The sequence below is a fragment of the Streptomyces sp. NPDC020379 genome (assembly GCF_044387105.1).
Taxonomy (GTDB): Bacteria; Actinomycetota; Actinomycetes; order Streptomycetales; family Streptomycetaceae; genus Streptomyces.
Genome location: NZ_JBIRVR010000003.1, coordinates 1 through 56,925, shown reverse-complemented (window position 1 = coordinate 56,925; position 56,925 = coordinate 1). Strand labels below are relative to the sequence as shown.

Annotated in this window: 52 protein-coding genes (1 of these 52 only partly in view); 26 read left to right on the top strand and 26 right to left on the bottom strand. The window is 72.2% G+C overall.

The genetic code is table 11. The features are described 5' to 3' along the window. Window positions 1–1,223, bottom strand: the 5' portion of a protein-coding gene (locus ACH427_RS05075; RefSeq protein WP_398868013.1) for a rhomboid-like protein. It extends 67 nt beyond the left edge of the window; the window shows 1,223 of its 1,290 coding nt (coding positions 1–1,223); its start codon is at window positions 1,221–1,223; its stop codon lies off the left edge, out of view. 160 nt (window positions 1,224–1,383) lie between these two features. Between ACH427_RS05075 and ACH427_RS05070 the strand changes: the two genes are divergently transcribed. After that, window positions 1,384–2,088: a lipoprotein gene (locus tag ACH427_RS05070; protein ID WP_398868011.1), complete on the top strand. Its 705-nt coding sequence runs from the start codon at window positions 1,384–1,386 to the stop codon at window positions 2,086–2,088. Window positions 2,089–2,116: 28 nt separating this feature from the next. On the opposite strand, the gene map is transcribed toward ACH427_RS05070, so the two are convergent. After that, window positions 2,117–2,884 carry a type I methionyl aminopeptidase gene (map, locus tag ACH427_RS05065; protein WP_398868010.1) on the bottom strand — a complete coding sequence of 256 codons (768 nt, stop codon included), beginning with the start codon at window positions 2,882–2,884 and terminating at the stop codon, window positions 2,117–2,119. Window positions 2,885–2,945: 61 nt separating this feature from the next. On the opposite strand from map, the gene ACH427_RS05060 reads away from it, so the two are divergent. Next, the gene (locus ACH427_RS05060) at window positions 2,946–3,230 is read left to right on the top strand and encodes a helix-turn-helix domain-containing protein (protein ID WP_398868278.1); all 285 of its coding nucleotides are present in this window, start codon (window positions 2,946–2,948) and stop codon (window positions 3,228–3,230) included. 58 nt (window positions 3,231–3,288) lie between these two features. Beyond that, the gene (locus ACH427_RS05055; RefSeq protein WP_398868277.1) at window positions 3,289–3,750 is read left to right on the top strand and encodes a GNAT family N-acetyltransferase; all 462 of its coding nucleotides are present in this window, start codon (window positions 3,289–3,291) and stop codon (window positions 3,748–3,750) included. 114 nt (window positions 3,751–3,864) lie between these two features. Here the strand turns inward: ACH427_RS05055 and ACH427_RS05050 are convergent, their stop codons facing one another. Both ACH427_RS05050 and ACH427_RS05045 read right to left on the bottom strand, forming a co-directional pair. Continuing rightward, complete coding sequence (locus tag ACH427_RS05050; protein WP_398868009.1) at window positions 3,865–5,571, bottom strand: FAD-binding oxidoreductase; 1,707 nt, start codon at window positions 5,569–5,571, stop codon at window positions 3,865–3,867. A gap of 284 nt (window positions 5,572–5,855) precedes the next feature. Next, window positions 5,856–7,334 (bottom strand): alpha/beta hydrolase, encoded by a 1,479-nt coding sequence (locus ACH427_RS05045; RefSeq protein ID WP_398868008.1) that lies wholly within the window; start codon window positions 7,332–7,334, stop codon window positions 5,856–5,858. 179 nt (window positions 7,335–7,513) lie between these two features. Between ACH427_RS05045 and ACH427_RS05040 the strand changes: the two genes are divergently transcribed. After that, entirely contained in the window at window positions 7,514–8,947 is a 1,434-nt protein-coding gene (locus tag ACH427_RS05040; RefSeq protein WP_398868007.1) for an amidase, read from the top strand. 472 nt (window positions 8,948–9,419) lie between these two features. Here the strand turns inward: ACH427_RS05040 and ACH427_RS05035 are convergent, their stop codons facing one another. The 3 genes from ACH427_RS05035 to ACH427_RS05025 all read right to left on the bottom strand — a co-directional run bounded on the left by ACH427_RS05035 (window position 9,420) and on the right by ACH427_RS05025 (window position 12,181). Beyond that, window positions 9,420–10,364, bottom strand: a complete 945-nt coding sequence (locus ACH427_RS05035; protein WP_398868006.1) for an NAD(P)-dependent oxidoreductase — start codon at window positions 10,362–10,364, stop codon at window positions 9,420–9,422. A gap of 47 nt (window positions 10,365–10,411) precedes the next feature. Next, window positions 10,412–11,185, bottom strand: a complete 774-nt coding sequence (locus ACH427_RS05030; RefSeq protein WP_398868005.1) for a class I SAM-dependent methyltransferase — start codon at window positions 11,183–11,185, stop codon at window positions 10,412–10,414. 150 nt (window positions 11,186–11,335) lie between these two features. Continuing rightward, the gene (locus ACH427_RS05025; protein WP_398868004.1) at window positions 11,336–12,181 is read right to left on the bottom strand and encodes a helix-turn-helix transcriptional regulator; all 846 of its coding nucleotides are present in this window, start codon (window positions 12,179–12,181) and stop codon (window positions 11,336–11,338) included. Window positions 12,182–12,352: 171 nt separating this feature from the next. Between ACH427_RS05025 and ACH427_RS05020 the strand changes: the two genes are divergently transcribed. Further along, a complete protein-coding gene (locus ACH427_RS05020) occupies window positions 12,353–13,801 on the top strand; it encodes an MFS transporter (RefSeq protein WP_398868003.1) in 1,449 nt (482 codons plus the stop codon). A 70-nt stretch (window positions 13,802–13,871) separates the two neighbouring features. Here the strand turns inward: ACH427_RS05020 and ACH427_RS05015 are convergent, their stop codons facing one another. Beyond that, window positions 13,872–14,573 (bottom strand): FadR/GntR family transcriptional regulator, encoded by a 702-nt coding sequence (locus ACH427_RS05015; protein WP_398868002.1) that lies wholly within the window; start codon window positions 14,571–14,573, stop codon window positions 13,872–13,874. A gap of 138 nt (window positions 14,574–14,711) precedes the next feature. Here ACH427_RS05015 and ACH427_RS05010 point away from each other — a divergent pair, with 138 nt between their 5' ends. The 3 genes from ACH427_RS05010 to ACH427_RS05000 all read left to right on the top strand — a co-directional run bounded on the left by ACH427_RS05010 (window position 14,712) and on the right by ACH427_RS05000 (window position 18,205). Then, window positions 14,712–15,224, top strand: a complete 513-nt coding sequence (locus ACH427_RS05010; protein ID WP_398868276.1) for a gluconokinase — start codon at window positions 14,712–14,714, stop codon at window positions 15,222–15,224. Between the two features lie 43 nt (window positions 15,225–15,267). Beyond that, window positions 15,268–16,665, top strand: a complete 1,398-nt coding sequence (locus ACH427_RS05005; protein WP_398868001.1) for a gluconate:H+ symporter — start codon at window positions 15,268–15,270, stop codon at window positions 16,663–16,665. 775 nt (window positions 16,666–17,440) lie between these two features. Next, entirely contained in the window at window positions 17,441–18,205 is a 765-nt protein-coding gene (locus ACH427_RS05000; RefSeq protein ID WP_398868000.1) for a trypsin-like serine peptidase, read from the top strand. A 100-nt stretch (window positions 18,206–18,305) separates the two neighbouring features. On the opposite strand, the gene ACH427_RS04995 is transcribed toward ACH427_RS05000, so the two are convergent. From ACH427_RS04995 to ACH427_RS04965, 7 genes are all read right to left on the bottom strand, one after another. Next, window positions 18,306–18,659, bottom strand: coding sequence for a hypothetical protein (locus tag ACH427_RS04995; protein WP_398867999.1), 354 nt, complete (start codon window positions 18,657–18,659; stop codon window positions 18,306–18,308). Window positions 18,660–19,132: 473 nt separating this feature from the next. After that, window positions 19,133–20,311, bottom strand: a complete 1,179-nt coding sequence (locus ACH427_RS04990) for a multidrug effflux MFS transporter (RefSeq protein ID WP_398867998.1) — start codon at window positions 20,309–20,311, stop codon at window positions 19,133–19,135. Between the two features lie 424 nt (window positions 20,312–20,735). Next, entirely contained in the window at window positions 20,736–21,179 is a 444-nt protein-coding gene (locus ACH427_RS04985) for a hypothetical protein (protein WP_398867997.1), read from the bottom strand. Between the two features lie 114 nt (window positions 21,180–21,293). Next, window positions 21,294–22,304 carry a hypothetical protein gene (locus ACH427_RS04980; protein ID WP_398867996.1) on the bottom strand — a complete coding sequence of 337 codons (1,011 nt, stop codon included), beginning with the start codon at window positions 22,302–22,304 and terminating at the stop codon, window positions 21,294–21,296. A 209-nt stretch (window positions 22,305–22,513) separates the two neighbouring features. Continuing rightward, window positions 22,514–22,978, bottom strand: coding sequence for a hypothetical protein (locus tag ACH427_RS04975; protein ID WP_398867995.1), 465 nt, complete (start codon window positions 22,976–22,978; stop codon window positions 22,514–22,516). Between the two features lie 178 nt (window positions 22,979–23,156). After that, the gene (locus ACH427_RS04970; protein WP_398867994.1) at window positions 23,157–23,834 is read right to left on the bottom strand and encodes a ribonuclease H; all 678 of its coding nucleotides are present in this window, start codon (window positions 23,832–23,834) and stop codon (window positions 23,157–23,159) included. Window positions 23,835–24,042: 208 nt separating this feature from the next. Next, the gene (locus ACH427_RS04965; RefSeq protein WP_398867993.1) at window positions 24,043–25,653 is read right to left on the bottom strand and encodes an FAD-dependent monooxygenase; all 1,611 of its coding nucleotides are present in this window, start codon (window positions 25,651–25,653) and stop codon (window positions 24,043–24,045) included. A gap of 83 nt (window positions 25,654–25,736) precedes the next feature. On the opposite strand from ACH427_RS04965, the gene ACH427_RS04960 reads away from it, so the two are divergent. After that, on the top strand, window positions 25,737–26,426 hold the full coding sequence (locus ACH427_RS04960) for a TetR/AcrR family transcriptional regulator C-terminal domain-containing protein (RefSeq protein ID WP_398867992.1): 690 nt from the start codon (window positions 25,737–25,739) through the stop codon (window positions 26,424–26,426). On the opposite strand, the gene ACH427_RS04955 is transcribed toward ACH427_RS04960, so the two are convergent. From ACH427_RS04955 to ACH427_RS04945, 3 genes are read right to left on the bottom strand one after another with little or no spacing between them, the layout of a single operon-like run. Next, entirely contained in the window at window positions 26,367–27,533 is a 1,167-nt protein-coding gene (locus ACH427_RS04955) for an acyltransferase family protein (RefSeq protein WP_398867991.1), read from the bottom strand. The genes ACH427_RS04960 and ACH427_RS04955 overlap by 60 nt on opposite strands. Then, window positions 27,530–28,900 (bottom strand): polysialyltransferase family glycosyltransferase, encoded by a 1,371-nt coding sequence (locus ACH427_RS04950; protein WP_398867990.1) that lies wholly within the window; start codon window positions 28,898–28,900, stop codon window positions 27,530–27,532. Before ACH427_RS04950 ends, ACH427_RS04955 begins: the two co-directional genes overlap by 4 nt. Continuing rightward, window positions 28,900–29,877 carry a glycosyltransferase family 2 protein gene (locus ACH427_RS04945; protein WP_398867989.1) on the bottom strand — a complete coding sequence of 326 codons (978 nt, stop codon included), beginning with the start codon at window positions 29,875–29,877 and terminating at the stop codon, window positions 28,900–28,902. The genes ACH427_RS04950 and ACH427_RS04945 overlap by 1 nt, the downstream gene beginning before the upstream one ends. A 226-nt stretch (window positions 29,878–30,103) precedes the next feature. Here ACH427_RS04945 and ACH427_RS04940 point away from each other — a divergent pair, with 226 nt between their 5' ends. From ACH427_RS04940 to ACH427_RS04885, 12 genes are all read left to right on the top strand, one after another. Continuing rightward, on the top strand, window positions 30,104–31,396 hold the full coding sequence (locus ACH427_RS04940) for a DUF6716 putative glycosyltransferase (protein ID WP_398868275.1): 1,293 nt from the start codon (window positions 30,104–30,106) through the stop codon (window positions 31,394–31,396). A gap of 101 nt (window positions 31,397–31,497) precedes the next feature. Beyond that, window positions 31,498–32,982: a cytidylyltransferase domain-containing protein gene (locus ACH427_RS04935; protein ID WP_398867988.1), complete on the top strand. Its 1,485-nt coding sequence runs from the start codon at window positions 31,498–31,500 to the stop codon at window positions 32,980–32,982. Between the two features lie 38 nt (window positions 32,983–33,020). Beyond that, complete coding sequence (locus tag ACH427_RS04930) at window positions 33,021–33,962, top strand: N-acetylneuraminate synthase family protein (protein ID WP_398867987.1); 942 nt, start codon at window positions 33,021–33,023, stop codon at window positions 33,960–33,962. A gap of 12 nt (window positions 33,963–33,974) precedes the next feature. After that, window positions 33,975–35,144, top strand: a complete 1,170-nt coding sequence (locus ACH427_RS04925; RefSeq protein WP_398867986.1) for a hypothetical protein — start codon at window positions 33,975–33,977, stop codon at window positions 35,142–35,144. Window positions 35,145–35,257: 113 nt separating this feature from the next. Beyond that, window positions 35,258–36,502 carry an amidohydrolase gene (locus ACH427_RS04920; RefSeq protein WP_398868274.1) on the top strand — a complete coding sequence of 415 codons (1,245 nt, stop codon included), beginning with the start codon at window positions 35,258–35,260 and terminating at the stop codon, window positions 36,500–36,502. A 245-nt stretch (window positions 36,503–36,747) separates the two neighbouring features. Continuing rightward, window positions 36,748–37,773 (top strand): BMP family protein, encoded by a 1,026-nt coding sequence (locus ACH427_RS04915; protein ID WP_398867985.1) that lies wholly within the window; start codon window positions 36,748–36,750, stop codon window positions 37,771–37,773. A 246-nt stretch (window positions 37,774–38,019) separates the two neighbouring features. Further along, on the top strand, window positions 38,020–39,672 hold the full coding sequence (locus ACH427_RS04910; protein ID WP_398868273.1) for an ABC transporter ATP-binding protein: 1,653 nt from the start codon (window positions 38,020–38,022) through the stop codon (window positions 39,670–39,672). Further along, on the top strand, window positions 39,669–40,784 hold the full coding sequence (locus ACH427_RS04905) for an ABC transporter permease (protein WP_398867984.1): 1,116 nt from the start codon (window positions 39,669–39,671) through the stop codon (window positions 40,782–40,784). The genes ACH427_RS04910 and ACH427_RS04905 overlap by 4 nt, the downstream gene beginning before the upstream one ends. After that, on the top strand, window positions 40,781–42,067 hold the full coding sequence (locus ACH427_RS04900) for an ABC transporter permease (RefSeq protein WP_398867983.1): 1,287 nt from the start codon (window positions 40,781–40,783) through the stop codon (window positions 42,065–42,067). The genes ACH427_RS04905 and ACH427_RS04900 overlap by 4 nt, the downstream gene beginning before the upstream one ends. Further along, entirely contained in the window at window positions 42,064–42,459 is a 396-nt protein-coding gene (locus tag ACH427_RS04895; RefSeq protein ID WP_398867982.1) for a cytidine deaminase, read from the top strand. Before ACH427_RS04900 ends, ACH427_RS04895 begins: the two co-directional genes overlap by 4 nt. 105 nt (window positions 42,460–42,564) lie before the next feature. Next, entirely contained in the window at window positions 42,565–43,848 is a 1,284-nt protein-coding gene (locus tag ACH427_RS04890; RefSeq protein ID WP_398868271.1) for a thymidine phosphorylase, read from the top strand. A 175-nt stretch (window positions 43,849–44,023) separates the two neighbouring features. Beyond that, complete coding sequence (locus ACH427_RS04885; protein ID WP_398867981.1) at window positions 44,024–45,202, top strand: TerD family protein; 1,179 nt, start codon at window positions 44,024–44,026, stop codon at window positions 45,200–45,202. Window positions 45,203–45,279: 77 nt separating this feature from the next. Here the strand turns inward: ACH427_RS04885 and ACH427_RS04880 are convergent, their stop codons facing one another. Then, the gene (locus ACH427_RS04880; RefSeq protein WP_398867980.1) at window positions 45,280–46,584 is read right to left on the bottom strand and encodes an MFS transporter; all 1,305 of its coding nucleotides are present in this window, start codon (window positions 46,582–46,584) and stop codon (window positions 45,280–45,282) included. A gap of 62 nt (window positions 46,585–46,646) precedes the next feature. Between ACH427_RS04880 and ACH427_RS04875 the strand changes: the two genes are divergently transcribed. After that, the gene (locus tag ACH427_RS04875; protein WP_398867979.1) at window positions 46,647–47,657 is read left to right on the top strand and encodes a LysR family transcriptional regulator; all 1,011 of its coding nucleotides are present in this window, start codon (window positions 46,647–46,649) and stop codon (window positions 47,655–47,657) included. Window positions 47,658–47,925: 268 nt separating this feature from the next. Here ACH427_RS04875 and ACH427_RS04870 read toward each other — a convergent pair whose 3' ends face one another. Beyond that, a complete protein-coding gene (locus tag ACH427_RS04870) occupies window positions 47,926–48,705 on the bottom strand; it encodes an alpha/beta hydrolase (protein WP_398867977.1) in 780 nt (259 codons plus the stop codon). Between the two features lie 103 nt (window positions 48,706–48,808). Here ACH427_RS04870 and ACH427_RS04865 point away from each other — a divergent pair, with 103 nt between their 5' ends. Together ACH427_RS04865 and ACH427_RS04860 are read left to right on the top strand one after the other, a co-directional pair. Next, on the top strand, window positions 48,809–49,945 hold the full coding sequence (locus ACH427_RS04865; protein ID WP_398867976.1) for an adenosine deaminase: 1,137 nt from the start codon (window positions 48,809–48,811) through the stop codon (window positions 49,943–49,945). Window positions 49,946–50,112: 167 nt separating this feature from the next. Beyond that, a complete protein-coding gene (locus ACH427_RS04860; protein ID WP_398867975.1) occupies window positions 50,113–50,562 on the top strand; it encodes an ATP-binding protein in 450 nt (149 codons plus the stop codon). An 82-nt stretch (window positions 50,563–50,644) separates the two neighbouring features. Here the strand turns inward: ACH427_RS04860 and ACH427_RS04855 are convergent, their stop codons facing one another. The 5 genes from ACH427_RS04855 to afsQ1 form a co-directional block, all read right to left on the bottom strand. Further along, on the bottom strand, window positions 50,645–50,857 hold the full coding sequence (locus tag ACH427_RS04855; RefSeq protein ID WP_398867974.1) for a PspC domain-containing protein: 213 nt from the start codon (window positions 50,855–50,857) through the stop codon (window positions 50,645–50,647). 106 nt (window positions 50,858–50,963) lie between these two features. Further along, window positions 50,964–51,518, bottom strand: a complete 555-nt coding sequence (locus ACH427_RS04850) for a VanZ family protein (protein ID WP_398867973.1) — start codon at window positions 51,516–51,518, stop codon at window positions 50,964–50,966. An 88-nt stretch (window positions 51,519–51,606) separates the two neighbouring features. Beyond that, window positions 51,607–52,212, bottom strand: coding sequence for a hypothetical protein (locus ACH427_RS04845; protein ID WP_398867972.1), 606 nt, complete (start codon window positions 52,210–52,212; stop codon window positions 51,607–51,609). After that, a complete protein-coding gene (locus ACH427_RS04840) occupies window positions 52,209–53,714 on the bottom strand; it encodes an ATP-binding protein (protein WP_398867971.1) in 1,506 nt (501 codons plus the stop codon). The genes ACH427_RS04845 and ACH427_RS04840 overlap by 4 nt, the downstream gene beginning before the upstream one ends. A 100-nt stretch (window positions 53,715–53,814) precedes the next feature. Further along, window positions 53,815–54,492: a two-component system response regulator AfsQ1 gene (gene afsQ1 / locus ACH427_RS04835; protein WP_398867970.1), complete on the bottom strand. Its 678-nt coding sequence runs from the start codon at window positions 54,490–54,492 to the stop codon at window positions 53,815–53,817. A 195-nt stretch (window positions 54,493–54,687) separates the two neighbouring features. On the opposite strand from afsQ1, the gene ACH427_RS04830 reads away from it, so the two are divergent. Further along, on the top strand, window positions 54,688–55,434 hold the full coding sequence (locus ACH427_RS04830; protein ID WP_398867969.1) for a SigE family RNA polymerase sigma factor: 747 nt from the start codon (window positions 54,688–54,690) through the stop codon (window positions 55,432–55,434). 180 nt (window positions 55,435–55,614) lie between these two features. On the opposite strand, the gene ACH427_RS04825 is transcribed toward ACH427_RS04830, so the two are convergent. Beyond that, window positions 55,615–56,271, bottom strand: a complete 657-nt coding sequence (locus tag ACH427_RS04825) for an ATP-binding protein (protein WP_398867968.1) — start codon at window positions 56,269–56,271, stop codon at window positions 55,615–55,617. Window positions 56,272–56,367: 96 nt separating this feature from the next. On the opposite strand from ACH427_RS04825, the gene ACH427_RS04820 reads away from it, so the two are divergent. Continuing rightward, a complete protein-coding gene (locus ACH427_RS04820) occupies window positions 56,368–56,790 on the top strand; it encodes a hypothetical protein (protein WP_398867967.1) in 423 nt (140 codons plus the stop codon). The last annotated feature ends 135 nt before the right edge of the window (window positions 56,791–56,925 follow it).

Sequence of the window (56,925 nt, the reverse complement as noted above, 5' to 3'; positions counted from 1 at the left end):
ACGCGATAGGTGTGGCTCGCGCCCGGCTCCAGGTCGCGGCTGTCGGAGTAGGTGGTCGCGTCCGTCTCGAAGACCAGGGACGGGTTGAGCCGACCCGTGTCGTAGCGGTAGACCAGGTACTTCGAGGGGCTCGGGGTGTCGTAGGGGTTCGGCTGCCAGCTCAGCTCGACCTTGCCGGAGCCGCTCTGCGCCGTCAGCGACTTCGGGGTGCCCGGGGTCTCCTGCTTGATCCGCACCAGGGGCGTACCCGCCGCCGTGGCCGACGCCGCGGACTCGTTGCCGGTCAGGTCCACCGTGGTCACGTAGTAGACGGCATACCGGTTGCGCTTGATCTCGGCGTCGATGAAGCCGTTCTCCGCGGACTCCCCCGGCAGGGTGGCGATGTGCTTGAAGGGCTCGCCGTTGTCGTCGGCCCGGTACAGCTCGAAAGACTTCACGTTCGTGTCGACGACCGGATCCCGGTCCCAGGGGTTCGCGCAGTCCAGCTCCCAGTGGATCCAGATGCCGTCCTCGGTGCTGGAGGCGACGAGTCCGGACACGGGCTTGGGCGACATGACGCCCTGGGCGGCGGAGGCGGCGGCCTGGGGAGCGGCCGGCGCCGCGTAGGCACTGGTCGCGCTCCGGGCCCGGTCCCGCAACCAGCGGGTGCGCGCGCCGAGCACGCCGAGGCCGAGGGCCACCAGGTGTCCGGCGTCGGCCAGTTCATGGTTGATCACCCAGGCGACGGTGAGCAGCGCGGTGAGGGCCGGCAGTCCGTACCGGCGGGCCCGGCGGCCGCCGAGGGCGAGCAGGCAGGAGGCGGTCGCGACCAGCCCGTAACTGATGCCGACATCACGCGCCCTGGCCAGGACGCCCGGCAGGTGCGCGAGATGCATCAGCCACATCGCGCCCTCGGTCAGCAGGGTCGCCACGAGGTGGCCCGCCAGGAACACCCCGAATCCGCGCAGCGTCCCCCACCGCCACTCCGCCAGCCCGAGCACGGCGGCCACGGCGGCGATCCCGAGCAGCACGGGCACGCCGTCGACCACCAGCCCGCTGGTGAACAGCGTCCACCACTTGCCGACTTCGAGGTGGTGGATGTTGCTGCTGTTGTGCCGGATGAACCGGGCCTGTTCGCGCCCCGGCCGGCTCGACATCCACGCGGCGGTGGCGAGCAGCACAGCGACGTACGCGTAGGTAGCGGGCAGTCGCCGTATGGCTCGCCCCATGGTGTTCCCGGCCATCCACTTCACCCCGTACGCCTGCTCCGGACCGGGGAACTGTAGTCCAGGGGGCTGTCGTGGCGCGGTAAGGAGGGGTGTGGCCTGGGAAAACGGTTTGGGGGTGGTGTGCCCGGGGGGCTAGGTTTGGCCGGTTAGTTCGATTCGTGGGGTAAAGGGATTCATGCGCAAGATCATGGGGGGTGCGGTGACCGCCGCACTCACGGTCGCGGTGCTCAGCGGCTGCTCGTCGGCGGACTCGTCGGCGGAGGACAAGGAGAACGGCAAGAAGAGCGAGGCGGCGGCCGCGCCCTCTTCCTCCGCTCCTTCCGCCTCGAAGTCCGCCGGGAGTTCCGCCCCGAAGGCGAAGGACTCCGGCGAGTGGAAGAAGGCCGACACGAGGATCGGCGACGCCGGGTCGGCCTGTGAGCTCCCGGTGTCGTTCATGGCGACGAAGGCGTGGAAGCCGACGTGCCTCTCCCGCGAGGACGGCGAACTGCTCGGCAAGTTCTCGGGCCACAAGACCTTCAGGGGCGCCCTCGAACTCAGCGCGAAGACGGCGGGCAACATCGGCTTCATCCGCCTGTGGACCGCGGACGCCATGAACGACAAGACGCCCCGCCAGGTCCTGGAGGCGTTCATGGCCGAGGAGAAGAAGGTCAAGGAGCGGGAGTACACCGAGATCAAGGCCGGTGAACTGCCCGCGGCCGAGGTCGTCTACAAGGTCGACAGCATCCTCACGGACGAGCCCAAGCGGGAAAGCGCCTTCGCGGTGACGACTCCGAAGGGCGTCATGGTCGTCCACCTCGGCGGCTTCGACAGCCAGGAGCACCAGGAGATGCTGCCGGCGTACGAGACGGCGAAGAAGACGATGACGGTGGCGGGCTAGCACCGCCCCCGGGCGTCGGCCGTGCCGGTCACGGCAGGGTCAGGACGCGCGGGCCCTCGTCCGTGATGGCGACCGTGTGCTCGATGTGGGCGGCCCGGCTGCCGTCCGTCGTGAAGAGGGTCCAGCCGTCGTCGCCCGTGCGGTAGCTGTCCCGGCCGCCCGCCATGAGCATGGGCTCGATCGCCAGGACCAGGCCGTGGCGGAGGGGGTAGCCGCGGCCGGGGCGGCCGCGGTTGGGGACCGGGGGGTCCTCGTGCATCGCGCGGCCGATGCCGTGGCCGCCGAAGTCGGCCGGCATGCCGCAGCGGGCCGCCTGGGCGACGGTGCCGATGGCGTGCGCGATGTCGCCCATGCGGTTGCCCGGGACGGCGGCGGCTATGCCGGCGTCGAGGGCGCGCTGGGTGGCGTCGATCAGTTCGAGGTCACCGGGGCGGGGCGTGCCGACGGTGAAGGTGATCGCGGCGTCGCCCGTCCATCCGTCGAGCCGCGCGCCGCAGTCGATGCTGACCAGGTCGCCGTCCCGCAGGCGGTAGTCCGTGGGGACGCCGTGCACGACCGCGTCGTTCACCGATGTGCAGATCACCGCCGGGAAGGGGGTGGGCGCGAACGACGGCCGGTAGCCGAGGAAGGGCGAGTCCGCCCCGGCCTCGCGCAGGACCGCGCGGGCCGCTTCGTCCAGCTCGTGCAGCGACACTCCGACGCCCGCCGCCTTCCGCACGGCGGCCAGCGCGTGCGCCACGACGCGCCCCGCTTCGCGCATCGCGTCCAGCGCCTCGTCGGTCTTGATCTCCACCATGTCCGTGCGACTCCTCGATCCAGGGAACCGTTATTTCTATACCGGTATTAGTATCACGGTCATGGTGAGGACTCCTTTGACTCCGTGGGAACGCGAACGCGGCGAACGCTTCGGCGCGCTCCTGCGCCGTACGCGTGGCGACCGCAGCATGGTGGAGATCGCCGCGGCGGCGGGCGTCTCCGCGGAAACCCTCCGCAAGATCGAAACGGGCCGCGCGCCGACGCCGGCCTTCTTCACGGTGGTGGCGCTGGCGGCGGCGCTCGACGTCTCCCTGGACGAACTGGCGGCGGCGTCCGTCCCGCCGGCGTCGGAGGAGGGGTGGGAGGGGGAAGCGCTTTCGGCTTGAGGGGCGGCCGAGTTGGCCTTCGGCGGATTGTCAGTGGCTGGTGGCAGACTCCGTCGGTATGGGCGACCAGGTGTGTTTGAGAGACGTCGGACCGGCCGATCTGGAGGTGTTCTTCGAGCAGGAGCACGACCCGGAGGCCGTGCGGCGGTCGAAATTCCCGCCCCGTGAACGGGATGCCTTCATGACCCACTGGGCGACGAGAGTCCTCGGTGATCCGGCTGTCCATGTGCAGGCCGTCACTGTCGACGGGGAGCTGGCGGGCAACGTGGTGGCGTGGTGGGACGAGGACCGGCGCTTCATCGGGTACTGGCTCGGCCGGCGGTACTGGGGCCGGGGCGTCGGCACGCGGGCGCTGGCGCTCTTCCTGGAGCGGGAGGAGGCCCGCCCTCTGCACGCCGATCCCTTCGGCGGGAACACCGGCTCGGTACGGCTGCTGGAGAAGCACGGATTCCGGCGTGCGGGGACGGTCCGGTACGGCGAGCACGAGCACGTCCTGCTGGTGCTCGACGGGGACCGCTGACGGCACCGCCTCCGGCGGCAAACGGCTCGCCGTCAGTGCGCCCGCTTCGCCGGCCTTCCTTCATGGAACCCAAGTTCTGGCCCCTGTACGGCCTGCGGGTCGCCGTGCCCCGGCTCAGGCGGGCGGTTCGACGGACAGCGCGTGGTGGAACACGTCCCGCGGATCCCACCGTGCCTTCACACGCCGCAGGCGCGCGTAATTGCCCTTGTAGTAGAGCTCGTGCCACGGCACCCCGGATCTGTTCCAGACGGGGTCGGCCAGATCGGCATCGGGGTAGTTGATGTACGAGCCGTCGCTGACGGCGTCCGGGACCGGGACGCCGCCGGTCGCGGCGTAGACATCGCGGTAGAAGCCGCGGACCCAGGCGAGGTTGGCCGCGTCCTCGGACTCGTCGGTCCAGATCGTCTGGAACACCGCCTTCATGACCGCGTCCCGCTGGGCGACCGCGGTGGCGTCCGGGGCCACCGCGCCGACCTGGCCGCCGTAGCCGATGAGGAGCATGCCGCCGCGGGGCATGGGTGCGTCGGTGGTCAAATGGCGGTAGACGGTCGCCAGTTGGGTGTCCGTGAAGGAGCGGCGCAGGTAGGCGGCCTTGATCTTGTAGCGGCGGCTGAGGATGTCGCCGGGTTCGCCGGTGCCGGGCCAGGTGGTGGCGTGGAGCCACGGCATGGTGCGCCGGGCGTCGACGCTGGGCTTGAGACCGGTGCCCGCGGTGACGGCGGTGACGAAGTCGGTCACGAGGCGGTCGGCGCCCGGAAGGCCGGCGTCGATCTGTACGGCCATGAGGCAGTGGCCCGCGCTGCGGTGCATGGGCAGGAGGATCCCGTAGAGGCCGGCGTAGGGGGAGCCGGGCGCGCTGTTGCGCTCGTGCCAGGTGCCGAAGTTGCGCAGCAGCGTGGTGAACGCCTCTTCGGTCATCCGGCTGTCCCACGGCCAGCCGATCAGGTGTTCCAACTGCTCGCGCGGGGCGGGTGGCAGCAGCCGGGTGGGGTCGGTGTTTCCGGCGCCTCTGGTGCCTTCGGCTCCGGAAGAGCGGAGCCAATAGCGGGTGACGACGCCGAAGTTGCCGCCGCCACCGCCGGTGTGGGCCCACCAGAGATCGCGGTGAGGGTCGTCCCGCTCGCGGGTGGCGACGACGGCGCGCGCGGTGCCGTCGCGGTCGACCACGACCACCTCCACGCCGTGGATGTGGTCGACGACGGAGCCGTACCGCCGTGACAGCGGCCCGTACCCGCCACCGGCGAAGTGTCCCCCGGCGCCGACCTCCGGACAGCCGCCGGCGGGGACGGTCACGCCCCAGCCCTTGAAGAGGGTGCGGTAGACGTGCCCGAGGGTCGCGCCGGGCTGTACGGCGAAGGCACCGTGCCGTTCGTCGAACCCGACGGCGTCCATGGGTGAGAGGTCGAGCAGCATCCGCACCGCCGGGTCGGCGGTGAAGTTCTCGAAGCAGTGGCCACCGCTGCGGACGGCTACCCGCCGCCCGGACCGGACGGCGTCCTGCACCGCGCGCACCACCTGCGAAGTCGATCCGCAGACGCGGATCTCGTCCGGGCGGCCGGCGAAACGGAAGTTGTTGCCGCGCAGGAGGCTGACGTACCGGGTGTCGCCGGGCCGCACGGTCACCGGTCCGAAGGCCGTTGCCTCCGGCGGGGCCGTCAGGGTTTCGGCCGCTGTTCCCGGCCGGGCCGCCGCCGGTTCGGCCGCGGCGGTACTGCCTCCGAGCGGTCCGGCCAGCCCGGCGGCCGCGCCGCCGGCCGCCACGGCTCCCGCTTTGGCGAGCAGCTCGCGCCGTCCCAGTGGGTGGCGCTTCGGTGGGTTCATCTCGCCTTTCCTTCCCTCGGTGATCCTTTGGTGGCAACTGTGTTTGGTTTGAAGGCTGTTGCTCACGCTACGCCGGTCGTGCCGGCGGGGATCGTCCTCAGGGAGGAAGAGGGGGCCTGGTTTTCTTCCGGGGTTCGGGGTCCGATCCCGGAAGGGTGGCAGGTGCCTGGCCGAGGGCCGGGGGCGCCTGCGGCGGGCTTTTCCCCACCCCGCCCCTTCCCGCACTGGGGCGCGTGCCCCAGGCCCCCGGCCGCGGGTCACCCGAAGACGTCGAATCCCAAAGATCACCCCGCCGGACAGAACACATCCCCCGCCCGATCCCCCCGCACCAAGAACGACGTCACCGCCGCATCCCCACACGCATTCCCCCCACCCAGATAAACCTCATGCCCACCCCCGTCAACCGTCAGCATCCGAGCCCTCCCGCCGAATGCGGCCCGCAATTTCAGGGCGCCGGCATACGGCGAAGCAGGATCGCGCAGGTTCTGGACCAGCAACACGTTGGACGGCCCGTCCGACGTGACGCGGGTCGGCTTCTCGGTAGGAGCGGTCTTCCAGAAGGAGCACGGCGTGATCCCCGCCGGCATGCCCGCCGTGAGGGGGTGGCGGGCGCGGTCCGAAGCGACGGACCGGGCGTAGGCCGCCACCGAACGAGGCCAGTCGCCGACGTCGTTGCAGATGACACCGACGGCGACGGCGGCATCGGCCTGGGAGAGGGGCCCAGGCATCGGGTCGGGGACGCCGAGAGGGCCGTCGCCGGTGCGGGCCGCGCGGATGAGGCCGGCGAGGCCGCGGAACCGCGCGTCGGATTCGAGGCTGAGCTGCATGACCTGCCGCAGCAGATTGCCGGTCAGCGCATGCTTGGTGTCGGCGAACCGACGCGGCGCGCGATCAAGTCGGTCCGCCAGCGCCAGGAACATCGGCCGTACGTCCGCGGCCTTCTCGGCCAGCCGGTCCGCGCCGCGCGCGGGGTCGGCCGCCCAGGCGGCGAAGTCGGGGAAGCGGTCGTCGACCCCGGCCGACATGTTCGCCAGCCAGCCGCGCGCCACGCGCGAAGGGTCGGGGTCGTCGTTGCTGTCGAGAACCCAACGATCGGTGTGCTGGGGGTACTTCTGCGCGTAGACGGCCCCCACGTACGTACCGTACGAAACACCCCAGGCCGACAGCTTCTCCTCGCCCAGGGCCTGGCGGAAGCGGTCGATGTCGCGGACCTCATTGGCGGTGGAGAGGCCGCGTACGAACGCGCCGCCGTTGCGGGCGCACGCGTCGGCGATCCGCCGGGCGCGGGCCGCGGTGGCGCTGATGTCGCCGCCGGGGCCGGGCCAGGGGTGGAGGTTGACGAGCTGCCGGTCGTCCTCGGCGATGCCGCAGTCGGCCCGGGTGCTGCCGCCGGTGCCGCGCGGGTCGAGGCTGACGATGTCGTACGCGCCACGGGTCTCCTCGCGCAGCCGCCGGCCCGTTTCGGCGAGCCGCCGGCGGCCCGAGCCGCCGGGCCCGCCGGGTATCAGCAGCAGGGTTCCGCGCCGGGCCTCCGGGTGGTCGCTGCGCAGGCGGGAGACGGCGATGTCGGCGGCCGGGCCGTCGGGGCGGTCGTAGTCCAGCGGCACTTGAAGGGTGGCGCACTCGCGGCCGTCCTTCTCCGCGCAGGGCTGCCAGGCGAGCGGTGGGGCCTTCGTGGCGGCGTGGGCGGGAGCGGTCAGTGTGGCGGCCAGGGCGGCCGCGGAGGCAGTGGTCAGGAGAGCTTTACGGGTTGCCTGTCGCATGGGGGAAGCCTGCTGCGCAGGCGGTGTCCTGCCCATCCGGCCAGCCACTCCCCTAAGGGTAGGGAGAGCCCCCGGCCGACGACGCCCCGCGCCGGTCCGTGTCCGGTGCACGCGTGAAGGGTGCGCATTCAACTCCCTTGCCAGTAGCTTGTGTTCGAACGGGGGAAGGAGAAAGCGTCATGGAACGAACGCCTTCCGGGCTCGCCGGAACAGCTCGTGCGCTGGCCGCGGGGGACGTCACCTCGCGCGCGCTCGTGGAGGAGGCCCTGCGGCGGATCGAGGAGACACAACCCGTACTGAACGCCTTCCGGCGATTACGGACCGACGCCGCGCTCGCCGAGGCCGACGCCGCGGACCGGCGGCTGGCCGCGGGGGAGCGGGCCCCGCTGCTGGGCGTACCGCTGGCGGTGAAGGACGACATGGACGTGGCCGGGCTGCCGACCGCGTTCGGCTGCGCGGGCCCCTTCCCGCCGCGGACCGCGGACAGCGAGGCCGTCCGCAGGCTGCGCGCGGCGGGCGCGGTGATCGTGGGCAAGACGAACACCCCGGAACTGGGCCAGTTCCCCCTCACGGAGGGCCGTGCCTTCGGCGCCACCCGCAACCCGTGGAACACCCGCCACACGCCCGGCGGTTCGTCCGGCGGGGCCGCGGCGGCCGTCGCCGCGGGCCTGGTCCCGGCCGCGCTGGGTTCGGACGGCGCCGGATCCCTGCGCATCCCGGCGGCCTGGACGCACCTGATCGGCATCAAGCCGCAGCGCGGCCGGGTCTCGACCTGGCCGGAACCGGAGGCGTTCCACGGCATCACCAGCCACGGCCCGCTGGCCCGTACGGTCGCCGACGCGGCGCTCCTGCTGCACGTGGTGAGCGGCTCGCACCGCGGCGACCTGCACCGGCCGCCCTCCGTCGGGCTGCTCGCGGCGGCGGGGCGGGAGCCGCGGCGGCTGCGGATCGCGCTGTCCTTCCGGCCCGCGTACGCGGTGGCCCGGCAGTGGCTCGACCCGGCCGTACGGGAGGCCACCCTGCGGGTCGCCGGGCGGCTGGCGGCGCTGGGGCACGACGTGGTCGAGGAGGATCCCCGCTACGGGCTGGTCGGGCTGAGCTTCGTGCCGCGTTCGATGGCCGGGATCCGCGACTGGGCGAAGCGGGCGCCCGACCGGGCGCTGCTCGATCCCCGTACGCACGTGAACGCGCGGAACGGGCTGCTGCTCGGCGGCCCCCTCCTGCGGGCCGCGCGGGCGGCGGAGGGGCCGCTGGGCCGCCGGACCGGCGAGATCTTCGGGCGCTTCGACGTGGTCCTGACGCCGACGACGGCCGTGCCGCCGCCGCGGATCGGCGCGCTGGACGGCCTCTCCAGCAGGGAGACGGACGCGCGGACGATCGCGGCGTGCCCGTACGCGTGGCCGTGGAACGTCCTGGGGTGGCCGGGGGTGAGCGTGCCGGCGGGGTTCACGCCCGACGGGCTGCCGCTGGGGGCGCAGCTGCTCGGCCCGGCGTCCGGCGAACCGCTGCTGATCTCACTGGCCGCACAACTGGAAGCGGACCAGCGGTGGTTCGAGCGATGGCCCGCGGAGGCCGCGCCGGCGCGCCGCGAGCTGGGACAGCGGGCGTCCTGAAGCGGGCCTTTCCGGACGGCGGGGACGAGGGCCGCTGAGGGCGTTGCCGCCCCTGCCGGGGTGGCGCGGAGTTCGTGCTCCCGCCGGGAGCGCGAGGCCCCTGCCCCGGCCGGGAGCGGTGCGAGGTTTTTGCCTCCGCCGGGGGTGGCGCGAGACGTCTGTCCCCGCAGGGTCCGGCGCGAGGCTCTTGTCCCCGGCCGGGGAGTGACGTGAGGCCCCTGCCTCCGCCGGGAGCGGTGCGAGGTTTTTGCCTCCGCCGGGGGTGGCGCGAGACGTCTGTCCCCGCCGGGTCCGGCGCGAGGGCCCTCTCCCCGGCTGGGAGTGGCGCGAGGCCCCTGCCCCAACCGGAAAGCGGCACGCGGCCCTTGCCCCGACCAGAGAGCGGTCCGGCGCCCTTGCCCGCCGGAAAGCGGCCCGGGGCCCCTGTCCCCGCCGAGAACGGCGCGAGCCCCCGCCCCGGAGCCGCGCGCGGTCAGACGACCCGTCGGACCGGGCCCTCCCCGCGGTCGTCCGACGTGGCGAACGCGATCGCCTCGGCCAGGAAGCGCCCGACGGCGTCGTCGGTCATCCATGCCATGTGCGGGGTGACCAGCGCGTCCGGGTGGTCGCGCAGGAGGTCGTCAGCGGGCAGCGGCTCGATGTCGAAGACGTCGAGCGCCACCCCGCCCAGGAGGCCGGCGGCGAGGCGTCGGCGCAGCTCGGTCATGTCGATCAGCGACGCGCGGGCGGTGTTGACCAGCAGCGTCCGGGGGCCGAGCAGGGCGAGCCGGCGCGCGTCGATGATCTCCCGGTTCCGCGGCGTGGCCCGCAGGTGCAGGCTCACCGCGTCCGCGCTGCCCAGCAGGGTGTCGAGGGGCATGCGGTCGACCCCGGCCGCGCGGGCGGTGGCCTCGTCCAGGGACGGTGACCAGGCGGCGACGCGCATGCCGATGCCCTGCGCCAGGCGGGCCACCCGGGAGCCGATGCGGCCCCAGCCGACGATGCCCAGCGACTGGCCGGCCAGGTCACGCCCGCCCGCCGGGTTCCAGCCCCGCGCGGAGCCCACGGCCGTCGGCACCCGGTGGGCCAGCGCGAGCAGCATGGTCAGCGTGAACTCGGCCACGGAGCCGGCGGCGAGGCCCGGCGTCTCGTAGACCGCGATCCCGGCGGACCGGGCCGCCTCGGTGTCGACCGCCCTGCCGACCGGCCCCGCGACCACGACCTCCCGGGGCCGTTCCGCCAGCAGCACCTCGGTGTCCAGCGGCCGGCCGCCGAAGAAGTGCACGACGGTACGGGCTCCGCGGATGCGCTCGGCGAGCTGCGACGGAGTGGTGCACGGATCGGTGAAGATCTCGATCGCCTCGCTGCCGGGGCAGCGGCGGACGATCCCGGCCAGTTGCGGATACCCCTGGCACTCGGGCATCACGAGGCGTCCCACAGGTGTTTCCTCCCCCTCCCCGTACGCGTACGGTGCCGTGCGGCGGATCAGCGTGTCGCGAGGCGGACGCGGCAGGTCCACCACCACGTCGACCGGTCGGTCATCCGGCGCCCGGCGACCTCCCGCAGCCGGGTGAGGCCCAGCGCGTCCTCGTCGACACCCTGCTCGCGGAGGGCGGGGATGCCGCCCTGGCTCGCCGCGAAGTCGACGAAGCGGTCGGCGCCGCCGGTCTCCTTCATGTGCAGGCACACCTCGTTGACGTGCCGGAAGAGGCCGCTGTCGCGCAGTCGCCCGAGGTGCCCGCTCTTGGCGAGGAAGGTGGGGCGCAGGCCGCGCTCCCGCTCCAGCGCGGTGTGGGTCGCCTCGAACGCGCGGTAGGCGGCGTCGACCTCGGGGTCGACGGCGGGCGGCCAGTCGAAGTCGAAGGCGGCCAGTACCGCGCCGGGCCGCATGACGCGGGCGATCTCCGGGAAGGCGCGGGCGGGGTCGAACCAGTGCAGGGCGTGGCTCACGGTCACGATGTCCGCGCAGGCGTCCGGCAGCCCGGTCTCCTCGCCGGTGCCCTCGACGACCTTGATGCCGCGCCGGGCGGCGATGGCCCGCATCTCGGCCGAGGGCTCCACCCCGGTCACCTGTGCCTCGGGCCAGATGGTGGACGACAGACCGGTGCCGCAGCCGAGGTCGACCACCGACGGGTTCTCGGTGCCGGACCACTGCCGGAGCAGCTCCGCCAGCTCCGTCGGCGGCTTCGGCCGGACCCGGTCATAGAATTCCGCAAACTTGCTGAAACGCTCCGCAGATTCAGGAATTGAATTCGTCATGAAAATGACGCTAACACGGACGGCATGTAACGCCGGCGTGACAAGGTGCATAGTCAAAAGTCCGTCAACTGACGCATGAATGTGGCTGGTTGAGGAACCCCCGGGGATATTGACGGCCGGTTATTCGGATAACTCGATAAACCCGCGCGGTCAGGCCGACAGGCGCAGCATGGCCTCGTGATCGGGCGTGCCCGGCGGGGCCTGGTAGACGATGAGCCGCTGGCCGTCGCTGCGCGCCACGTCGAAGGCTTCGTACGTCAGCGTCATCAGCCCCACCTCCGGATGGCGGTGCACCTTGCGCCCGTTGGTGCGGGTGTGGACGTCGTAGCGCTGCCACAGGGCGGCGAATTCGGGGCTCTGTGCCGTGAGTTCATCGATCACCCCGGCGATGTCGGGCGCGCCCGGGTGCACGACGACCGCGGCGCGCAGGTGGGCGACGAGGCCGTGGGCCACGTCGTCCCAATTCGCGTACAGCTCGCGGGCGGTGGGGTGCAGAAAGGCGTAGCGCGCGGTGTTGCGCTCCGGCTCCGGCCAGTCCTCGATGCCGGGGAAGAGCCGGAGCCCGGGCCGGTTGGCGACCAGCAGGTCGCTGGAGCGGCTGAGCACGCAGGCCGGGTAGGGGTGGGCGATGCCGGGCATGCGGCGCACGTCGTCGCGGACCGCGCGGTGCGCCTCGCCCGGCCGGTCCCCGGGTGCGGCCGTGCGGCGCCGGCTCAGCGCCGTGAGGTGGCGCCGCTCGTCCTCGGTGAGGCCGAGGACCCGCGCGATGGCCTCCAGGACGGCGGGGCTGGGCCGTTGCTGCTTGCCCTGCTCCAGCCGCCGGTAGTACTCGATGCTGACGCCCGCGAGGATCGCGACCTCCTCGCGCCGCAGGCCGACGGTGCGGCGGCGCCCCGCCGAGGAGGGCAGGCCCGCCTGCTGCGGGGTGACCCGGCTCCGCCGGCTCCGCAGGAAATCGCCCAGTCCGGTTGTGGTCCCCTCCGGCGCATGACCCATAAATGCATTATGCATTGACCGGGGCGGGGGAAGGGGGGCCCTGCCAGGGCCCCTCTCGGCCGGGCCTCCCCGCCGCCGTGCTCCGGCGGCAAGCTGGGCGCACCGCGGCGATCCGCGGACCCGGAACCGACGGGGCGTGAGGCCCCCGGAGAGAGGACGGTGGACAAGACCGTGTCCACTCAGGCTGAACTCACCCGTAGAGGACGGATCCTCGTCCTCGCGGTCTGCTGCACGAGCGTGTTCATCGGCAACCTCAACAACACTGTGCTCAATGTGGCACTGCCCGCGATGCAGCGCGATCTGCACAGTTCGCTGTCCGGCTTGCAGTGGACCACCGACGCCTATCTCATCGTGCTGGCCGCGCTGTTGATGCTCGCCGGATCCGCGGGCGACCGGCTCGGGCGCCGCCGCGTCTTCCGGACGGGCCTGGCCCTCTTCACCCTGGGCTCGCTGCTCTGCGGACTGGCGCCCGGCCTCGACTGGCTCATCGGCTTCCGGATCCTCCAGGCGGTCGGCGCCTCGATGCTCAACCCGGTGGCCATGTCCATCCTCACCAACACCTTCACCGAACCGCGCGAGCGCGCCAAGGCGATCGGCGTGTGGGGCGCGGTGCTGGGTGTGGCGATGGCACTGGGCCCGCTGGTGGGCGGGGCGCTCGTCCAGGGCATCGGCTGGCGGTCGATCTTCTGGATCAACCCGCCGATCGGCCTCGCCGCGTTGATCTGCGCCGCGCGCTACGTCCCCGAGTCGCGGGCGCCCCGGCCCCGCCGGGTGGACCCCGTCGGGCAGCTCCTGGTCATGGTGCTGCTGGGCAGCCTGACGTACGCCATCATCCAGGGCCCCGGCACCGGCTGGACCGCCGTGCCCACCCTCGCCTGCGCGATCGCCGCCCCGGTCGCGCTCATCGCGCTCATCGCCTACGAGCGGCGGCGCGTCGAACCCCTCGTGGAACTGCGGGTCTTCCGCAGCGCCGCGTTCAGCGGGGCGAGCGTCATGGCGATGTGCTCGTTCTTCGTGCTCGGCGGCTTCCTCTTCCTCAACACGCTCTATCTGCAGAACAACCGGGGTATGTCCGCCCTGCACGCCGGCCTCTGCATGCTGCCCATGGCCGTCATGAACATCGTCACCTCGCCGCTCTCCGGACGGCTGACCGCCGGCCGTGGCCCCCGGCTGCCGCTGCTCCTCGCCGGCGCCGCCGTCACCGCGGGCGGCGCGCTGTTCGCCGCGGGCGCCGCGTTCACGACGGACGGGCTGCTCTTCACCGCGTACGTCCTGATCGGCATCGGCGCCGGGCTGTCCAACACGCCCATCACCAACGCCGCCATGGCCGGCATGCCGAAGGAGCAGGCGGGGGTGGCCGCCGCGATCGTCTCCACCGCCCGCCAGTTCGGCCAGGCGCTGGGCGTCGCGGTGCTCGGCGCGGTGCTCACCACCGGGCTGCACGGCGGCACCACGGGCTACACGCAGGCGGTGCGCCCGGGGTACTGGATCGTCACCGCCTGCGGCGTGGCCATCCTCGTCCTGGCCCTGCTCACCACGCGCCGCACGGCGCCGCGGGCCGCGGCCGCCCCGGCGGCGGAGCGGCCGGTGCCCGTGGCGGTCCCGGAGCCCCGGCACTGACCACCGGCACCGGAGCCGAAGGTCCGGCGGAGGCGATCGCCTCCGCCGGACCTCTTGTGTCCGTGGGGTGTCACGGAGCCAGGATGTCCAGCTCCGCCATCGCGCCCGCCGTGATCTCACGGGTGAGGGCCTCGGCGCGGACCGGGTCGTGTTCGCGTACCGCCTCCGCGACGCGTACGTGCAGGGTCACCGCCGCCGGGTCGGGATCCGTGAACATCACCTCGTGCCGGGTGCGGCCGGTGAGGACCTCGGCGACGACGTCACCGAGGCGCGCGAACATCTCGTTGCCCGAGGAGCGCAGGATCACGCGGTGGAAGGCGATGTCGTGCACCAGATAGCGGTCGAGCTGCTGGCCGCGTGAGGTGGCGACCATGCCCAGGGCGTGCTCGGTGAGTTCGGCGCACTGCGCCGGGGTGGCCTGGCGGGCGGCGAGACCGGCGGCCACGGGCTCCACGGCGGAGCGCAGCACGGTGAGCGAGCGGAGCTGGCGCGGCCGGTCGGCGCCGGCGAGCCGCCAGCGGATGACCCGCGGGTCGTAGACGTTCCACTCCTCGGCGGGGAGCACGGTCACGCCGACGCGGCGCCGCGAGGTGACCAGCCGCATGGACTCCAGGACACGGACCGCCTCGCGGATGACCGTGCGCGAGACCTCGAACCGCTCCTCCAGCGCGTCGGTCCGCAGAACCGTGCCCGGTGCGTACTCGCCTGCCGTGATCGCGGGCCCGAGGGATTCCAGCACGCGCGCGTGCAGCCCCTGCCCCTGGTTTTCCATGGGGTCAGCCTACGGTTTACGAGGACCGCCAATTAAGTATGACTTTTAGGTCACAGGGGCTTGAATACGTCGTACCAATGAGTTTGAGTGGGCCGCGTCGCCGATGGCGTCGAGGTCGACGAAGACAGCGAGGTAGCGATGCAGGCCCCCCACGCCCCCCATGTCGTGGCCGTCATGGGAGTGTCCGGCACGGGCAAGACCACGATCGGCCCCCTGGTGGCGGACGCCCTCGGCGTCCCCTACGCCGAGGGTGACGACTTCCACCCGGCCGCCAACATCGCCAAGATGTCCTCCGGCATCCCGCTGGACGACGCCGACCGCGCCCCCTGGCTGGACGCCGTCGGAGCCTGGGCGCACAGCCGCGCCGGGCTGGGCGGGGTCGTCAGCTGCTCCGCGCTCAAGCGGGCCTACCGGGACCGGCTGCGCGCGGCCGCCCCCGGCATCGTCTTCCTCCACCTCAGCGGTGACCGCGCGCTGATCGCCGGGCGGATGGCCGCCCGCAAGGGCCACTTCATGACGGGCCGGCTCCTGGACTCGCAGTTCGCGGCCCTGGAACCGCTCGAAGCGGACGAGGCAGGCGTCGTCGTGGACGTCGAGCCCGCGCCCGAGGCCGTCGCCGAGCGCGCGACCGCCGCACTGCGGCGGCTCTGACCCCTCTCATTCCCCAGGCTCCACCCACCCTTTAGGAAGCCCCGTGAGCACTCTCAGCGTCGAGATGCTGGCCGCGGCCCCCGCCGGACCGATCACTTCGGCGGGTCACGCACAGCTCGGGATCGCCGTAGTCGCCGGCATCGCCGTCATCGTCCTCCTCATCACCCGCCTGAAGCTGCACGCCTTTCTGGCTCTGACCATCGGCTCGCTGCTGCTCGGCGCCGCCGCGGGCGCCCCGCTGGACAAGGTCATCACCAGCTTCACCAGCGGGCTCGGCGCGACCGTCGCGGGCGTCGGCGTGCTCATCGCGCTCGGCGCCATCCTGGGCAAGCTGCTCGCCGACTCCGGCGGCGCCGATCAGATCGTGGACACCATCCTGGCGCGGTCCGGCAACCGGTCGATGCCCTGGGCGATGGTGCTGATCGCGGGCATCATCGGGCTGCCGCTCTTCTTCGAGGTCGGGATCGTGCTGCTGATCCCGGTGGTGCTGCTGGTCGCCAAGCGCGGCAGCTTCTCCCTCATGCGCATCGGCATCCCCGCGCTGGCCGGGCTGTCCGTGATGCACGGCCTGGTGCCGCCGCACCCCGGGCCGCTCGCCGCGATCGACGCCATCGGCGCCAACCTCGGTGTGACCCTGGCCTTCGGCGTGCTCGTCGCCGTGCCGACCGCCGTGATCGCGGGGCCGCTCTTCTCCCGCGTCGCCGCCCGCTGGGTGGACATCGCCCCGCCCGAGAAGCTGATCCCGCAGCGCCCCTCGGAGGAGCTGGAACGCCGCCCCGGCTTCGCCGCCACCGTCGGCACGGTCATGCTGCCCGTCGTGCTGATGCTCGCCAAGGCGCTCGTCGACATCGTCGTCGACGACCCCAAGGACCACCTCCAGCGCGTCACCGACGTCATGGGCTCGCCGCTGATCGCCCTGCTGGCCGCCGTGCTCGTGGGCCTGTTCACCCTCGGCCGCGCCGCCGGCTTCGGCCGGGACCGGCTGGCCACGACCGTCGAGAAGTCGCTGATCCCGATCGCCGGCATCCTGCTGATCGTCGGCGCGGGCGGCGGCTTCAAGCAGACCCTGATCGACGTCGGCGTCGGCCGCATGATCCTCGACATCTCCCAGGACTGGTCCGTCCCCGCACTCCTGCTGGCCTGGCTGATCGCGGTCGGCATCCGCCTCGCGACGGGCTCGGCGACCGTGGCCACGATCTCCGCCGCGGGCCTGGTCACCCCGCTCGCCGCCGACATGAGCACCACCCACGCGGCCCTCCTGGTCCTGGCCGTCGGCGCGGGCTCGCTCTTCTTCAGCCATGTGAACGACGCGGGCTTCTGGATGGTGAAGGAATACTTCGGCATGGACGTCGGCCAGACGATCAAGACGTGGTCCCTGATGGAGACGGTGATCTCGGTGGTGTCGCTGGTCTTCGTGCTGCTGCTGTCGTTGGTGGTGTAGGCCCTTGGGGCGCGCCTCAGTTGGTTCCGGGCCTCGTGCTTTCGGCCTCATGCAGGATGGCCGAGCACCGATGCGGGAGCGCACGCGGTCGCGGAGCGGGCAGGGAACAAGACCACGGGGTTCACCCGTGCGCAGCGGGAGTTGGCCGCTGCGGGCTGCTACCACGAGTGGTGCGGGCAGGGGCGGGGCGGGCGGTGGGCCACCGAGCAGCTCGTTTCCGGGGTGCCGCTGACCGCCGAGGAGGCCGCCGCCGCGTGCGGGGCGCGTGCGGGGCGGAGACCCACCGCCGGACCGGCTGATGCGAGCTCTTCCCATGGGCGGGGTTGGAGACCCCGTGTCCCCGGCGCCTCGCCGGCGTTTACCGCATCGCCGGATATGAGCAACAGCGGTGCCAAGGGCGCCTGTTGGCGTCAGTGTCTTCATCGAGGGGGATGTCGTGTCGGCACGTTCGAGATGGCTGATAAGTCTAGCGCTCGCTCTGTGCGCGGACGCGCTCGGAGTCAGTACAGGACCGGTAGCGGCAGCGCCCGCGGAGACGCTTGCCGCGGCCAGGCCCATTCTCCAGCCGGCATCAGCACCACTCCCCGGAGCGATCTCCGCGATACCGGGCGTCCCGACCCCGCCGGAGCCCGGACGGATCCAGGCGGAGGAGACGTACTGGACCGCGCGCCGGATGGCCGACGCCCTCCCCCTCAATCCGACGGACATCCTTCGCCTGGGGACATCACCATCAGCGGCCGCCTGGCACCGCACCCACGCCGCGACACCTCCTCGCATGGCCCAGCACTTCGCGGGCCTGCCCATGGTGGGGACGTTCTTCTTCGACAGCAGTCCGCTGAGCCGCGGGGCGACGTACTGCTCGGGCAGTGTGGTGCACAGCCGCAACCAGAGCCTGGTCCTGACCGCCGGGCACTGTGCCATCGGGCTGTCTCCCGCCCGCCACGCGGTCTTCGTGCCCGACTACCGCTTCGGCGCTTCCGCCGCCGCCCAGCCCTACGGGATCTACCCTGTCACCCACCTCTTCGTCGACCCGCGCTACCAGGCCAACACCAAACAGGCGGCCTCAGACCTGGACCTCGCTTTCGTCCGTATCGCCACGGGCAGTAAGGGCAAGACGGCGGAGAACCTCACCGGCGCCCTGACGTACGCCCCCACCCCCCGCTACGACAACCGGGCCCTGGTCATCGGCTACCCCCGGGACTCCAAGGTCAACAAGGGCCACCAGGCGGTCCGGTGCGATGTCCCGACCAGCCGCCTGCCCGGCTTCCACCAGATGCGCATGGTGTGCGGGGGCTTCTACGGCGGGGTGTCCGGCGGCCCCTGGATCACCGGCTACAACCCCTCCACCCGTACCGGGAAGGTCATCGGCAACGTGGGCGGCTACAACGGAGGCGGCGACGACGCCGACGACGACAGCGTGAGCTACTCGCCCTTCTATGGCAAGGACGCCACCGACCTGTTCAACGACGCCGACGCAGGCCGGACGGTGCGCCGCCCGCACCCCTACCGCCCCACGGACACCGGCACCCGGACAGCATGAAGATCTGCCCGCGCCGGTCCGGCGGCGCAGGCAGATCACAAGCCGACCAGCGGCGCCGAGCAACCCCCCAGTGAGGCATCAGCGCCGCCGGGTCAAGGGGTCACTTCCAACAGTGCTTCTTCGTGTCCCACTTCTGCGTGTGGCCCTTGTGCACGCGCTTCCAGCAGTGTTCGTGCTCGTCCCACTGCGCGTTGCTGCGGGAGTCGTTGTCCCAGCGGGTCCAGCAGTGGTGCTTGGCGTCCCAGTGGTCCTTCTTCTTGTCCACACCCTGGTCCCAGGACGAGCGCTTGGCGTCCTTCTTGCCCTCGTCCTTGCCGTGGTCCACGACATGGTGAACCGGGTGTCCGCCGGCCGTGGCGGCGAACGCCGCACTGCCGGTCGCGGCGCCCAGACCGGACAGCAGGACCGCGGAGGCGGCCACAGCCGCGAAACGGCGCATCACAACTTGAGACATGCTGGTGCTCCTTGCTCAGGACTCCTTGACGTACAACGACGCCACGAAAGCCACATCAGTTGGTACGCGGTGATCCTTGCGCCACCAGATCGCGCACCGAAAGGGAAGGCCCCCTCGTTCCCCCGCCCGGATGATGCGTAGGTACGCCCGTAGGATTCGCGGCCTGTGGGCTTCCGATGAACACACGGCCCAAGCAGTTCCGTCCTGAACGCGCGGTGTCCGAGGGACGGTCGAGCAGGGGGAACACGAGACCCTTGCCCGGGCGCCGTGGAGGCCACTCGCCGCGGTACGGCCGCCGTGCGGGCGGCGCTGAGCGGGGCAGGGCCGGAGACGTCCCCGGCTCAAGCCGGGGGTGTCCGGCGGGTCGGAGCCACTGAGGCGGCATTGAACCGTTCGTCCCCCAGCGCCTCGCCCGGCGCGGAATACCGACCACCGTCCACGACCGCGCATAGTCGGTCGCGCCGCACCGGCAGCTAGGAGGCTTTACGGGAGGCGGTTCCGGTCAGGCGCAGGGCGGCCAGGGCGAGCAGGGCCGAGGCCGTCATGCCCGTGAACATCGGGACGGCGGTGTACTCGCCGCCGACGCCGACCAGCGGAGCCGCCACCGCGCTGAGCAGGCTCTGGACGGTGCCGAGGACCGCGGAACCGGTGCCGGCGGCCCCGGGAACGCGTTCCAGCGCGAGCGCTGCCGCGTTGATGCTGACCAGGCTGATGCCGACGAAGGTCGCGTAGAGCAGGACCAGGAGCACGACCAGGTTCAGCTGGTCGGCCAGCGCCAGCGCGCACAGGGCGGCGGAGCCGGCCGACATCACGCCCAGGCCGGCGCGCAGCAGTGACGCGGGCCTGAAGCGGCCGACGAGTTTGGTGACGGCGACACCGGCCAGGACGCTGACGATGCCGACGGAGGCGAAGGCTGCCGAGGTCTGGCCGACGCTGAGGCCGAGGAGGTTCTGGAAAAGGAAGGAGGCACCGCCCAGGTAGCAGAAGAGGACGGCCAGGGCCATGCCGAAACACAGTGTGTAGCCGAGGTAGGCGCGGTTGCCCAGGACCTCGCGCGCGGCGCGAGCGGTGGTCGCGATGCCCCCTCGGTGGCGCCGTTCGGGCGGCAGGCTCTCGGGTATGGCGAGGACCGCGGCCATCAGGGCCAGGAGCGAGGCGGCCGACAGGACCCAGAAGACGTCGCGCCAGTCGCCGGCCTCGATGACGGCGCCGCCCACGACGGGGGCGATGACCGGGGCTATGCCCATGAGGGTCATCAGGACGCCGAGCAGTCTGGCGGCCTTGTCCCCCTTGGCGACGTCGGAGATCACGGCGCGGCCGATGACCACGCCCGCGGCACCGCTGAACCCTTGGAGGAAGCGCAGGACGACCAGCCAGCCGAGGGAGGGCGCGAGCGCGCAGAAGACGGTGGCCGCGACACAGGCGAGGCCCCCGATCAAGATGGGGGCGCGGCGCCCGTAGCGGTCGGAGAGCGGGCCGAGGACGAGCTGGCCCAGGCCCATGCCGATCAGGAAGGCCGTCAGGGTGAGCTGGACGCCTGAGGCATCGGTGTGCAGGTCACCTGTCATCTGCGGGAAGGCGGGCAGGTACATGTCCGTGGCCAGCGGCATCACGAACGCGAGCAGCACCAGGGCTGCTGTCATCACGGGCATCCGAGAACTCCGTACGAACCGGGGGTGCGGAGCGGCAGCCGCAGTGTGCCGCCCTTGCCGGTATGCATACGGGATGGGTCCCGTGGAACAGGCGGCGCCGCCGGGACGTCGTGTCGTGCTGTCGCTGTGACGACCGTAGGCGGCTACCCCCGTGCGCCGCTTCGGTCGCAGGACCGGAAGGTCGCACTCCGCCAGCCCTAGTACAAATGACCCATACGCGTAGATGCTCCTACGGCGACCAGGACGACATCGACGCGCGGTGACGGTGCGAACACTGTCGTCCGGCTTGACCCGCGTGGAGATCAACTCGGCGACGCCGATTCGCGGGCTGGGATACCGCCGGCCACCCCGACCGGCTTTCCGCCGAGCAGGGCGACGAAGGCATACGGGGCCTCGGCAGAAGCTCGATCCGGTGCGCGGCCGGTCAGTGGACGACCAGGGTGGCCGTCCATGTTCCGCCGGAGTCCCTTCGGCCGGCCAATTGGATATCACCGGCAGCCGTTGGGGTGAACAGGGCGGCGGTGACGCCGACCGGCAGGGTCATCACGCCGTTGTTTCCGCGTCGAAGGGCTGATGACGGTCGCGCCGTGATCGGCTGCCAGAACGCGCGGGGATCCTTGCTGTGGGCATTGAGGAATACGGCGATCTCCTGGCCTTTGGCCAGGCAGACGCGTGCGCCGTTGTCGCTCTCGGTGATGGTCCCGTCGGTGTGCGGGAGAATCGCTTTGCCGGGGGCGCGGCACGCGGGTGCGGACGACGGACGGGCCGCCGGCCCTGCGGTGCCGGAGCAGCCGGTGAGGGCGAGCAGCGCCAGGGCGGTAGCGGCCAGGGGGATATGGGCAAGGGAGGCAAGGGCGCGATGGCTCATGCTGCGGGGCCGTTTCTGCGTTGCCTGCGGGATCGCGGAAGAAGGGGGATCGCGAAAGAGGCGGGATCGCGGGAGAAGTGGGCGGAGCGTGTGGCTCCGCCCACTCGGGCCTGATCAGCCCTGGCTGGTCGGCGAGTTGTAGTACTTGACGCATCCTCCCGCGCCGCTGTTGGCGTTATTGCTCCACAGCGGCTGGACGGCGTACTTGTGGCCGTTCAGCGAAACGATGCCCAGGTTGGTCCACGCGCACTTGTCGCCGGTCTCGTCGGCGGTTCCGCTGCCGTCGGTCCAACCCGAATCAGGCACGGGGTCCGTGAGGGTCTCGGCGTACTCATGGCCGCCGACGATGGACACGCCCTCGGTGCTCGGGTCGACACCGGTGCTTCCGACGGGCACGGAATTGGCACCGCAACTACCACTTCCGTCCGTCAGGTAAGGGAAGTTGGTGAGAGTGATCTGGCTGCCGTCCGGCAGATTGGTCTCGGAGTGCCAGGCGCAGTAATCAGTCTTGAAGCCGGCGGGTACGACCCCCGGCGGCGTGTCGATGATGATCTGGGCGTTTGTGCCGCTCACGCCGAAGTACTGAGCAGCCTTGACAGCCTCCGCCGCGAAGTCGGCCGGTCCGGGGGTCTTCGGCGCGGCCGCGCTCTCGTCGTCCCACTGGCCCACTCGCGGGCCGGCGGTGGGATGCCCGACGAACGTGGCGGCGTGGGAGCAGTCCTTCGATCCATTCGCAATGCCGGAGCAGTACTGCGTGGCCGAGGTGCTCCAGTTGTCGCCGGTGCCGTAGAGGTCGTCCAGGAATCGCGCCTGGAAGAACAGTTCCTTCCCGGGGTCGTTGTTCCCGTTGGCCCACTGATTTCCCCACCACACGACGTACACCTGGGGTGCGTCCTGGACCGGACCGCCGTGGTAGAGCACGGGGTTGGTGTTCGCGGGCGCGCCGGCCGGTTTTCCGTTCTCCGGCGCGGGCTTGGCGACGGCGGGTGTGTGGGCCGACGGCGAGGATTTCGGATTCGCTGCGAACCCATGCTGCGGAAGGGCGAAGAGGAAGCCGATGACGAGAACGAAGGCGCTCAGGACGGTGAGCCCCGTGCGCTGAGTCGGAGAATGTGTGGAGGACATGCTTGCCTCACTTCTTCAACGACATTGCCCTGGCCAGGGCAATACCAGCAGCACACCGCGACCCGTCAACCTCGAACAGAGGCTGTGCGTGCAATTCACCTCAACGGGCGTATAGCAAAGATAATGTGACCGCCCCGAGCACTCGTTGTCCGGGGAATTCTCTTGTGGCCGGACCCCATGCGGGGCCCGGCCACAAGAGAAGCGGAGGATCAGTGCGCCGTGCCCGACCACCAGATCGCCTGGCTGCCGTCGTAGATCACGACGTTGCCGTCGTCCTGCACGGCCAGGCGCGAGCCCGGGTGGCCCGCGGTGCGGGAGTTCCATACCGCGCGGCCGGAGCGGGTGTAGACGACGAAGTTGCCGTCCGTCTGGAACTGGGCCGTCCAGCCCTGGCCGACGGTGTTGGAGGACCAGCGGGCCCGGCCGAACTCGTCGTAGATGACGAGGTTGCCGTCGGACTGCATGACCAGGGTGGCCGTGTCGGAACTCACGGACTCGCCGTGCCCCAGGGCGAACGGCGCGTAGTACGTCTGGCTCGCTCTGATGCCCGCGCTCGCCGACTGTCTAGCGGCGCCGGAAGAGGCGTGATGCGCAGGCGTCGCGCTCGCCTGTCCGGCGAGTGTCATGGCGGCGAGTGCTGAGGTTGCGAGAAGTACGGCGGCTTTCTTCTTCACCGGAGAACTCCTTGCGTCAGGTGGTACCTCGGTGCGGCGCCCGGCAGGGCACCGCACCGGGACTCTGGCAGCAAGGCCGTGGCGGCAGAATCCACCGCGCACGGCTATGACGTGTTCGCGGCACTGTTTGACCGGAAAACGCCAGGAAGATGCGGAAGCCTTCCCTCAGGCGCGCCTCTCAGACGCGGCAGCCCGGGTGCCCCCAGCCCTTCTCCAGCTTGGTGATGTCTTCCCCCGCCGCGTACGGCGTGCCGCACGGGCAGCGGCCGGGGAACTTCGCCTTGATGGTCCGGGTGCCGCCACGAGGTGCCGGCTTCGGGCCGGCGGACTTCTTCGCCGGGCGCGCCTGGGTGGCGCGGGCCGGTGCCGGCACGGGCATCTCCGCGTCGCCCAGCGCCGTACCGGCGGGCCGCTGGGTGCCGGCGGCGTCGCTGGCGGCCTGGTCCGCGATGGCGTTGAGGTGATCGCCGTCCTCGCGGTGCGCCGGGACGTAGCGGAACTCCACATCCCGGCCGGCCAGCAACTCATCGATCCGCTCGACCAGTTCACGGTTGGCGACCGGCTTGCCCCCCGAGGTCTTCCAGCCGTTGCGCTTCCAGCCGGGCAGCCACTGGGTCACCGCCTTCATGGCGTACTGGGAATCCATGCGGACCTCCAGTGGCATGGCGGGCGGGACGGTCTCCAGCAGGTCCTTCAGGGCGGTCAGCTCCGCCACGTTGTTGGTGGCGGTGCCCAGCGGCCCGGCGGCCCAGCTCTCGGGCCTCCCTTGCGGATCGGCGATGACCCAGGCCCACGCGGCCGGCCCGGGGTTCCCCTTCGACGCGCCGTCGCAGGCGGCAATGATGCGGTCAGACATCCTCCGATCATGCCAGTGGACAGCCGGGGTCCGGAAACGAAGCGATGAGGGGGGCGGGGTACGGGCCCGGCCCCGTGAGGCCGGCTCCTGTGAGGCCGGGCGCCGGGGGAGAGGGACCGCGTCGCCGCGGGCTCCTCGGGCGGGGTCGCGTCCCCGTCCCTGACGACCCGGGCCTACGGGAGGGCGGCGCCACCCTCCCGATCCGGGCCTACGAACGGGCGGCCGGTGTCTCGCGGCCCTCCCCGGGCGAGTGGGCCTCTTGGGGCGAGCGGGCCTCCGCGGGCGAGGGGAGCAGCCACTCCACATACTCCCGCACGTCCTCCAGGTCATCCGTGGCCAGGCCGACATAGCCGTCGGGGCGTATCAGGAACAGCCCCGTCCCGTAAGCCGACTTGGCGTGCCCGTCGGTGTCCAGCAGATCCGCCCGCGGGCCTCCGACGCGGCAGGTGCGCAGCCACTCGGCGGCCGGGAGCTCCGCGCCCTGCCCGGTGAGGTCCAGCAGGGTGAAGTGCGGGCCCCGGAAGGCGTCGAAGAGCCGGACGGGGGCGCCCGCCATGTCGTGGCAGGGGGCGTCCGGCGCGCGGTCGCCCGCCCGGAGGCCGCCCTCGGGCACATGGCGGCGGCGCTCCCGGGTGAGGGGGCTCTCGCGGTAGGCGATGGCCAGCTGGAGGGTCTCGGAGCCGCGGCGCGTGAAGCCGGCCCCGGCGGCCCGGTCCGCCGCGTTCTGCCGGGTGGACAGGTGCAGCACGCCGGCCGCCACGGGCACCCGCTCGCCGTCGTAGGAGTCGAGCACGGCGTCGGGCGCGCCGCGCAGCGCGGCCGCCAGCTTCCAGCCGAGGTTGTACGCGTCCTGCACACCGGTGTTGAGGCCCTGGCCGCCCGCCGGGGCGTGGATGTGCGCGGCGTCCCCGGCGAGGAGGACCCGGCCCGTGCGGAACCGCTCCGCCATCGCGGCGCCGGCCCGGAACGCGGAGGACCAGCGGACCTCGCCCACCTCCAGCCCGGTCAGCCCGGTGCGCTCGGCGAGGAGCCGGGCCAGGGCCTCGGGCGTGGCGTCGCGCTCGGGGTCCGGCTCGTGGGCGGTGTCGTTGAACGCGGCGATGAGCTGGAACGTCTCCACGCCCTCCAGCGGCCGCAGGGCGGTCATCCCGCCGGGCGCCGTGGGCCACATGTGCCAGTGGGCGCGGTCGATCCCCTCCAGCGCGATGTCGGCGAGCAGCACCGGGCGCGCGTCGACGGGGGTGCGGGTGAAGGGCGTGCCCAGCACCCCGCGGACGGTGCTGCGGCCGCCGTCGGTGCCGACCAGATACCGCGCCCGCACGCTCTCGGTGGAGCCGTCGGCGTGCCGCAGCGTCGCCGTGACGCCGTGCTCGTCCTGGCTGAATCCGGTCAGCTCGGTGCTGAACTCCACCTGGCCGCCGAGCGCTTCGAGCCTGGCGTGGAGCAGCTCGACCGTGCGCCACTGGGGGAGCATGCGGATCTCGGGATACGGCACGGCGGGCGTGGGCTCGGCCCGCTCGACCAGATCCCAGGTGCGGACGCGCTCGGTGCCCTCCCAGGTCTGCACCGGCGGGCACGGCCCGGCCTCCGCCAGATATCCGGGCATGAGGCCCAGGTCGTCGAACACCTCCAGCGTGCGCGGCTGGATGCCCGCGCCCCGCGAGCCCGGGAAGCCGCGCTCCGAGCGCTCCACGATCCGGTGGCGGACGCCCCGGCGGGAGAGGTCGGCGGCGAGGACGAGACCGGTCGGGCCCGCACCGGAGATCAGCACCTCGGTGTCCGTGGGCGGTTGAGCGGCCGGGGTTGCGGAAGCGGCCATGACGGTGTCCATGAGGACCCCCCTTAACAATGTTAAATTCGCCCTGCCCCCAGGATGAACTGAACAGCGTTAAGGTGTCAAGGGTGGCAACCCGAATCGACCGCGCCCTCGTCGCGCGCACCGCGCTGGACCTGCTCAACGAGGTGGGCCTGGAGGGCCTCACCCTGCGCAGGATCGCCAAGGAGCTCAACGTCCAGGCCCCGGCGCTCTATTGGCACTTCAAGAACAAGCAGGAGCTGCTCGACGAGGTGGCCACGGAGATGTTCCGCCGCATGGCCGCGCCCCTCGCCGCCGCGGAGGGCGACACCTGGCAGGAGCGGATGGCCGCCGCGATCCGCGAGCTGCGCCGCTTCCTGCTCTCCTACCGCGACGGCGCCAAGGTCTTCAGCGGCACGCGCCTCACCGACGTCAGCTATGCCACCCCGCTGGAAAGCCTGCTGCGTGACTGCGTGGAGGCCGGGTTCACCCCGCGCGCGGCGGCCCGTGGCTGGTTCACGGTCATCACCTACACCGTCGGCTATGTGATAGAGGAGCAGTCCGTCCACCCCGCGCCGACGGGCGAGCGCGACCCCGCCTACGACCTGGAGGCGCGCGCCCGGCGCCTGGTGGGATACCCGCTGGCCGACGAGGCCGGGCGGGAGTTCTTCGGCGACCTCGAAGCGGGCTACGAGGACGGGCTGCGCGCGATCATCGCGGGCGTCGAGGCCACCCTGCTACGGAGCGGCCGAACCGCCGCCCCCGGGGAGGCCCTTGGCGGTCACGCGCAGCAGTGACGCGCGCAGCGCGGGCGTGAACCGCCGCTCCACGCAGCGGTTCAGCAGCCACGCCAGCCCCAGCATCAGCGCGATCGTCAGCGCGAACGTCCCGTACGCCGGAACACCCAGCTTCCGGTGCAGCACCCCGATCACCACCCACCCCAGGTGCTCGTGCACCAGATAGAAGGGGTAGGTCAGCGCGCCCGCCACGGTCAGCCAGCGCCAGTTCGCCCAGTGCGCCTTGCCGAGCGCGATCAGTGCCACGGCCGCGTACCCCAGGGCGAGCACGGCGATGATGGCGTACGCCGAGCGGTAGGAGAAGTAGTGCGGGTTCGGCGGGTGCCACAGCCCCGCCACCGCGTAGTGCTGGCCGATCAGGAAGCTCACCCCGACGATGCCCCAGGCCAGCGCGTCATGGCCGTAACGGTGGATCAGATAGAGGCCGATGCCGCCGATGAAGAACGAGGAGTATTCCGGCATGACCACCACCCGCAGCAGCTCCACGTGCGACGCGGTCGTCACCACCGTCGCCAGCGTCCACACCGCGCAGAACAGCACGACCCGGCGGCGCGTCGCCCCCGGCAGCACCACGAACAGCGCGAACAGCGCGTAGAACCGCAGCTCCGCCCAGAGCGTCCAGCACACCCCCAGCACCCGCTGCGCGCCCACCGGCTGCTGGAGCATGGTGAGGTTCACCAGGAAGTCGCTCGGCGAGACCGTCCGGTACGCCACCCACGGCAGCGCGAACACCAGCGTCACCAGTGCGATCGCCGTCCAGTAAGCGGGATACAGCCGGGCCACCCGGGAGGCGAAGAACGAGCGCAGCGGGCGGCCCCAGCCGCTCATGCAGATCACGAAGCCGCTGATGACGAAGAAGATCTCCACGCCGAGGCAGCCGTAGGCGAACGCGCCGGAGAGCGTGGGAAATTCATGGCGGGGCGAGGAACCCCACGCCCGGCTGACGTCACCGTCCCGGCCGCCGTAGTGGTACAGCGCCACCATGAGCGCGGCGATCAGCCGCAGTCCGTCCAGCGCCCGCAGCCGGCTGCCCGGCCTCCCGCCGCGCGGGGCGGCCTCGGGAGCGGTGGTCGCCGTGCGCGTCCCGGGCAGGGCCGGAGCCGTCATGCCGTCACCGTGGCCTTCGTCGTCCGTGCGGACTTGCGGGTCAGCCGCCGCTGCACGGCCCGCGCGCGGCGGGCCACCTTCCGTACGGTCGGATTGCGCGGCAGGAAGGCGAGCTGGGAGGGGACCGCGCCCGGCAGGGCGAGGGCGGTGAGGCGCCGCCGCTTGAAATAGCGGCGCGTACGCGCGTCGAGGTGCGCGGCCAGATACCGCTCGGCCGCCTCCCGCATGCCGGGCAGCACCTGCGGCTGCATGGCGAACCCGACGGCCGCCAGCAGCCCCTGGGTCTCCTCGGCCGACGGCCGCCGGTGCGCCGCCCGGTCCTCCAGACCGGGTAGCAGCGCGTCGACGAGCGTCACGGGAACGCGATTGCTGTTCTGGTACGGAGTGAGCCGCTCCAGCAGCAGATCCGTGCCCGTACGGGCGACCGGCAGCCCGTGGAACGTGCTCGCCGTCAGCAGCGCCGTCGAGAAGCAGCCGACCACCAGCGCGGGCCGGAGCCGCCGGAACAGCACCTCCGCCAGCACCGGGGTCTCCAGCACCGTCAGCCGCACACCGATGCGCTCCGCCTCCTCCTCCAGCATCCGCGACCAGCGCGCCGGCGCCGAGGGGTGCGGCTTGAACACCAGCTCCCGGTGACCGCGCCCGGCCGCGCCGCGCAGCATGCGCACGTGCAGCCGTTCCTCCTCCTCGGGCGTGAGGATCTCCAGCGCCGACAGATACTGGCCGAGCAGCAGCGCCGCGCCCTCCGGAGCGGTCACGGGCGGTGCGGCGGCGGTGAGTTCGTCCAGCACGGCGCTGAAGGCGGCGGTGGGGACGGTCTCCGGCTCGACCCCGAACTCACTGAGCAGCAGCGGGCGCAGGCCGGGCACCAGGTCCAGGTGCAGGAGCCGGCGGACGCGGGTGCCGAGGAGCGGATCGAGCTTGCTGCGCGTCGGGCCATAGCTCATCAGCCCGTCGGCGTAGACCTCCAGCGGGGCGTCCGCGAAGCACAGGGCGAGCGCCTGCGCCGGGCTGACCTGGATCGACTCGACGATCAGCTCCAGATCGTCGTGTCCCAGGCCCCACAGCAGCCTCAAGTGCCGCTCCCACAGCGGGGCGTCGTCCGGGCGGGGCGTCCACCCGGTGGGGTGGAAAGGGCTGATCGCCGCGTTCCACGACAGCACGCCGTCGAAGCGGGCGCGCAGCACCTCGAAGCCGGGCGCCTCGTCCAGCGCCGGGGTGGTCTCCGGGACCGCCGCCGTGTTGGCGACGAGCAGCAGCCTGCGGTCGGCGGGGGAGAAGCGCCCGGTGTCCAGGGCGGCGGCGAGCGTCGCGGCCCCGTAGAGGGTCGACGCCAGGAAGATCTGGGTGCGGGGACGGCCGTACATCAGGCGGAGACCCCCGGGGCAGCGGGACGGCGGCGCAGGCGCCGCAGCCGGACGGCACGGTCGTCATCCATCGAATTCAAGGCGTCCTTGACCAGATCGGGGGGCATGCGCCGGAGTGCGGCCGCGCTTCTCGAACGCAGTGCGCGGGCCACCGCCGGTTCGAAACGCTCGATCGCGCCCAGGTGGTGGGAAATGATTGCGCAATAGGTTCGAACAGCTTTCGGGAGAAAGGCGTCCGCGTCCTTGTCGCGCGCTGTCTCCTCCAGCACCTGATCGAATGCGCGCAGGAAGTCGAGCTGTCGCACATCGCCGATCTGGGTGAGTGAAGTGGCCACGCCCCGGCGGTAGAAGACGCCCAGCAGCCCGGTCACGGCGAAGGTGTGCGCCTCGCGGTGCAGCCGCCAGATCCACGGGCGGTCCTCGGCGGTGCGCAGGCCGTGCCGGAAGTGCAGCAGCCCCTCGTCCAGCAGCCGCCGGTGGTAGATGCCGGCCCAGGCGTAGGGGTAGTCGACGGACGTCGAGCGGCCGGCGGGCAGGATCGCGCCGCGCGGGTCGAGCACCACCTGGCGCCTGCCGTGCGGCGCGCGCTGCACGGTGCGGACGCGGCCCGTGCACTGGACGTGGTCGGTGCGGACGAAGTTGACCGCCAACTCCTCGATGGACTCGAGGAGTCGGGGGTAATAGCCGGGGGCCAGCCAGTCGTCGCCGTCGAGGAAGGTCAGGTACTCGCCGTTCGCCGCGTCCAGCCCGCTGTTGCGGGCCGTGGCGAGGCCGCCGTTCCGCCCGTGCCGGACGATCTTGGCGCCGGGCAGGTCGCGCGCGGCGCGGTCCAGGAGCTCCGGGGTGCCGTCGGTCGAGCAGTCGTCCACGAGAATGAATTCAAAATCCTCGCGGGTGTTCGCTTGCAGGCTCCTCAGTGTGTCGGGCGCATAGGTCTGCACATTGAAGAACGGCACGATGACGGAGAGCTTGACCACTCCCGTGACATTAGGCGGCCCCCCGGCATTCGTCTTGTCCTGGGGCGGGCGCGAAGGTGAACGAAGCGCGGCGGAATGATGAACCCGCCGCGCGGCCAGGCCGATTCGCCGATCGTCGGTGTGCTGTTTACCGGTTGTTGCGCTGGCGTTGGGCAGCCAAACGGAATGGATTCCTATCGTCGGCGACGTGCCATCACGAGCTGCCTCTTCTCCGACCGCGCCGCGGATCGCCGTGCTCGCCGACTCCGACACCCGGTGGAAGTGGGGTGCGCTCACCGCCCACCGCCTCGCTCCCGGCGCCCGGCTCGACGGCCTGCTGCTCAGGGGCCGCGCGACGCCCACGGTCCGCCAGCTCGCCGAGGTCGGTGTGCGCGCGGAGACGCTGCGCGAGGTGACGGCGGCGGATTTCGTCCGCACGGCCGGCCGCGAACGGTACGACATCGTCGTGCTGGCCTGCGTCGGCGGCGCCGTGCAGGCCGTGCTCCACGGGCTGGCGCACGCCTGGGCGGCCGCGCCGGAGCGCCCGGTCGTCGTCACCGGCTACGTCGGCGTCGTCTACGAGAAGCTCACCGACGGCCTGCTCCTGCGGCACGGCGCGGACATCGTCCTCGCCAACTCCCCGCAGGACGCCGAGCGTTTCCGTGCGGTGTACGAGGGCGTGGGGGCGCCCGCGGACAGTGTGACGGAGTGGGCGCTGCCGTTCCTGGCGGACGGAAGTGACGGGAAGGCGGAGCCCGAACCCCGGCCGTTCACCGTGGTGTTCGCCGCCCAGCCGTCCGTGCCGGAGAGCCGCGCCGACCGTACGTATCTCCTGAACCGCGCGGCTCAGCACGCGCGGAAGCACCCGCGGCGTGACGTCCTCGTCAAGCTCCGCAGCAAGCCCGGCGAGCACACCACGCACATCGAGGAACTCCCGTACCAGAAGCTGGCGAAGCGGATCCCCGGCGGGCTGCCGCCCAACTGCCGGCTCGTCTACGGCCACATGGGCGAGGTGCTCGACCGCACCGACCTCCTCGTCACCGTCAGCTCCACGGCCGCCCTGGAGTCGCTCCACCGGGGCGTGCCCACGGCCGTCCTCACCGACCTCGGCATCCGCGAGGCCCTCGGCAACCACCACTTCCTCGGGTCCGGCTGCCTCGCCTCCTGGGACCGGCTCGACGCCGGGCACCTCCCCGAGGCCGACGCGGACTGGGTCGCCCGCCAAGGCGTCGCCGCCGTCGGCCCGTACGCCCACGGCACCGTGCACGACGCGGCCCGGCGGCGCGTCGCCGCTCTCGTCGCCCGGTCCGCGCTCCCGCCGCTCGCCCCGTACTACACGGCCGCGACCGCCCCCGGCTACCTCCCCGCGGTCCTCGCCCGCCACGGCCTCGACCCCGAGGGCCGGCCGCTGCCCGGCACCGCCCGGCCACCCGGCGAACCGAGCGCCCTGCGGCGGGCGGTGCGGGAAGCGGCCCGGGGCGCGTACCGCCACGGCGTGCAGCGCGTCGCGCCCGTCATCCGGCGGCTGGGGGAGCTGTGAGCGACACCGCCCTCCCGGACGCCGCCCCGGTCGCCGTTTCGCAAGCTGCCCCGGACGCCGCCTCGCAAGCCGCCTCGTCGGTCGCTTCGGAAGGAGCCGCCATGTCCGCAGCCCCGGACACCGTCCTGGCCGTCATCCCCGCCCGCGGGGGATCGAAGGGCGTCCCCGCCAAGAACCTCGCGCCCGTCGGCGGCGTCCCGCTCGTCGCCCGCGCGGTGCGCGCGTGCCGGGCGGCGCGCCTGGTCACCGACGTCGTGGTGTCGACGGACGACCCCGGCATCGCGGCGGTCGCGCGGGAGGCCGGGGCGGTGGTCGTGCCGCGGCCCTCCCGGATCGCGGGCGACACGGCGTCGAGCGAGGCGGCGGTGCTGCACGCGATGGACGCGTACGAGGAGATGTACGACCGGAGGGTCGGCACCGTCCTGCTGGTGCAGTGCACCAGCCCCTTCCTCACCGCAGATGACATCGACGGCGTCGCGTCGGCGGTGGCCGAACAGGGCGCGGACACGGCCCTGACGGTGGCGCCGTTCCACGGCTTCGTCTGGCGCGAGGGGTCCCTTCCCCGGGCCCGCCCCTTCCCCCGGCAGGACTCCGGCGCTCAAGCGCCGGTCCAGGCCGGCGCGGTGGCCGGGGAGCCCGCGCGCCCGGAGCCGGCCCCCGGACCTCAGGAGGCGGCCGGCCCCGGTCACGCCCCGGCCCGTCCGGCGGGCGAGGACACCGCGCCGCGGCGCGGTCAGGTCGCCATGGGGCGGGCAGCGGAAGAAGCCCTCGGGCTCACCGGCGGGGACGGCGTCAGCCATGCGGCGGCCACCGGCAGTGGGGATGCCCCCGGCAGTGGGGCGGCCCCCGGCCACCCCGCCGGCGGACGCGGCGTCAACCACGACAAGGCGTACCGCCCCCGCCGCCAGGACCGCCCCCAGGACCTGCTGGAGACCGGTGCCGCCTACGCCATGCGCGCGGAGCGCTTCCGCGCGGAGCGCCACCGCTTCTTCGGGCGCACCGAGCTCGTCCGCACCGACCCCGCGCGCGTGCTGGAGATCGACGACCCGCACGACCTCGCGCGGGCCCGCGCGCTCGCGCCCCTGCTCGACGCGCCCGCCGCGGGCGCGCTGCCCTCGCTGGAGGACGTCGACGCCGTCGTCATGGACTTCGACGGCACCCAGACCGACGACCGGGTGCTCATCGACGCGGACGGCCGCGAGCTCGTCGCCGTGCACCGCGGTGACGGCCTCGGCGTCGCCGCCCTGCGCCGCGCCGGGCTGGCCCTGCTGATCCTGTCCACCGAGGCCGACGCGGTCGTCGCCGCGCGCGGCCGCAAGCTCGCCGTGCCGGTGCTGCACGGCATCGACCGCAAGGACCTCGCCCTCAAGCAGTGGTGCGACGAGCGCGGCATCGCACCCGACCGCGTGCTCTACGTCGGCAACGACGTCAACGACCTCCCCTGCTTCGGCCTCGTCGGCTGGCCCGTCGCCGTCGCGAGCGCCCACGACGCCGTACGCGGTGCCGCCCGCGCGGTGACCGCCGCACCCGGTGGCAGCGGAGCCCTCCGCGAGATCGCCTCCTGGCTCCTCGGCCCCACCCTCTGATCTCCCTGATGTCTCCGAGCCCTAAGGAACCTCCCCAGATGAGCCCCGCCCCGCGCACCCGCACCCTCGGCGGCAGGACCGCCGGACCCGGCCACCCCGTCTACATCACCGGCGAGATCGGCATCAACCACAACGGCGACCTCGGCAACGCCTTCGCCCTCATCGACGCCGCCGCCGACGCCGGCTGCGACGCCGTGAAGTTCCAGAAGCGCACCCCCGAGATCTGCACCCCGCGCGACCAGTGGGACGTCGAACGCGACACGCCGTGGGGCCGGATGACCTACATCGACTACCGCCACCGGGTGGAGTTCGGCGAGGAGGAGTACCGCCGGATCGACGAGCACTGCCGGGAGCGCGGCATCGACTGGTTCGCCTCGCCCTGGGACACCGAGGCCGTCGCCTTCCTGGAGAAGTTCGACCTGCCGGCCCACAAGGTCGCCTCCGCCTCGCTCACCGACGACGAACTCCTGCGGGCCCTGCGCGCCACCGGCCGTACGGTCATCCTCTCCACCGGGATGTCCACCCCGAAGCAGATCCGGCACGCCGTGGAGGTGCTCGGCAGCGACAACATCCTGCTCTGCCACGCCACCTCGACCTATCCGGCCAAGGCCGCCGAGCTCAACCTCCGGGTCATCCACACCCTCCAGGCGGAATACCCCAACGTGCCGATCGGCTACTCCGGCCACGAGACGGGCCTCCAGACGACGCTGGCCGCCGTCGCGCTCGGCGCCACCTTCGTCGAGCGGCACATCACCCTCGACCGGGCGATGTGGGGCTCCGACCAGGCCGCGTCCGTCGAGCCGGGCGGCCTCCAGCGGCTCGTACGCGACATCCGCGTCGTGGAGGAGGCGCTGGGCGACGGGGTGAAGCAGGTCTACGAGAGCGAGCTGGGGCCGATGCGCAAGCTGCGCCGCGTCGCGGGCGTCGTCGCCCGGGGCGACGAGGAGCGGGCCGCCGACCGCGAACCCGCCACGGTCTGACGGGCCCCTACGGTGACCGCGCCCGCCGGGCCGTCCGCCCGCACCCTCGCCTTCGTCGAGAGCCCGGTGCAGCTCCTCAACGTCCTCGAATGGGCGCATGTCACCGGCGGCCCGGCGCCGGGCACCACCGTGCCCGGCCCCCGCGACGGGGAACGGCCGCTCCGCGACGGCATCCCGCGCCAGCCGAAGGACCGCGACCCCGCCCCGCTGCGCCCGGCCGGCACCGGCGTCGTGGTCGTCGTCCTCGCCCCGCACGACCCCATGACGCGGGGTCAGCTGCGCCGGATGGCCGAGCTGGCGCGCGACCAGGGGCACGAAGTGCGCTGGGAGGAGGCGCGGGGCGGGGCGGGGGCACCGGTGCGGACCGTCGGCGGTCTCGCGGGGGCCCTGCGCAAGGCGCACCGGATCGTCATCGGGGACCCGTTCTCCCGCTATGTGCAGCTGCTGCTGACGATCACCCGGGCCCGGGAGCTGGTCGTGGTGGACGACGGGACCGCCACCCTGGAGTTCGTGGCCCAACTCGCCCGTGGGGAGCGCCTCGTGCGGTGGCACCGGCGCGGCAGTCGCGGGGCGCGTGACATCGCCTTCGCGCCGGTCTCCGCTTCCGCGCGCCGTCGGCTCACGCCGAACGACCGCCGGGCAGTAGAGGTGTTCACCTCGATGCCCGTCGAGCCGCCGCCCGGAGTGACCGTCACGCACAACGACTTCGCCTGGACCCGCGCCACCTTCGGCCCGCCCCGCCTCACCCGTGGCACCGACCTCGTCGGCACCTCGCTCGTCGAGACCGGGGTCGTGCACCCGGACCGCTATCTGGACGCCGTCGCCGCGCTCACCCGTACCCACGGCGCCACCCGCTACTTCGCGCACCGCCGGGAGAGCACCGACAAGCTGCGCCGCATCGGCTCCCGGGCGGGCCTGGAGGTCGTGCGCCCCGAGCTGCCGCTGGAGCTGATCGCGCGGCGGGGCCCCATCGGCCGCACGGTACTCAGCTTCCCCTCGACCGTGGTGCACACCCTGCCGCTCGCGCTCGCCGGCACCGGTGTGACGGTCGCGGTCTGCGACATCGACCCCGTCTGGCTCACCGACAACGCCTCTCCCAGGGCCGAGGGATTCCTCTCCGAGGTGACGGACACCGCCCCTGATGTGCGACGACTTCCGATCATGCCGCTGACAGCCCCCTGAGCCGTAATAATTGGTCATACCCTGCTCGCGACCCATCCATGCGGCTGAACTTTTCTAGATCTGGGGGCAGTTGCCGGGGTGAGGGCTTTACCCTTCACTGCGTGAACCATCTGATGCCTTTGGACGCCGAACCCGACACCGTCGACGCCAAGCTGCCCGGTGCACTCCCGTCCGCGCTGCGCGCCGAACTCATCGCGTTCCGCCGCGACTTGCACATGCACCCGGAGCTCGGGAACCGCGAGTTCCGTACCACCGCGGCGGTCAAAGCGAGGCTGGAGAGGGCGGGACTCAAGCCCCGCACCCTCTCCACAGGCACCGGACTCTTCTGTGACATCGGGCGGGACGCCGTACGGGAGGCGGGCCGGCACACCACCACCGCCCGGGGCATGCTCGCGCTGCGCGCCGATCTGGACGCGCTGCCCATCCCGGACACCAAGACGGTCCCGTACCGCTCGACCGTCCCCAGAATGGCGCACGCCTGCGGCCACGACGTGCACACCACCGCCGTGCTCGGCGCCGGCCTCGTCCTCGCGGAGCTGGCCGCGCGGGGGGAACTGCCGCGCCCGGTCCGGCTGATCTTCCAGCCCGCCGAGGAGGTGCTGCCCGGCGGCGCCCTCGACGCCATCGAGTGCGGCGCGCTGGACGGCGTGGGCCGGATCATCGCGGTGCACTGCGACCCGAAGGTCGAGGTCGGGCGCATCGGCCTGCGGCAGGGCGCGATCACCTCGGCGTGCGACCGGCTGGAGGTCTCGCTGGACGGCCCCGGCGGCCACACCGCGCGGCCGCACTTCACCACCGACCTGGTGACCGCGGTGGCCCGGGTGGCCACCGACGTCCCCGCGGTCCTCGCGCGCCGGGCCGACGCCCGCTCGGGCCTCTCCCTCACCTGGGGGCGGATGGAGACCGGGCACGCCCCCAACGTCATCCCGCAGCACGGCGAGCTCTCCGGCACGGTCCGCTGCCTGGACCTGCACGCCTGGCGGGACGCGCCGGACCTGGTGCACGCCGCGATCGACGAGGTCGCCACGCTGCACCGCGCGAAGTCGGAGATCAATTACGTCCGGGGGGTGCCCCCGGTCATCAATGACCCGGAGGTCACCGAACTCCTGCGGCGCGCCATGATGGCGCGCCGCGGTCCGTCCTCGGTCGAGGACACCGAGCAGAGCCTGGGCGGCGAGGACTTCTCCTGGTATCTGGAGCACGTGCCCGGCGCGATGGCCCGGCTCGGGGTCCGGTCGGTGGGCGATAACACCCGACGTGACCTGCATCGCGGTGATTTCGACGTGGATGAGGGATCCATCCAGGCCGGAGTGGAGCTCTTCACGGCCGCCGCACTGCTGGACGGCCTGCTGCCCTGAATGATCGATCAATTGGAGGATCGCCCAAAGCGGCCTTAGGGGCTTCCCGGCCGCATTAGGGGCGTTCGCCGGGCGTTTCAGGCTCATTTCCTGGGTGTTCCTGATCAATCAGTGGGCAATCCGGTCAAGAAGCGTTCGCATCGGTCCGATAACGGCTTTCAAGCACCCCTTTTATCTCCATCTACGCGCGTTACGATGCCCGCGAACCAGCGCCGACGGAGGCGCTTCGAGTGAAGGGGCCCTTCGTGCGTCGGGTATCCACAATCGCTGTCGCCGGTGTTACCACCGCGGCACTCGCATTCACTCTCACCGCCTGTGGTGAGTCCTCCACCGAATCCGGTGGGGGGAAGGGCAAGGGAGTGGGGCTTGCCTTCGACGTCGGCGGTCGTGACGACCACTCCTTCAACGAGTCCGCGGCCCGTGGCCTGGACAAAGCTATGAAGGACCTCAAGGTCAACGGCAAGATGATGACCGCCAAGAACGGCGAGACCGAGGCGGAGCGCGAGCAGCGCCTCAGCTCGCTCGCGGACGCGGGCTACAACCCGGTCATCGGCGTCGGCTTCAACTACTCGCAGTCGATCGAGAAGGTCGCCAAGGACTTCCCCAAGACCTCCTTCGCGGTCGTCGACTCGGTCGTCCCCGGCGACAACGTCGAGAGCATCACCTTCGGCGAGCAGGAGGGCTCCTACCTGGCCGGTGTGGCCGCCGCACTGAAGAGCAAGACCAAGAAGGTCGGCTTCATCGGCGCCACGCAGAACGCGCTGATCCAGAAGTTCCAGGCCGGCTTCGAGCAGGGCGCCAAGGACACCGACTCCAAGATCGACGTCCGCTCGGACTACCTGTCGGCCACCGACAAGGGCTTCAACGACCCGGCCTCCGCCAAGGAGAAGGCCAAGGGCATGCTGGAGCAGGGCTACGACGTGATCTACAGCGCGGCGGGCCTGTCCGGCAACGGCTCCATCGAGGCCGTCTCCGAGCAGAAGGGCGCCTGGGCGATCGGTGTCGACTCCGACCAGTACCAGCAGCCCGGCCTCGCGAAGTACAAGAACTCCATCCTCACCTCCGTCGTGAAGAACGTCGATGTGGCGGTCTACGACTTCATCAAGAGCGTCCAGGACGGCAAGCCGATCACCGGTGAGCGCAAGTACCTGCTGAAGGACAACGGCGTGTCGCTGGCCACCTCGGGCGGCTTCATCGACGACATCAAGTCGAAGATCGAGGAAGCCAGGAAGAACATCGTGGACGGCAAGATCACGGTCAAGACCAGCTGAACTCGTGACCCGAGGGACCGGCGCCGACCGGTCCCGACAGGTCACGGGCCCGGCGGCGGGGAAGGTCTCCCCGCCGCCGGGCCTCCCTGTGCATTCCGTCGGCCGACGGTATGCCTCTGGCCAACGCTACGCGCGTAGCTATCCGTTGACGCGTGTAGCGTCGGCAGCCGCCCTCCCCCGGAGCCCGCCCGATCCCCGCACGGCCGGCCCGGTTCCTCCCGCTCCCTTCCCCGAGGAGAGTGCGCCATCAAAGCGTCCAGCAGTACCGCCCCCGCAGTAGAACTCGCGGGCATCACCAAGCGGTTCCCCGGTGTCGTGGCCAACCACGACATCCACCTCACGGTCCGCCGCGGCACCGTCCACGCCCTGTGCGGCGAGAACGGCGCCGGCAAGTCGACCCTGATGAAGATCCTCTACGGCATGCAGAAGCCGGACGAGGGCACCATCACCCTCGACGGCGAGCAGGTCTCCCTGCACAGCCCGGCCGACGCCATCGCGCGCGGCATCGGCATGGTGCACCAGCACTTCATGCTGGCTGACAACCTCACCGTGCTGGAGAACGTCGTCCTCGGCGCCGAGAAGCTGCACGGCATCGGCGGCAAGGCCAAGGCGAAGATCAAGGAGATCTCCGACGCCTACGGGCTCGGCGTCCGCCCGGACGTCCTCGTCGAGGACCTCGGTGTCGCCGACCGCCAGCGCGTGGAGATCCTCAAGGTCCTCTACCGCGGCGCCCGTACGCTGATCCTCGACGAGCCCACCGCCGTTCTCGTGCCGCAGGAGGTCGACGCGCTCTTCGACAACCTCCGCGAGCTCAAGGCGGAGGGCCTGACGGTCATCTTCATCTCGCACAAGCTCGGCGAGGTGCTCTCCGTCGCCGACGACATCACCGTGATCCGCCGCGGCACCACCGTCGGCACCGCGGTGCCGAGCGAGACCACGCCCAAGCAACTGGCCGAGCTGATGGTCGGTGAGGAACTACCCTCGCCCGAGACCCGCGAGTCCACCGTCACGGACACGCCGATGCTCACCGTCGAGGGGCTGCACCTGTCGGCCACCGACCCCGACGGTGCCGTGCGCGCCGTGCTCGACGGCATCTCCTTCACCATCCACAAGGGCGAGGTCCTCGGCATCGCGGGCGTGGAGGGCAACGGGCAGGCCGAACTGGTCGAGGCCGTCATGGGCATGCGCGACCCCGACGGTGGCACCGTCACGCTCGACGGCTCCGACATCAGCCACGTGCCCACGCGCAAGCGGCGCGAGGACGGCATCGGTTACATCCCCGAGGACCGCCACCGGCACGGCCTGCTGCTGGAAGCGCCGCTGTGGGAGAACCGCATCCTCGGGCACGTCACCGAGAAGCCCAACAGCAAGGGCGCGCTCCTCGACCTCAAGGCCGCCCGCGCCGACACCGAGCGCATCGTCCGCGAGTTCGACGTGCGCACCCCCGGCATCGAGGTCACCGCGGCCTCGCTGTCCGGCGGCAACCAGCAGAAGCTGATCGTCGGCCGCGAGATGAGCCACCTGCCCAAGCTGCTCATCGCCGCCCACCCCACCCGGGGCGTGGACGTCGGCGCGCAGGCGCAGATCTGGGACCAGATCCGCGAGGCGCGCCGCGAGGGCCTGGCGGTGCTGCTGATCTCCGCCGACCTGGACGAGCTGATCGGGCTCTCCGACACCCTGCGGGTGATGTTCCGCGGCCGCCTGGTCGCCGACGCGGACCCCGCGAGCATCACGCCCGAGGAACTCGGTTCCGCGATGACGGGCGCCGCCTCCGGCCACCTCGAACACGAGGAGGGCGCCGAGGAGACCGCCGAGGCCCCGGCGGCACAGGAAGAGACACAGGACGACGACGCGTCGGCGGACGCGCGCGAGGAAGAGGAAGGGGGCGACGGCAAGTGAGCATCACCAAGAAGGCCGACAGGGACAAGATCGTCCTGGGCCTCGCCGCGCCGGTGCTGGCCATCGTCGCGGCCGTGGCCATCACGTCCGTGATCATCGGGGCGACCGGCAAGGACCCCTTCCACGCCTACCAGGTGATGGCCGACTACGGGTCGAAGAGCGACTCGCAGGTCTGGATCATCAACAAGGCGGTCCCGTACTACCTGTCCGCGCTGGCCGTCGCCATCGGCTTCCGGATGAACCTCTTCAACATCGGTGTGGACGGCCAGTACCGCATCGCGGCGTTCTTCGCCGCGGTCGTCGGCGGCGCCATGACGATGCCGGGCTTCGTGCAGATCCCCGTGATCATCATCGTGGCGATGATCGTGGGTGCGCTCTGGGCCGGCATCGCCGGTCTGCTGAAGGTGACCCGCGGCGTCAGCGAGGTGATCAGCACGATCATGCTCAACGCGATCGCGGGCTCGGTCATCGCGTACTTCCTCCAGGACGGGCGGCTCGCCAAGAAGGAGGGCAACCTGATCCACACGTCCTATCTGCCGGACTCCGCCCACTTCTTCGAGTTCCCGACCCAGCCCAAGCCGGTCTACGGCTTCGTGGTCATCGCGGCCCTCGCGGGCGTCGCCTACTGGTTCGTGCTCAGCCGCACGCGCTTCGGCTACGACCTGCGCACCGTCGGCCAGTCCGAGACCGCGGCCCAGGCCAGCGGCGTCAACGTCAAGCGCATGGTGATCACTTCGATGGTGATCTCCGGTGCCGCCGCGGGCCTCGTCGGCATGCCGACCCTGCTCGGCGTCTCGTACAACTACGGCACCGACTTCCCCGTCGGCATCGGCTTCACCGGCATCGCCATCGCGCTCCTCGGTCGCAACCACCCCATCGGCATGGCCCTCGCCGCCCTCCTGTGGGGCTTCCTCGACCGCACCAGCACCCAGCTGGAGTTCGAGGGATACGCGCAGGAGATCGTCGGTGTGGTCCAGGGCGTCATCGTCCTGTGCGTCGTCATCGCCTACGAGGTCGTCCGCCGGTACGGCCTGAAGACCCAGCAGCGGAAGGTCGGCGAGGAGCTCGCCGCCCAGGCCCGCAAGAACGACAAGGCGGAGGTGTCCGCGTGAGCACGACCCTCACCGATGCCGTCAGCAACGCGCTGAGCGGCAAGAACAAGCCCGGCGGCCGGAGGATCACCACCCCCGTCGTCCTGCTGGGCATCGCGGCGGCACTGCTGCTGCTCTCCGCGCTGCGCGCGGTCACCAGCGCCGGTGACCTGACCTCCTCCGGCCAGTTCAGCGGCGCGCTCGCCGCGGCCGTGCCGATCGGCCTCGCCGGTCTCGGCGGCCTGTGGGCCGAGCGCTCGGGCGTCGTCAACATCGGCCTCGAAGGCATGATGATGCTCGGCACCTTCTGCGCGGGCTGGATGGGCTGGCAGCACGGCCCCTGGATCGCCGCGCTCGCCGGCGTCCTCGGTGGTGCGCTCGGCGGCCTCGTGCACGCCGTCGCGACCGTCACCTTCGGCGCCGACCACATCATCTCCGGTGTCGCCATCAACATCCTGGCGCTCGGCGTCACGCAGTACCTCGCCAAGATCACCTTCGGTGCGGAGGGCAGCGCCGCCCAGCTGGCGGGCGGCAACGACAAGCAGTCGCCGGTCATGCCCAACATGCCCAACTTCTCCATCCCGGGCCTGTCCGACTGGCTGAACAGCGTCGAGAAGCACCACTGGTTCTTCGTCTCGGACCTCGCGGGGGTGATCGACGGCCTGGTCACCGACGTGTCCTGGCTGACGATCGTCGCCGCGCTGCTCTTCGTCGGCACCTTCTTCGTGCTGTGGCGCTCGGCCTTCGGCCTGCGCCTGCGCTCCTGCGGTGAGAGCCCGGTCGCGGCCGAGTCCCTCGGCGTCAACGTCTACACGTACAAGTACGTGGCCGTGATCGTCTCCGGTGCCCTCGCCGGCCTCGGCGGCGCGTTCCTCGCCATCGGCACGCACATGTACTCCGACGGCCAGACCGGCGGCCGCGGCTACATCGGTCTCGCCACCATGATCTCCGGCAACTGGCGGCCGGGCGGCATCGCGATGAGCGCGGGCCTCTTCGGCTTCATGGACAGCCTCCAGCTGCGCTCCGGCGGCTCGACCGTCCACGCGCTGCTGCTGCTCCTCGCCGTGCTGCTGGCCGGCCTCGCCGCCTGGCGCTTCAAGGCGGGCAAGCGCCGGGTCGCGATCGTCTCCGGCGCCCTCGCCGCCGCGCTGGTCCTGTGGTACGTGCTCACCAAGACCGTGCCGGGCGAGTTCGTCGACGCCACCCCGTACGTCGCGACGCTGCTCGTGCTGTCCTTCTCGGCGCAGCGCCTGCGGATGCCCAAGGCGAACGGCAAGCCGTACCGGAAGGGGCAGGGCAAGTGAGCGCCTCCGCCGACTGGGAGTACCTGCGCACGCGGGCCCGGGACGCCATGTCCCGGGCCTACGCCCCGTACTCCGGCTTCCCCGTGGGCGCCGCGGCGCTCGTGGACGACGGCCGCACCGTCACCGGCTGCAACGTGGAGAACGCCGCCTACGGTGTCGCCCTGTGCGCCGAATGCGGGCTGATCTCCGACCTGTTCTCCTCCGGCGGCGGACGGCTGGTTGCCTTCACCTGTTGCGACCGCAAGGGCAATGTGCTCATGCCGTGCGGCCGCTGCCGCCAGCTGCTGTGGGAGCACGGCGGCCCGGAACTGGCGGTGGACACCACCACCGGCGTCCGCCCGCTGTCCGACCTGCTGCCCGACGCGTTTGGCCCTGCTGACCTGGATCGCTGAATATGTCCTTAAGCGCCGCACCGCGTATGACTGCTCATACGCGGTGCGGGTCACTTTCCGGCATCGCGTCCGGGAAGCCTGAGGACGCACGAACTTAAGGAAAATCTGCTGATGGACGCCATTTCCGTAATCCGCACCAAGCGCGACCGCGGTCGTCTCACGGACGAGCAGATCGACTGGATCATCGACGCGTACACCCGCGGCGAGGTCGCCGACGAGCAGATGTCCTCGCTCGCCATGGCCATCCTGCTCAACGGCATGGACCGGGCCGAGATCGCCCGCTGGACCGCCGCGATGATCAAGTCCGGTGAGCGGATGGACTTCTCCTCGCTCCCGATGCCGACCTCCGACAAGCACTCCACCGGCGGCGTCGGCGACAAGATCACCCTGCCGCTGGCCCCGCTCGTCGCGGCCTGCGGCGCGGCCGTCCCGCAGCTCTCCGGCCGGGGCCTCGGGCACACCGGTGGCACGCTCGACAAGCTGGAGTCCATCCCCGGCTGGCGCGCCCTGCTCTCGAACGACGAGATGATGAAGGTCCTGCGGGACGTCGGCTCCGTCATCTGCGCCGCGGGCGACGGCCTGGCCCCGGCCGACAAGAAGCTGTACGCGCTGCGCGACGTGACCGGCACGGTCGAGGCGATCCCGCTGATCGCCTCCTCCATCATGTCGAAGAAGATCGCCGAGGGCACGGGCTCGCTCGTCCTCGACGTCAAGGTCGGCTCCGGCGCCTTCATGAAGAACATCGAGGACGCGCGTGAGCTCGCCTCCACGATGGTCGGCCTGGGCACGGACCACGGTGTGAAGACCGTCGCCCTGCTCACCGACATGTCGACCCCGCTCGGCCTGACCGCGGGCAACGCCCTCGAGGTCCGCGAGTCCGTCGAGGTCCTGGCGGGCGGCGGCCCGGCCGACGTCGTCGAGCTGACGCTCGCGCTGGCGCGCGAGATGCTCACCGCGGCGGGCCTGCCCGACGCCGACCCGGCCAAGGCGCTCAAGGACGGCTCGGCCATGGACCACTGGCGCCGCATGATCCAGGCGCAGGGCGGCGACCCGGACGCGGCCCTGCCGGTCGCGCGCGAGCAGCACGTCGTCACGGCCACCTCCTCCGGCGTCCTCACCGGCCTCGACGCCTACGCCGTCGGCGTCGCCGCCTGGCGCCTGGGCGCGGGCCGCGCGCGCAAGGAGGACGCGGTCCAGGCCGGCGCGGGCGTCGAGCTGCACGCCAAGCCGGGCGACGAGGTCAAGGAGGGCCAGCCGCTGATGACCCTGCACACCGACACCCCGGAGAAGTTCGCGTACGCGCTCCAGTCCCTGGAGGGCGGCGTCGAGATCGCCGCCGCGGGCACGGCCTTCACGCCGAACCCGATCGTCCTGGACCGCATCGCGTAAGCGGTCCGGCGCACGCGCACCGGGCGCTCCGGCCGACGGTTTTCCGTGGGCCGGAGCGCCCGGTGCGTCGTACCGGCATCTCTTGATCTATTTATTGCGCAAATCAGGAACTGTGGGCCCGGACGCCCCGTTGTTCGCGATGAACGCGGGAAGCCGGGACAGTGGAGGAAGGTTCATGGGCGTGGCCCTGGCCAAGGGTGGCAACGTGTCGCTGAGCAGGCAGGCCCCCGGCCTGACTGCCGTGACGGTCGGGCTGGGATGGCGGGCGCGGTCCGCCCCGGGCGCCGGATTCGAGCTGGACGCCAGCGCGCTGCTGTGCGACCAGGCCGGGAAGGTGCTCTCCGACCGCCACTTCGTCTTCTTCAACAATCTGCGCAGCCCCGACGGTTCGGTCAGCCACTCCGGCGGCGGGGCACCGGCCGGCGGCGGGGGCGACGTCCAGCAGATCCACGTCGACCTCACCCGGGTCCCGGCCGAGGTGGCGAAGATCGTCTTTCCCGTCTCGCTCTACGAGGCGGAGCAGCGCGGGCAGAACTTCGGCCGGCTCGACAGCGCGCACATCCGCGTCGTCGACCAGGCCGGCGGCGCCGAGCTGGCGCGCTACGACCTCGGGGGCGTCGACGGCTCCGAGACCGCCATGGTCTTCGGCGAGCTCTACCGCCACGGCGCGGAGTGGAAGTTCCGCGCGGTCGGCCAGGGGTACGCCTCCGGCCTCGCGGGCATCGCGGGCGACTACGGCGTCGACGTCCTGCGCGAGACCCCGGCGGCGCCCGCCGTCCCGCCCGTGCCGCCGGCCCCGCCCGCCCAGGTGACCACGGCGAAGGCGGAACCGCCCGTGCCGTTCCCGGCGTCCGCACCTCTTGCCGGTGCCGTGCCGCAGAACCCCACGGCCGCCGCACCCCTTGCCACACCTCAGCAATCCTCAGGGAGTTCCTCCGTGACGTGCTTCTTCGACCCGAACCACGGCCCCGGCACGGCCTCCGTGCTGTGGTCCCCGCAGTGGGGTGTGCCCCGGCAGATCCAGACGTGCAACGGCTGCGCCCAGCGCGTGCAGACCACGCCGCCGCCGTACTACACCGCCCCCCAGCCGCAGGCGGGTTACCCCCAGGCCGGCTACCCGCAGCAGGGCTACCCGCAGCCCGCGCAGCAGGGTTACGCCCAGCAGGGATACCCGCAGCAGGGCTATCCCCAGCAGGGCAACCAGCAGCAGGGCGGCCGCCGCTTCGGCACCGGCGCGCTCATCGGCGCCGGCGCGGCCGGCCTCGTCGGCGGCGCCCTCCTCAACGAGGCGATGAGCGACGACGAGCCGGACGTGGTCGTCAACAACTACTACGAGGGCGACGAGGACTACTAGCCACCCCGTGGTGAACGACGAAGGGGCCGCCCCCACCAGGACAGGTGGCGGGGCGGCCCCTTCGGGCTGCGGGTGCCTTACGGCCGGGCGACGGCGGGCAGGGAGCGGCGCTCCTGGAGTGCCCGGCGCGTCGCGTAGAGCGTGATCGACGCCGCGGCCAGCATCGCGATCAGGCCGAGGACCACCGCCCCGTCCCAGCCGCCGAGGTGGAAGGCGACGGCGCCCAGCGTGCCGCCGGCCGAACTGCCCAGGTAGTACGCCGTCTGGTACAGCGCCGACGCCTGCGCGCGGCCCGTCTTCGCCGTACGGCTGACCGAGGACGACGCCACCGCGTGGCCCGCGAAGAACCCCGCCGTGATCAGGATCAGGCCGGCCAGCACCGCGATCAGCGACTGCGGGAGCGTCAGCAGCAGACCCGCCGACGTCGTGCCCAGCGCCAGATACAGCGCCCCGCGCCGCCCCAGCCGTCCCACCAGCTTCCCGGCCGCGGCCGACGAGACCGTGCCGACCAGATAGACCAGGAAGATCGAGCCGACGACGCCCTGCGGCAGGGAGAACGGCGCCTCGGCCAGCCGGTAGCCGATGACGGTGTAGACCGCGCCGAAGACGGTCATGAAGAGCGCGCCGATCGCGTACAGCCGGCGCAGCAGCGGATCCGCGAGGTGGCCGCCGACGGTGCGGGCCAGCGCGCGCGGCGAGACCGCGGCCGGGGTGAAGTGCCGCGCCTTGGGGAGCAGCAGCCGGAAGGCCACCGCGCACACCACCGCGAGCACGCCCACCGCGCCCAGCCCGGCCCGCCAGCCCCACGCCTGCGCGACCCAGCCGGTGAGGATGCGCCCGGACATGCCGCCGAGGCTGTTGCCCGCCACGAACAGGCCGATCGCGCCGATCAGCGCCTTGGCCCGCACCTCCTCGGCCAGATACGCCATCGCGGAGGCGGGCAGGCCCGCCAGCGCGGCACCCTGCACGGCGCGGAGCGCCACCAGCCAGCCCAGGCCGGGGGCGAAGGGCACGAGCAGGGACACGAGGGCGGCCACACACAGCGAGGCGGTCATCATCGCGCGGCGCCCGTAGCGCTCGGACAGGGCGCTCAACGGGACGACGGCGACGGCGAGCGCGCCGGTCGCGGCCGAGACGGTCCAACTCGCCTGATCCGGCGTCACACCGAGGTCGTCGGAGATCGCGGGGAGCAGGGCCTGCGTGGAGTAGAGCAGGGCGAAGGTGGCGACACCCGCGGCGAAGAGCGCGAGGCTCGTCCTGCGGTAGCCGGGCCCGCCGGGCACCAGCTTGTTGTCATCGGCTGAGGAAGGAACGGAGGACGACAGTGCGGAGGCACCCGATCGCGTGGTGACGACGGATGCCCCGGTATCGGCAGGAGGCATGTACCGACCGTATGCACGCAGCGCTCATGCGTCCAATGCACAAATTCGCGATAATCGTTCCCATGCAGCATGACCGCAGGCCAGGGGCTTCCCTGTCACCAACCGGCAATGAAAGCGTGACGCGGATTTTTGACAACCCGGTAACGCCGGACACCCCTGAGATCAAGGCGGACTCCTGGGCCGCGACCCTCACTCCGCGCCTCGCGCAGTTCGTGGCCGTCGCCCGGCACGAGCACGTCACCCGGGCCGCCCACCAACTGGAGATGCCGCAGTCCACCCTCAGCCGCTCGATGGCGCGCGTCGAACAGGAGCTGGGCGTCGCGCTGTTCGCCCGGCACGGCCGCACCCTCTCCCTGACCGCCGCGGGCCGCACCTTCCTCGCCTCCGCCGAACGGGCCCTGGCCGAGGTCGAGCGCGCCGCCGAGTCCGTACGGGCGGACGCCGACCCCACCGCGGGGAAGGTCGCCTTCGGCTTCCTGCACACCCTCGGCTCCGAGACCGTTCCCGAGCTGATCCGGGCCTTCCGCGCCGACCACCCGCGCGTGCGCTTCCAGCTCGTGCAGAACTACGGCGAGGCCATGCTGGAACGGCTGCGCTTCGGCGACCTCGACCTCTGCCTGACCTCGCCGCTGCCCGACGCGCCGGACCTCGTCGCCCGCCGCCTCGACGAGCAGAAGCTCCGCCTGGTCGTCCCCGACGACCACCCGCTCGCCGGCCGCAAGCGGATCCGCCTCGCCGAGGCGGCCGGCGAGCTCTTCGTGACCCTCGAACCCGGTTACGGGCTGCGCCGGATCACCGACGCGGTCTGCGCGGAGGCCGGCTTCACCCCGAAGGTCGCCTTCGAGGGCGAGGACCCGGAGACGCTGCGCGGGCTGGTCGCGGCGGGCCTGGGCGTCGGCCTGCTGCCACCGCCCGCGGTGGCGCGGCCCGGCGTCGTGGAACTGACGGTCACGGCGCCGCGCGCCGTCCGCGAGATCGGGGTGGCGTGGCTGGACGGGCATCCGGACACGCCCCCGGTGGCGGCATTCAAGCGCTTCCTCCTGTCGAGAAGGGGGCAACTGCTGCCGCGCTGATCGGTTTTTGTTCCCCTGTCCCGCCCCTTCCCGGCTGCGTCCGATGTGCGGCTCCGCCGCGTGGGGGCTGCGCCCCAGGCCCCGCAACACGCTTCGCGCGTTGTCCTCGAACGCCGGACGGGCTGAGTACTCAGCCCGTCCGGCGTTCGAGGACGCGCCCGCAGGGTGCTGGGGGGCTGGGGGGCTGGGGGTCTCCCCCAGTTTCGGGAAGGGGCGGGACAGGGGACAAAGCCCGCCGCAGGCGCAGCGGTCCCGCACCCGGCGACGGTCAGTAGCCCAGGGACGCGCCGAAGCCGGAGGCCAGCGGCATGCGCAAGCCCAGCGGCGGCGGGGCCGCCAGCGCGTCGGCCACCGGGCGCGCGTAGTGCCGCCCGAAGAGCGACCCGAGCACGAAGTCGACCGTCAGGGCGAGCACTTCGGCCCGGTGCTGGTGCAGCGCGTGCCCGTCGGAGTGCACCTCGAAGCGGCACACGTCCCGGTTGACCTTCTTCGCCCGCTCGGCGAGCCGGAAGGACAGATCGGGGTCGGTGCGCTCATCGTTGGTGCCGTGCACCAGCAGCACGCGCCGCCCCGCGAGTTGCCGCACCGGATCGGGGTCGAGCACGGATTCCGGCGCGGGCAGCCAGGGGGCCAGCGCCAGTACGGAGGTGACGGCCGGGTGCCCCGCGGCGAGCAGCGCGGCCCGGCCGCCCATGTCCGTACCCACCAGGCACACCGGTACGTCGCCGTAGCGCCGCACGACCTCGTCCGCGGCCCACTCCGCGTCCCGTACGGGATCGGCCGCGGCGCCGTTCCAGCCGCTGCGGCGGTAGCGGACGACGTGGGTGACCAGCCCCTCCGCCGTCCCCGGCCGGGCCAGGCCGCGGGCCACCCGCCGCTGCGCGGCCAGCGTCAGGGCCGAGGGGCGGCGGGTACCGGCGGGGCGCCCGCCGGGCAGCAACAGGGCGACACCGTGCACGGAATGCTCCGCGCCGAGCGGCTTTCCGAGCCGGGCCGGACCCGCTCCCGGCCCCTGGGATCCGCGCTGCGGCAACGCTTGCTCAGGCATGGCAGAAACGATGGCAGAACGCCGCGCGGTGTCCACCCCGCCGATGGGTCACCGTTCCGTATCGTTCGCCGACATCTACGCGCGTAGGGGCTAGAGTGCCGAAATGACGACCGAGACCACCTCCCGACCCACCCCCGAGCAGATCCGCCGCGCGCCCAAGGTGCTGCTGCACGATCACCTCGACGGCGGACTGCGCCCCGGCACCGTCGTCGACCTGGCCCGCGCCACGGGCTACGACGGCCTGCCCGAGACCGACCCGGACAAGCTGGGCGTCTGGTTCCGCGAGGCCGCCGACTCCGGCTCGCTGGAGCGCTATCTGGAGACCTTCGCGCACACCTGCGCCGTGATGCAGACCCGCGAGGCGCTGGTCCGGGTGGCCGCCGAGTGCGCCGAGGACCTGGCGGAGGACGGCGTCGTCTATGCCGAGGTGCGCTACGCCCCCGAGCAGCACCTGGAGGGCGGTCTCACCCTCGAAGAGGTCGTCGAGGCCGTCAACGAGGGCTTCCGGGAGGGCGAGCGCCGGGCGCGCGAGAACGGCCACCGCATCCGGGTGGGCGCGCTGCTCACCGCGATGCGGCACGCGGCCCGCGCCCTGGAGATCGCCGAACTCGCCAACCGCTACCGCGACTCGGGTGTGGCCGGTTTCGACATCGCGGGCGCGGAGGCCGGCTTCCCTCCCACCCGCCACCTGGACGCGTTCGAGTACCTCAAGCGCGAGAACAACCACTTCACCATCCACGCGGGCGAGGCGTTCGGCCTGCCGTCCATCTGGCAGGCGCTCCAGTGGTGCGGCGCGGACCGGCTCGGGCACGGCGTCCGGATCATCGACGACATCGAGATCATGGCGGACGGCACGGTCAAGCTCGGCCGGCTGGCGTCCTATGTGCGGGACAAGCGCATTCCGCTGGAACTGTGCCCCACCTCCAACCTCCAGACCGGTGCGGCCACTTCTTATGAAGAGCACCCCATCAGCCTGCTGCGCAAGCTGCACTTCCGGGCCACGGTGAATACCGATAATCGGCTGATGAGCGGCACCAGCATGAGCCGTGAATTCGAGCACCTGGTCAAGACGTTCGGCTACACCCTGGACGACATGCAGTGGTTCTCCGTCAACGCGATGAAGTCCGCGTTCATCCCATTCGATGAACGTCTCGCGATGATCAACGACGTCATCAAGCCCGGATACGCCGAGCTCAAGTCGGAGTGGCTCTTCCGGCAGACGCTGACGGGCACGGTCTGACCAGCAATTCTGTTTCCCGTCGCAACCGACGGTGAATCCACGGGTAATAGCGTGAAAACGGCCGGGACTTCAGGGTCCCGGCCGTGTCATTCATTGCGGCTTCCCGGCTCTCGTGACTAGGTTGCAGTGCCGCTGCAAAATTCCCCCGTCGCGAGGACAGAATTCAGATGAAGCAGGGAACCATCAAGACGCTCGGTGTTGCCGCGCTCGGTGTCGCCTTCGCCGCCACGGCGGTGGGCAACGCGGCCGCGTTCGGCACCTCGGGCGCCGTGGAATCGGTCACCGGCACCGCCGCGACCACGATGGGCGGGCTGCCCATCCAGCAGGCCGCGAAGCTCGCACCGGCCGGCGGCCCCGTGGTCTCCGCCGCGGACCGCGCGATCCAGGGCGGCATCCTGAAGGCGCCCTCCCAGGCCGTCGACAAGGCCGTGGCCCCCAACCTCCCGAAGGCGCCCGACCTGCCGGTGACGCCGAAGTCCGACAACAGCCCCGGCGCGACCGGCGCCAACGGCGCCGCCACGAGCGGCAAGATGCACAGCAGCGGCAACAAGGGCCTGCTCGGCGGCCTGCCGACGCTGCCCACCAACGGCCTGCCCCTGCCGAGCATCGGCGGCTGAGCCCCCGCGCACCACGGCGGGCCGCGCACTCTGGGCACCGGGGTGCGCGGCCCGCCGTCGCGTCAACGCGGCGCCGTGGACATCACCAGGACGTGGCGGCCCGGCCGTGGTCCTTCTCGGACGGCAGCAGCACCCACAGCGCGAGGTAGAGCAGGAACTGCGGTCCGGGCAGCAGGCACGAGGCCAGGAAGATGACCCGCATCGTGGTGCGGGACGTGCCGAAGCGCTCGGCCAGGCCCGCGCAGACGCCGGCGATCATCCTGTGGTCAAGGGGACGGACCAGGGGAGCGGACATGATGGCGACTCCTCGTCGTCGGTCCGGCGGCGTCGGGGACGCGCCGTGCGGGAACGTTTCCCGATGCCTGCGACGCTACGGTCACGAGCCGGGGCGAGGCATCGCTCTACGGGGCGACCCCGACCCTGGGGATCGTCGGGGTCCGCCCCTGAGCCGCCTCCTTCCGGGGAAGGGCCTGCGGCCCGCGCCGGTCACCCCTGCGACGGAGCCGGGCCCGTACCGCGGGCACCACCGCGAGATGTGTGATGGCGACGCCCGTCACGTTCAGCAGCAGCGCGTCCACGTCCAGCACCTGGCCCACCACACCGCTCTGCACCACCTGGAGGGCCAGCGACAGCATCGCGCTGGTGAAGACCGTGCGGGTCAGCGAGCCCAGCGGTGACGCGGCGAGACGCCCCCGCGCCCACGGCAGCAGCACGCCGAGCGGCGCCAGCGGCAGCATCCCCGCCCCGATCGCCCGCGTCGCCTCCCAGGGGCTCAGGGCGAGATCGGCACGGATCGTAGCCAGCGGCTCCAGCGGCGCGGCCGTCACCCAGGGCGCCGTCAGCGGCCGCAGGGCCAGCCAGCCGACCGCCAGGAGATGGGCGACGAGCAGCACACACCCCGCGGCGCGGTAGCGGTATCGGAGGGCGGGCGTGCCGCCGTAACCATGACCCTGCACGCCCCACAGGACGCCGGGTGTGCGCCGTCCGGTTCCGCCCGTGACGACGGAGAGTGGCGGACGCCCGCGGGGCCGGAGAGCCGCCGGATCAGGAAACGGCTCGGCCGCTGATGTCCGCGGTGTCCGGATGTGTCCGCATCTCGTCGGTGCAGGTGAAGCTCAGCGGCCCGGCGTCGCCCGGCCCGCCCAGCAGCACCGCCGACTTGCCGTCCGCCGCGGGCGTGCCCACGAAGGAGCAGACCAGCTGGGCCAGCGCGACCTGCGGCAGCTCGGCCGGCTCACGGCTCAGCCGCAGGGTGCCCGCAGGGTCGCCCGGCCGCGGCCCGGTGACGGACAGCCGCTGCGGGACGGCGGTGATCAGCCCGGCGTCGGCCTCCTCCCCGGACGGCACCTTGCGCAGCTCGTCCAGGAGCGCGCCGGCGACGATCGCCGCGTCGTCGGGCTTGTCGGGCAGCGGGACCCGGCGGGACACCGGCACCAGCTGCGAGGCGCACTCCAGCTGCACGGTCACGGTGGCGAGGCCCGCGGCGGGGCTCGGGTCGGGGCGGCTGACGCACGACGCCCGGGACGGCGCGCCGCCCGCGTCCACCGGCACGGCCGTGCCGCGGATCCCGCACGCGGACAGCGCGGGGAGGGAGCCGAGCAGCGTCAGCGCCAGGGCGGCGGTTCTGATCCTCACGGTCGGGGTCTTCACTTTCCGTTCTCCTCCGCCCGGTCCCGGCCTTGCCCGTCGGCGAGCCGGGAGGCGCCGCCGGCCTCCGCCGGGTCCTCGCCCAGGGGGAGGGTCAGGGTGAAGACCGCGCCGCCTTCGGGGGAGTTGGCGGCGGTGATCCCGCCGCCGTGGATATGGGCGTTCTCCAGGGCGATCGACAGGCCGAGGCCACTGCCCTCGGAGCGCGGCCGGGAGGCGCTCGCCTTGTAGAAGCGGTCGAAGACGTGCGGCAGGACGTCCTCGGGGATGCCGGGGCCGTGGTCGCGCACGTCGATCCGCAGCGCGCCGTCCTCCGTGCGCACCGACACCCGCACCGGCGAACCACCGTGCTTGAGGGCGTTGCCGATGAGGTTGGCGAGGATGACGTCGAGCCGCCGCGGGTCGAGCCGGGCCATCATGCCGCGCTCGGCGTCCAGCTCGACGGCGTCCAGCCAGGCGCGGGCGTCGATGCAGGCGGTGACCTGGTCGGCGACATCCACGTCGTCGAGGACCAGCCGGGCCGTGCCCGCGTCGAAGCGGGTGACCTCCATGAGGTTCTCCACCAGGTCGTTCAGCCTGCGGGTCTCGCTCACCACCAGCTGCACCGCGGGCGCGATCATGGGGTCGAGGTTGTCCGCCTCGTCCTCCAGCACCTCCGTCACCGCGGTGATCGCCGTGAGCGGGGTGCGCAGCTCGTGCGACATGTCGGCGACGAAGCGGCGGCTCGCGGCCTCCCGCCCGCTCAGCTCCTCGACCCGCTGCTGGAGCGACTCCGCGGTCCTGTTGAACGTGCGCGACAGGTCCGCGAGCTCGTCCGTGCCCGACACCTCCAGGCGCGTGTCCAGCTTCCCCTCGCCGAGCCGCCGGGCCGCGTCACCGAGGCGCTGCACGGGCCGCAGCACCGTGGACGCGGCGGCCTGGGCGAGCAGGGCGGAGCCGATGAGGGCGAGGGCCGTGGCGATGCCCAGCGACCAGGCCAGCGAATTGAGGTCCTGGCGCTCGTTCTCCAGCGACTTCAGCAGATAGCCCGTCGGGCCGCCGCCGATCACCTTGGCACCGCCGATCAGATACGGCTTGCCGTCGAGCGTGATCCGCTGCCAGTACAGGTGGTACGCGTAGCGGTTTGAGTCGTCGACCCGGCGCTCGCGGTCCACCGCCGCCCGCAGCGACTCCGGCACGACCTTGGGCGTGAACAGGTCGGGCCTGGAGGGCGCGACGCAGTCACCGCTGCCGGACGTGCCGATCAGCAGCACCTCGTACTTCTGCGAGGTCGAGGCCATCCGGTCGGCGGCGGCCTGGAGCTCCTGGCAGGTCGGCGTCAGCGGCAGCGAACCGGTGTTGTCCTGCAAGGACTTGCGGAAGTCGTCGAGCGCGGCGTCCTGGGTGCGGGTGAGGACCGCGTCCCGGTTCAGCCAATAGGCGATGGCGGACGCGGAGACGGCCGCGGCCAGCGCCACCAGCGCGAAGACCAGCATCAGCCGCAGCCGCAGGCTGATCCACCGCATGCTCAGCTTCAGCGTGTTCCTGGCCGGCCGCCGACCCCGTTCCCGACCGGGCTCTTGTGTCACGGTGTGCTCTCTGTGCGGTTGTGGCGGGCTGGGGCAGTCACTGCGGGGTGTCCAGGCGATAGCCGACGCCCCGGACCGTACGGATCAGGGTCGGTGACGACGGGACGTCCTCGACCTTGGCGCGCAGCCGCTGCACACAGGCGTCCACCAGCCGGGAGTCGCCCAGATAGTCGTGCTCCCACACCAGGCGCAGCAGCTGCTGCCGCGACAGGGCCTGCCCCGGCCTGCGGCTGAGCTCCAGCAGCAGCCGCAGCTCGGTCGGGGTCAGCTGGAGGTCCTCGCCGTTCTTGGTGACCGTCATGGCCGCGCGGTCGATGACCAGCGAACCGAACGACGCCGAGTCGTTCGACTCCCGCTCGCCACGGCGCAGCACCGCGCGGATCCGGGCGTCGAGCACCCGGCCCTGCACGGGTTTGACGACGTAGTCGTCCGCCCCGGACTCCAGGCCGACCACGACGTCGATGTCGTCGTTGCGCGCGGTCAGCAGGATGATCGGCAGCTGGTCGGTGCGGCGGATCCGCCGGCACACCTCGAAACCGTCGATACCCGGCAGCATGACGTCCAGCACGATCAGGTCCGGCCGCTGCTCGCGCAGCATTTTCAGGCCGTCCTCACCCGTCGCCGCGGTCACCACACGGTGACCCTGGCGGGACAGGGAGAACTCGAGAGCCGTGCGGATGGCGTCGTCGTCCTCGATCAGCAACAGGAAAGGCACGGTGGCCATTCTGGCCTACGTCTGGCCGGTCGTTCGACCGACGCCGTCCCGCACGGGGCTCCCCGGCCTGTTGCAGGGCTGTGACAGTCGGCGGACAGCGTCATGAAACTGGCCCGCCAGGCTTGGGTGCACCGGGCGGCACGACGGCCCGGGAACGCAACGGACCGAGCTGGCTCCACCGACGGGGGGCGCGAGATGAACACACTGCACAGCACCACGACCAGCGCAGTCATTCGCACGCGCCTGCACGACGCCGGGCGGGGCCCGGAGAAGTCCGGTGCCGTGGGCGGGCGGGGGTGCGCCCGCGGCACCGGACGTGTACGGCCGCCGTACATGGTGGCGATCGACGCGGTCACGTACGGGGAGGCCACGGGGGCCTTGGGGGAGGGCAAGGGCGCGGCCCGGACGAAGCGGCAGGACGCCGAAGCGGCGTTCACCGCGTACGTCCAGGAGCGCCGGGCCTCCCTGTACGCGACCGCCTACCACCTGACCGGCGACCGGCACGAGGCGGAGGACCTGCTCCAGAGCGCGCTGTTCTCGACGTACCGCGCCTGGGACCGGATCACCGACAAGGCGGCCGTCGGCGGCTACCTCCGCCGCACGATGACCAATCTGCACATCAGCGCCTGGCGCCGCCGCAAGCTGAACGAGTACCCGACAGAGGAGCTGCCGGAGACGGTCGGCGAGACCGACGCGATGCGCGGCACCGAACTGCGCGCCGTCCTCTGGCAGGCGCTGGCCCGGCTGCCCGAGCTCCAGCGCACGATGCTCGTCCTGCGCTACTACGAGGGCCGTACGGACCCGGAGATCGCGGAGATCCTCGGCATCAGCGTCGGCACGGTCAAGAGCAGCATCTGGCGCTCCCTGCGCCGGCTGCGCGAGGACGAGGTCATCGGCTCCGGCCGCGGCGTCGCGGAGTCCTTCGGCGAGCTGGTGGCCTGAGCGAGGTCGGACAGGACCGAACGGGAGCGAACAGCACCAAGGGGCCCTGGGGGGGGGACGGGGAAACGCTCGGGGGAGCGGACGGGGCCACGGGGGAGGAGCGGGCGGACAGCCGGGGGGTATGTCCGCCCGCTCCGCTGTTTCCCGGGACGCGTGTTTCCCGTGAAGAGGGCGTTCGCGTCAGACGCGGACGCCCTCCCGGCGTCCCGCGGCCGCGGCGGCGATCCGGCCCATCGCGGTGTCCCGGCCGCAGGGGTACGCGCCCAGCGCCGTCTGGCGGGCCACGATGCCGCGTTCGGCGCGCATCAGGCGCAGACCGCGGCGGACGAGGTAGGGCGCGGGCTTGCGGCCCTCGCGCAGGTCGCGCAGCAGCCGGCGGCGGAACGTCGTCGACGGGCGGCCGCGCAGGCACAGCGCGTCGGCGAGCAGCCCGAGTTCGCGGCAGCGGCCGATGATGTCGGCGGCGAAGATGCCCTCCGCTATGAACAGCGGGGTGCGGCCGATGTCCAGCGCGCTCTCACCGGTCCGCGAGCTGCTGGCGATGTCGTACAGCGGCACGCTCGTGCGCGCCGTGCGGCACAGCTCCGCTATCGCCGCCACGGCCGCGTCGGCGTCCCACGACAGGGGCGAGTCCCAGTCGGCGCCCGAGCCGTCCGGGAGCAGCGGCAGAGTCGGGTCGTGCGCCTCCTTGTAGAAGTCGTCGAGGTTGAGGACCGGCAGCCCGGTGCGGGCCGCGAGGGACGACTTTCCGGAACCGGAGGGGCCGGTCAGCAGGATGACGCGCGCAGGGGTCAAGTGGGGAGTCACGGGACACCAGTGTGAGGCATTGGGCCGCATGGGGGATCCCCCCGGGTCGCGGGGTGCGCACAGTGTCACGACTTCGCTACGGTGCGTTGTCGTTCCATCCTGTACCTCACGACCCGGCAGGTGCCCATGGCCTCGCACGCACGACACGCACGCTCCTCCCGCTCCTCCCACTCGCGCGGTCTGGTGCGCGTCGGGCTGACCGTCTCGGCGGGCGCGGCCATCGTCGCGGGCGGCGCGGGAGCCGCGAACGCCGCGCCCACGGCGGGCCCACGGGCCGAGCTGGGGGTGACGTCCATCGACGCGGCGACGGCCGGCGCGGACACCGCGCTCGGCACGTCGTCGGAGGGTGCGCTGCGGTCCCTGGAGGCCCTGAAGCTCAACCCGCTGGCGGGCACGGGCAGCGACCCCTTCGCCAACGCGGTGGGCACGCAGGTCGCCGACTTCCAGCCGATGAGCACGTCCGCCCTCACCGAGCCTCTGACGAACGGCGGCGCGCTCCAGGACCTGAGCCTGCTGGACCAGGCGGTGGCACTGCTGCCGTCGGTCTAGCGGGACCCGCTCCCGGACGCCGGAGGGGCGGGGGGGGGGGGGGGGGGGGCCCCCCCCCCCCCCCCCCCCCCCCCCCCCCGGGCCCCCCCCCCCCCCCCCCCCCCCCCCCAAACCCCCCCCCCCCGCCCCCCGCGC

Bases quoted from the DNA above. Each gene is read 5' to 3' on its own strand.
- ACH427_RS04965 (WP_398867993.1), bottom strand. From the start codon at position 25,653: ATGGCCGCTTCCGCAACCCCGGCCGCTCAACCGCCCACGGACACCGAG.
- ACH427_RS05025 (WP_398868004.1), bottom strand. From the start codon at position 12,181: ATGGGTCATGCGCCGGAGGGGACCACAACCGGACTGGGCGATTTCCTG.
- ACH427_RS04930 (WP_398867987.1), top strand. From the start codon at position 33,021: ATGAGCCCCGCCCCGCGCACCCGCACCCTCGGCGGCAGGACCGCCGGA.
- ACH427_RS04875 (WP_398867979.1), top strand. From the start codon at position 46,647: ATGCAGCATGACCGCAGGCCAGGGGCTTCCCTGTCACCAACCGGCAAT.
- ACH427_RS04860 (WP_398867975.1), top strand. From the start codon at position 50,113: ATGAAGCAGGGAACCATCAAGACGCTCGGTGTTGCCGCGCTCGGTGTC.
- ACH427_RS04950 (WP_398867990.1), bottom strand. From the start codon at position 28,900: ATGTACGGCCGTCCCCGCACCCAGATCTTCCTGGCGTCGACCCTCTAC.
- ACH427_RS05015 (WP_398868002.1), bottom strand. From the start codon at position 14,573: ATGGAAAACCAGGGGCAGGGGCTGCACGCGCGCGTGCTGGAATCCCTC.
- ACH427_RS04995 (WP_398867999.1), bottom strand. From the start codon at position 18,659: ATGTCTCAAGTTGTGATGCGCCGTTTCGCGGCTGTGGCCGCCTCCGCG.
- ACH427_RS05000 (WP_398868000.1), top strand. From the start codon at position 17,441: ATGGCCCAGCACTTCGCGGGCCTGCCCATGGTGGGGACGTTCTTCTTC.
- ACH427_RS04820 (WP_398867967.1), top strand. From the start codon at position 56,368: ATGGCCTCGCACGCACGACACGCACGCTCCTCCCGCTCCTCCCACTCG.
- ACH427_RS05045 (WP_398868008.1), bottom strand. From the start codon at position 7,334: ATGCGACAGGCAACCCGTAAAGCTCTCCTGACCACTGCCTCCGCGGCC.
- ACH427_RS04870 (WP_398867977.1), bottom strand. From the start codon at position 48,705: ATGCCTGAGCAAGCGTTGCCGCAGCGCGGATCCCAGGGGCCGGGAGCG.
- ACH427_RS04865 (WP_398867976.1), top strand. From the start codon at position 48,809: ATGACGACCGAGACCACCTCCCGACCCACCCCCGAGCAGATCCGCCGC.
- ACH427_RS05030 (WP_398868005.1), bottom strand. From the start codon at position 11,185: ATGACGAATTCAATTCCTGAATCTGCGGAGCGTTTCAGCAAGTTTGCG.
- ACH427_RS04885 (WP_398867981.1), top strand. From the start codon at position 44,024: ATGGGCGTGGCCCTGGCCAAGGGTGGCAACGTGTCGCTGAGCAGGCAG.
- ACH427_RS05040 (WP_398868007.1), top strand. From the start codon at position 7,514: ATGGAACGAACGCCTTCCGGGCTCGCCGGAACAGCTCGTGCGCTGGCC.
- ACH427_RS04830 (WP_398867969.1), top strand. From the start codon at position 54,688: ATGAACACACTGCACAGCACCACGACCAGCGCAGTCATTCGCACGCGC.
- ACH427_RS04955 (WP_398867991.1), bottom strand. From the start codon at position 27,533: ATGACGGCTCCGGCCCTGCCCGGGACGCGCACGGCGACCACCGCTCCC.
- ACH427_RS05010 (WP_398868276.1), top strand. From the start codon at position 14,712: ATGCAGGCCCCCCACGCCCCCCATGTCGTGGCCGTCATGGGAGTGTCC.
- ACH427_RS04840 (WP_398867971.1), bottom strand. From the start codon at position 53,714: ATGCGGTGGATCAGCCTGCGGCTGCGGCTGATGCTGGTCTTCGCGCTG.
- map (WP_398868010.1), bottom strand. From the start codon at position 2,884: ATGGTGGAGATCAAGACCGACGAGGCGCTGGACGCGATGCGCGAAGCG.
- ACH427_RS04985 (WP_398867997.1), bottom strand. From the start codon at position 21,179: ATGAGCCATCGCGCCCTTGCCTCCCTTGCCCATATCCCCCTGGCCGCT.
- ACH427_RS05055 (WP_398868277.1), top strand. From the start codon at position 3,289: ATGGGCGACCAGGTGTGTTTGAGAGACGTCGGACCGGCCGATCTGGAG.
- ACH427_RS04855 (WP_398867974.1), bottom strand. From the start codon at position 50,857: ATGTCCGCTCCCCTGGTCCGTCCCCTTGACCACAGGATGATCGCCGGC.
- ACH427_RS04970 (WP_398867994.1), bottom strand. From the start codon at position 23,834: ATGTCTGACCGCATCATTGCCGCCTGCGACGGCGCGTCGAAGGGGAAC.
- ACH427_RS04990 (WP_398867998.1), bottom strand. From the start codon at position 20,311: ATGCCCGTGATGACAGCAGCCCTGGTGCTGCTCGCGTTCGTGATGCCG.
- ACH427_RS04825 (WP_398867968.1), bottom strand. From the start codon at position 56,271: ATGCGGCCCAATGCCTCACACTGGTGTCCCGTGACTCCCCACTTGACC.
- ACH427_RS05050 (WP_398868009.1), bottom strand. From the start codon at position 5,571: ATGAACCCACCGAAGCGCCACCCACTGGGACGGCGCGAGCTGCTCGCC.
- ACH427_RS05060 (WP_398868278.1), top strand. From the start codon at position 2,946: ATGGTGAGGACTCCTTTGACTCCGTGGGAACGCGAACGCGGCGAACGC.
- ACH427_RS05070 (WP_398868011.1), top strand. From the start codon at position 1,384: ATGCGCAAGATCATGGGGGGTGCGGTGACCGCCGCACTCACGGTCGCG.
- ACH427_RS04920 (WP_398868274.1), top strand. From the start codon at position 35,258: ATGCCTTTGGACGCCGAACCCGACACCGTCGACGCCAAGCTGCCCGGT.
- ACH427_RS04935 (WP_398867988.1), top strand. From the start codon at position 31,498: ATGTCCGCAGCCCCGGACACCGTCCTGGCCGTCATCCCCGCCCGCGGG.
- ACH427_RS04980 (WP_398867996.1), bottom strand. From the start codon at position 22,304: ATGTCCTCCACACATTCTCCGACTCAGCGCACGGGGCTCACCGTCCTG.
- ACH427_RS04880 (WP_398867980.1), bottom strand. From the start codon at position 46,584: ATGCCTCCTGCCGATACCGGGGCATCCGTCGTCACCACGCGATCGGGT.